This window comes from Streptosporangium sp. NPDC049376, from assembly GCF_044466505.1.
In the GTDB taxonomy this organism is placed as follows: domain Bacteria; phylum Actinomycetota; class Actinomycetes; order Streptosporangiales; family Streptosporangiaceae; genus Streptosporangium.
The window spans coordinates 866,214-920,545 of record NZ_JBITMT010000002.1; the positions used below are offsets into that span (position 1 = coordinate 866,214).

Sequence of the window (54,332 nt, forward strand, 5' to 3'; positions counted from 1 at the left end):
GTCACGATCTCATGTGTGATCGTGCCAAGGGAATCCGCCCACTCCTGCAGGGTCGGCTCGCCCAGCGACCCGTCACCGAAGACGATGACCTCGTCGCCCTCGGTCAGCGGGTCGTCCCCGACGTCGATGACGAACTGGTCCATGCAGACCCGCCCGGCGACCCGGTGCCGCCTGCCGCCCGCGAACACCTCCGCGAGGTTGCCCGCGTGCCGCATGATGCCGTCGGCGTAGCCGAGGGGGACCAGGCCGAGCGTGGTCTCGCGCCCGGTGAGGTAGGTGTGGCCGTAGGAGACCCCGGCGCCCGCGGGCACCCGCTTGGCCATCGCGATCCGCGCGACCAGGGTCATCGCGGGCCGCAGCCCGAAGTCGCCCATCTCGGGGATGGGGCTCAGCCCGAAGACCGCCAGACCGGGGCGGACCATGTCGTAACGCGCCCTGGGCAGCGTCAGCACCGCCGCGGAGTTGGCCAGGTGCCGGATCACGTGCGAGCCGCCGATGCCCGCCCGCTTCGCGACCGCCACGGCGTCGTCGAAGGCGTCAAGCTGGATGTCGATGGACGGATGGCCGGGCATGTCGGCGCAGGCGAGGTGCGACCAGAGTCCGACGACCTCGACGGTGCCCTCGACCTGTCGTTTCATGGCACGCTCCACGAGCGTCGGCCACTCGGCGCCGGACGCGCCGCCCCTGCGGATGCCGGTGTCCACCTTCAGGTGCACCCTGGCCGTCCTGCCCGTACGGCCCGCGGCCTCGGCGATGGCGTCCACCAGCCACACGGCGCCCGCCGACAGGTCGATCCCCTGGACGATCGCCTCCTCAAGGGGCTCGCCCGGCGGGATGATCCACGCCATGACCGGCGCCGTGATCCCCTCGGCCCGCAGTGCCAGCGCCTCACGGATGTAGGCGGTGCCGAGGCGGGTCGCGCCCCCCGCGAGACTGGCCCTGGCGGAGGCGGCGAGGCCGTGGCCGTAACCGTCGGACTTGACCACGGCCATGGTCTCCGCACCCTGAGAGCGCTCCCTCAGCAAGGCCACGTTTTCCCTGATGGCGGAGAGGTTCACCCTCGCCTCGGCAGGGGTCATCGGCATGCTCATTCCCCCAGTCTCCCAGGTCAGCGGTCTAACCTATGCCAAAGGCACCTCTTTTGGGACGTTTCCGGCGACGCATCATCGCCCCGGCAGGGGGCCGGGACGAGGTGTTCACCTGCCCTCCCGACCCTGTCCGAAACCCCCGCCTATCTCGACCGGAAACCGGGTTCGAGGAGAGACCGCAGCACGCCCTGGACGGCCTCAAGAACATCCCAGGCCGACAGGGGGCCGTCCGCGCCCGCCAGGCCGTGCAGATGGGCCGCGCACGAGGCCGCGTCGTAGGGGTCGAGTCCGGCGGCCAGCAGCGTCCCCGCGATCCCGGCGAGCACGTCCCCGGTGCCCGCGGTCGCCAGCCACGGGCTGCCGGTGAGGTTCACCCTGACCGGCAGCCCGCCCCGCGCCACGAGCGTGGTCGAGCCCTTGAGCAGCACGGTCACGCCCAGCTCCGCCACCGCCCGCCGTACGTGGTCCAGCGGGTTGGCCTCGATCCGCTCCCTGGGCACGCCGAGCAGCCGCGACAGCTCCCCCGCGTGCGGGGTGACCAGCACCGGGGCCGTACGGCGCAGCAGCGACCTGTCCTGGGCGACCAGCGTCAGCGCGTCGGCGTCGACGAGCACGGGCACCTCGCTCGCCAGCACGGCGCGGACGACCTCCAGCGACTCCGGTCCCGTCCCGAGGCCGGGACCGAGCACCCACGCCTGCACCCGGCCGACCTCGCCGATCCCCTGCCCCGGCCCCAGCTCCGTGATCACCGCCTCCGGCCAGCGGGCGCGCACCTGCGCCACCGGCTCGGCGACCCCGGCGTAGCGGACCATGCCCGCTCCCGACCTGACGGCCCCGCCGACGGCCAGCACCGCGGCCCCGGTGTAGCCGTGGCTCCCCGCCGCGACGCCGACCACCCCCCTGCGGTACTTGTCGGACGTGGCGTCCGGCCTGGGCAGCAGCGCGGCCACGTCGGCGCCGGTCAGCGCGGTCACCTCGGGCTCCGGTGTGTACGGCCCGAGCCCGATGTCGACGAACTCCACCCGTCCCGCGTGACGCGCCCCCGGGCTGACGAGCAACCCGGGCTTGTAGGTGCCGAAGGTGACCGTGACGTCCGCCTCGACCGCCTCCCCCTCGACCCGCCCCGTGGTGGCGTCGACCCCGCTCGGCACGTCCACGGCGACGACCAGGGGCCCGTCGCCCGCCGCCCGTCCCGAGGCCTCCCGGGTCAGCCCGGCCAGCGTCGAGTACGGCTCACGCGGCGCCCCCGTTCCACCGATGCCGAGCAGGCCGTCCATGACCAGGTCGGCCGCCCCGAGCAGCGCGCGCGCCCGCTCCCGCCACCCGTCCTGGGCCGCCCTGATGTCGAGGACGCGTCCCCCGGCGCGGCGCAGGGCCGCCAGGCCGGCCTCGTGGACCCGGGTCCCGGCCAGGACCGCCTCGACCCTGGCGCCCCTGGCCGCCAGGCGGGCCCCGGCGAACAGGGCGTCGCCCCCGTTGTCCCCCGAGCCGACCAGCAGCACGACCCGCGAGCCGTACACGCCGCCGAGCAGCGCCGCGCAGGTCACGGCGAGGCCGGTCGCGGCCCGGTCCATGAGCGTGCCGTGGGGCAGCTTCGCCATCAGGGCCGCCTCGGCCGTCCTGACCTGATCGGAGGTGTGAGCGCTGAGCATGATCCGACGGTATCCCGTCCGGCCCACGCCACACCGTGAGGCCGTACGGTCAGCCCTCGGCGATCACGTAGGCGACGGCCACACCCCCGTCGTGCGTCAGCGACACGTGCCACCGGACGACGCCCAGGGCCACGGCGACCTCGGCGACCGCGCCGTGGACGCGCAGCTCCGGCCTGCCGTACGCGCCGGAGAGCACCTCGGCGTCGAGGTGGCTCAGCCCCGGAGGGGCGCCGAGGGCCTTGGCGACGGCCTCCTTGGCCGCGAACCGCGCCGCCAGGGACCGTACGGCCAGCCCGCGCTCGGCCTCGGTGAACAATCTGGCCCGCAGGGAGGGCGTCCTTTCGAGCGACGCCGCGAACCGCGCGACGTCCACGACGTCGACCCCGATGCCTACGATCACGGTTCCAGGCTAGGGTCTGTCCCCGGTACCCACTTTCCCGCCCCGGCAATCCATGGATGTTATCCACAGGTTGTGGACACATCCTCCATGGCCAGATATGTCGGTCTCCGCTTCTAGGGTGATCACATGCTCTCGCTGGCCGTCGTGGCCGTCCTGATGGCCTTCGCGGCCCGTTACTGGTCGGGTCCGGTCCATCCGCAGCGGATCACGGCGTTCGCCAGGCGCCACGCGCTGGCGATCACCCCCGGCGCCGAACCGGTCGTCCGGCACTACCTGCGGACCACCCGCGTGTGGCGGGCCCCGGGGCTGGTCGCGGGGCTCTTCCTCACGATGCCCATGATCCCCTTCACCGATTTCGGGCTGCCGTTCGGGATGTCGATCGACCCGTTCAGCGGCTGGTTCCTCGGGGTGCTCGGGGCCGAGCTGGCGATCGGCTCCAGACGGGATCCGGGGCCGGTCGCGGCCGTCACCGCCCCGCCCCGGCTGCTGTCCCCCCAGGCCCGCGCCTTCCTGTACGGCGGCGCCGCACTGAGCGCGGCGAGCCTGCTGATCGGGATCGGCGTCGCCCTCACGGGAACCCCCTCCCCCGCCCTGCCCTGGACGGGGGTCGGCGCCGCCGTCACGGGTGGAACGCTGCTCCTGGTCCGCTCCCTGCGGCTGCGCCCGATCCCGGCGGCCCCGGCCGACGTGGTCGCGGCCGTGCTCGCCACCCGGTCCCGGTCGGCCCACACGCTGGCCACGGGCAACGCGGTCTTCGCCTACGCCTGGGGCCTGGTCGACGTCCCCATGACCGCCTGGGGCGACCTGCCGGTGGGCGTCGTGGGCCTGCCCCTGGTGGTCGGCGCCTTCCTCACGGGCACCCGGCAGTGGGCGATCACCGTGGGGCCCCCGGCTACTCGACCGTGACGGACTTGGCCAGGTTGCGGGGCTGGTCCACGTCATGACCCTTGGCCGTGGCCAGCTCGCAGGCGAAGACCTGCAACGGCACGGTGGCCACCAGCGGCTGCAGCAGGGTCGGCACCGCCGGGACACGGATCAGCGTGTCGGCGTACGGCTCGACCGAGGTGTCGCCCTCCTCGGCGACGACGATGGTCTTGGCCCCCCTGGCCCTGATCTCCTGGATGTTGGAGACGATCTTCTCGTGGGTCACCCGCTGACCGGACGGCGAGGGCACCACGACCACGACGGGCAGCCCCCGCTCGATCAGCGCGATCGGCCCGTGCTTGAGCTCTCCGGCCGCGAAGCCCTCGGCGTGCATGTAGGCGAGTTCCTTGAGCTTCAGCGCCCCCTCAAGGGCGACGGGGAAGCCGACGTGACGGCCCAGGAAGAGCACGCAGCGCTCGTCGGCCAGGGAACGGGCCAGCTCCCTGACCGGCTCCATCGTGGAGAGCACCTCCTCGACCCGCGCGGGCATCTCCCACAGCCTCGCGACGATCTGGGAGATCTCGTCGCCGAACTTGGTCCCCCTGACCTGGGCGAGGTAGAGCGCGACCAGGTAGCAGGCCACGAGCTGGGTGAGAAAGGCCTTGGTCGAGGCGACGGCGATCTCCGGGCCCGCGTGGGTGTAGAGGACGGCGTCCGCCTCACGCGGGATCGTGGACCCGTTCACGTTGCAGATGGCCAGCACCCGGGAGTGCTGTTCGCGGGCGTGCCGTACGGCCATCAGGCTGTCCATCGTCTCCCCGGACTGGCTGATCACGATGATCAGCGTGTCGCGGGTGAGGATCGGGTCGCGGTATCTGAACTCGCTGGCCAGCTCGACCTCGCACGGGATGCCCGCCCAGTGTTCGATGGCATATTTCGCGATAAGTCCGGCGTGGTAGGAGGTGCCGCACGCGATCACGATGATCTTGTTGATCTCCCGCAGTTCCTCGGCGGACAGCCGTACCTCGTCCAGCGTCAGCAGCCCGTCCACATCGATCCTGCCCAGCAGCGTGTTCGCGACCGCCCGGGGCTGCTCGGCGATCTCCTTCAGCATGAAGTGGTCGTAGCCGCCCTTCTCCGCCGCCGAGGCGTCCCAGTTCACGTGGTAGTCCCGCGTCGGGACGGGACGACCCTCGAAGTCGGTGACCGTGATCTCGTTGGCGCGCAGCCGTACCACCTGGTCCTGGCCGAGCTCGATCGCCTCCCGGGTGTGGGCGATGAAGGCCGCCACGTCGGAGCCGATGAAGTTCTCCCCCTCACCGCGCCCGACGACCAGCGGTGAGTTGCGGCGGGCGCCGACCACCGTGTCCGGCTCGTCGACCGAGACGGCCAGCAGCGTGAAGGCCCCCTCAAGACGCCGGCAGGTACGGCGCATCGCCTCGGCCAGCCCCAGGTCGGCGAACTCCTCCAGCATGTGCGCGACCACCTCGGTGTCGGTCTCCGAGTCGATCTTGTGGCCGTTGTCCTCAAGCTCGGCCCGCAGCTCGGCGAAGTTCTCGACGATGCCGTTGTGGATGACCGCGATCCGCTCGTGGCAGTCGGTGTGCGGGTGGGCGTTGCGATCGGTCGGCGCGCCGTGGGTGGCCCACCTGGTGTGCCCGATCCCGGTCGTCACCGGCGGCACCGGGTACCCTGCCAGGCTGGAGCGCAGGTTGGCCAGCTTGCCCGCCCGCTTCTCGACGGTGAGCTCCCCGTCGGTCCCGACGAGGGCGATCCCCGAGGAGTCGTATCCCCGGTACTCCAACCGCCCCAGCCCCTCGACGACCACGTCAACGGCCCGCCGCCCGCCGACGTACCCCACGATTCCGCACATGGGATCCCCCTTTCGTCCGAACGAGATAGGGAGAACGTGCCCGCAGGCTCGGGATTCCCGCCCGGTATCGGGCAAAGCCGTCCCCACCGAAAGGCACTTTTGACCGATCAGTAGGCTTCGGAGCTATGGCCAACGGGTTGGACGGCACGCCGTATGTGGAGCTGAGCCGCAAGCAGTGGGGCGAGCTCCGCAAGAACACGCCGCTGACGCTCACCGAGGAGGAGCTCGCGGAGCTGCGCGGCCTCGACGACCCGATCGACCTGGCCGAGGTCACCGACATCTACCTGCCGCTCACCCGGCTGCTCAACCTCCACTTCACCGGGGCCAGGCAACGCGGCGCGGCGGTCAGCACCTTCCTCGGCGCCGGGCAGCGGCCCTCGCCGTACATCCTGGGCATCGCGGGCAGTGTCGCGGTCGGCAAGTCGACCACCGCCAGGCTGCTGCACACCCTGCTGGCCCGCTGGCCCGAGCACCCCAGGGTCGACCTGGTCACCACCGACAGCTTCCTGTACCCGAACACGGTGCTCACCGAGCGGGACATCATGCACAGGAAGGGCTTCCCCGAGAGCTACGACCGGCGGGCCCTGGTGCGCTTCGTCGCCGACGTCAAGGCCGGTCTGCCCGAGGTCAGCGCCCCGGTCTACAGCCACCTTGAGTACGACATCGTCCCCGGCGCGGTGCAGACCGTGCGCAGGCCGGACATCCTCATCGTCGAGGGTCTCAACGTCCTGCAACCGGCTCCTCCGACGGCGCTGGCCGTCAACGACTACTTCGACTTCTCCATCTACGTGGACGCCAAGGTCGAGCACATCCGTGACTGGTACGTCGACCGCTTCCACAAGCTGCGCCGTACGGCCTTCGAGGACCCCAAGTCCTACTTCAGGCACCTGGCCGAGCTGTCCGAGGAGGAGGCGACCGCCTTCGCCAAGGACATCTGGCGCGACATCAACGAACGCAACCTGGTCGAGAACATCGCCCCCACCAGAGGCCGCGCGGGCCTGGTCCTCTACAAGGGCCCCAACCACTCCGTCCGCCGCGTACGGCTACGCCGCATCTGAGGCTCACTCCTGGCCCGTCAGGTGGTTCTCCCAGGCCCAGGCCAGGATCCCCACCCGGTTGCGTACGCCCAGTTTGGTCTGGACGCCTGACACGTGTCCCTTGACGGTGCTCAGCGCGATGAACAGTTCGTCGGCGATCTCCTGGTTGGTGCGCCCCCTGGCGATCGCCCGCACGACCTCGACCTCCCGCGCGGTCAGGGAGTGCGCCGGGGACGCCCCGGTCGTGATCCGGGCGCCCCGGGTGGCGAGGTGACGCAGCAGCCGCAGTGTGATCGACGGTGAGATGAGCGCGTCCCCGGCGTACGCGGCCCGCACCGCCTCGACCAGCAGGGACGGACCGGCGTCCTTCAGCACGAACCCCGCCGCGCCGCAGCGCAACGCGCCGTGGACGTACTCGTCCAGGTCGAACGTGGTGACCATGACCACCCTGGGCGGGGCCTCGGCCAGGGCGCGGGCCACCTCGATCCCGTCGAGGCGGGGCATCTGGACGTCCACCAGGCACACGTCAGGGCGCGTCCTGCGGGCCCGCTCGATCGCCTCGACGCCGTCGCCCGCCTCGGCGACCACGGTGATGTCGGGCTGGTCCTCAAGGATGATCCGCAGACTGGCCCGGATCATCGGCTGGTCGTCGGCCAGCAGCACCCGGATGGTCATGGACGCCCTTCCAAGAGCGCGGGTGGCTTCGAGGGCGCGGGTGACGTCATCGGCGTCCACCCGTGGGAACGGTGGCACGGACGGACCAGCCCGACCCCGGGCGGGGACCCACGGTCAGGGTGCCGCCGACGGCTTCGAGGCGTTCGCGCATCCCGATGAGGCCGTACCCGGCACGACGGAGGCGGGCGGGCGCCCGTGAGGCGTCGTCCGTGACCTCGACGGTGACGACGGCGTCCGCCTGGGTGATGTCGACGGCGACCGTGCCCGCGTGCCGGGCGTGCCGGGCGACGTTGGTCAGCGACTCCCGTACGACCCGGTACACGGTGCCGCTCACCTCGGGCGGCCAGCCGGACGGCTCGGCCTCCAGCCGCAGACGCACCCGGCCCTTGAGGCCCTCGAAGCCCTCGACCAGTTCGTCGAGCCGTTCGTGGCCGACGGGAGCGCCGTCGCGCAGGAGGCCGACCACGCGGCGGGTCGCCGCCAGGGCCTCGGAACCCGCGGTCTCGATGTCGGCCAGGGAGCCCTCCGTCCTCTCCGGGTGCTTACGGGTGACGAGCCGGGCCGCCTGAGCCTGGAGCACGATGCCGGCGATGTGGTGGGCGGCGACGTCGTGCAGCTCCCTGGCCAGTTCAAGGCGCTCGGCACGCCGTATCCGCTCGACGACGGCACGGCGGCGGACGGCGAGCAGCCGGAAGGTCAGGCCGGTCGCCAGGCCGGTGAGCCAGACCAGGCCGCCCAGCACCGGTACGGCCGAGCCGGGATGAGCCAGGAGACCGCCCGCCACCACGGCCAGGCCCCCGACGGAGACGCCGCAGGCCGTACGGACGGGGAGCGTCCTGACCGCGGAGCCGGCGAGCACCGCCAGACCGAGGGAGGCGGCGGGACCGGGTTCCGCCGGCAGGTGGACGAGCCCGCTGACGAGGACGGCGAGCGCCGCCACGGTCAGGCCCGCGACGGCGGTCCTGAGCGGGTCGCGGCGGCGGGCCAGGGCGAGCGCGCACACCGACGCGCCGGTGACCGCGTCCAACAGCCAGTGCCCCGCGCCCCAGCTGTCGGCGATCCGGTACGCCTGGAAGGCGACGGCCGCCGCGAACACGATGCCGGACACAGTGCCGAGCCCGGCGCCGGCCAACGCCCTGAGCCGATCGGGTGCCTGCACGGTGTCCAAGGCTAGGAGAGGGGGCCACCCGGCCGGTACCGGCCGAAAGTACCGTTCCGGCCCTGCTTTGCGCCGATGTGAGAGGCGGGTCGTGGTCCGCAGGATGAGGCCCCATGTCATATGAACTCCGTCAGCGACGTCCGCGGATCGCGGCGCTGGACGTGATCCGCGGATTCGCGCTGTGCGGGATCCTGCTGGCCAACGTCCAGCCGATCGCCAACGCGGGCAGAACGGTCATCCTGGAGGGACAGGCGAGTCCCACGGACCTCTGGCTGGGTCTGTTCGTCGAGCAGCGCTTCTATCCGATCTTCTCGCTGCTGTTCGGCGTCGGGTTCTCACTGCTGCTGAACTCGGCCGGGGAGCGAACCGCCCGGCCCCGGCTCCTGCTGACGCGCAGGTTGCTGGCCCTGCTCGCCATGGGGGTGGCGCACCATCTGCTCCTCTGGGAGGGCGACATCCTGGCCGTCTACGCCCTCGTCGGACTGGTGGTGCTGCTGCCCTCGACCTGGTTGCCCCGGTGGGCGGTGGCGGGGCTCGCGGCCGTACTCCTCACGGGCGCGCTGGCCCTGGCCGGTGGGCCGTTCTCGCTGGTGCCGGGGCTCTTCCTGCTGGGTTCCGCGCTGACCCGGTACGGGGTGACCGACCGGATCGAGCGCTCGACCCGGGTCCCCGCGGCGCTCGGCCTCCTCCTGGCCGTGCTCGCGGTGCCCGTGGTGTGGCTGCAGGTCAGGGAGGTACGGTTCACCCTCACCCTGGCGCTGGCGGGTCTGCTGATCGCGGGCGTGTACGTCTGCGGGACGCTCGTGCTGCTCAGGACACCGCTGCGGGCCGTACTGGAGAGCCTCTTCGCGCCGCTGGGACGGATGGCGCTGACCAACTACCTGACCGCCACCGTGCTCGTCCTGGCGGCCACCCGGCTGGTTGGCGGGGTTCCGCAGGAGTGGTCGACGGCCACGGTCCTGGCGATCGCGGGCGTCATCATCGCCGTCCAGTGGGTGTGGTCGGCGCTCTGGCTCAGCCACTACCGCCAGGGACCGGTCGAGTGGCTGTGGCGATGGATCACCTGGGCCCGCCGTCCCGCCCTACGCGCCTCGTGACCACGGTGCCGAGAGGGTGCGCGGCGCCCGCACTAGGGTTGCCCCGTGCTGCATTTGCGCGTGATCAGTCCCCCTGGACACACCGAGGACGTGCTCGGGCTGCTCGACGACGCCGTCGGGGTGACCAACCTCGTCGTGCTGCCCGGTGTGGCCCGTTCCCCCAGGGGCGACCTGGTCCAGTTCGACGTCGCCAGGGAGGCCGCCAACGAGGTGATCGAACACCTCCAGCACCTCGGCCTGCGCGCGGAGGGCTCGATCTCCGCCGAGCAGATCGACCTGTCCATCTCCGAGGCGGCCGACCGCGCCGAACAGGAGGCCCCCGGCGAGAGCGACGACGCCGTGATCTGGTCGGAGCTCGCCACCCGGGTCGCCGCCGAGTCCAGGATCACCTGGGCCTTCCTCGCCTTCCTCGCGATCGCCACCCAGCTCGCGGGCATCGGCGTCGTCACCGACTCACCGATCCTCATCGTCGGCGCGATGGTCCTCGGGCCCGAGTTCGGCGCCGTCGCCGCCATCTGCTTCGGCCTGCTGCGCCGTGACGGACGGCTGATCGCCGGAGCCCTGCGCGCGCTGGCCGTCGGCTTCGCCTTCGCCATCGCGGTCACCCTCGCCTGCGCCCTGGTCTCCCGGGGACTCGGCTGGATCGGGCCGTCCAGCCTCAGCCGGCACGACGAGATCGAGTTCATCGTCAAACCCGACCGGTGGTCGTTCATCGTGGCGCTGCTGGCGGGCGCGGCCGGGGTGCTCTCGGTCACCGCGGGCAAGTCGTCCGCCCTGGTCGGCGTCTTCATCTCGGTCACCACCGTCCCGGCCGCCGGATACTTCGCGGTCGCCGCCTCCCTGGCCCGCTGGGACGACATGACCGCCTCCGTCATCCAGCTCACGGTGAACATCGCGGGCATGATCATCGCCGGTACGGCCACGCTCCTCGCCCAGCGGGCCTACTGGGCGAGGTTCGGAGTACGGCTGCCCGCACGGCCCCGCCGGGGGACACCCTGGGAAAAGCCCTGAGAGACAGACGTCCCGACCGAACTTTCGGACGATGCGCCACTCGTCCGTGTGGGTGAGGAATTACCCCCATCCGCTAGGTAGGGTCCGAGCATGACCATCCTCGCCACCGAGGGACTAACCAGACGCTTTCCCCGGGTGACGGCGCTCGACCAGCTCACCGTGAGCGTGGGTCCCGGCGTCACCGGCCTGGTCGGCGCCAACGGCGCGGGCAAGTCCACTCTCATCAAGATCCTGCTGGGCCTGCTCGACCCCTCCGCGGGGAGGGCGCAGGTGCTCGGCATGGACGCCACGACCCAGGGCGCCGAGATCCGCCGGGTCGTCGGATACATGCCGGAGCACGACTGCCTGCCCCCCGACGTGTCCGCCACCGAGTTCACGGTGCACATGGGGCAGATGTCCGGCCTGCCGCGTACGGCCGCCAGAGAGCGCGCCGCCGACGTGCTGCGCCACGTGGGCCTGTACGAGGAGCGCTACCGCGTGATGGGTGGCTACTCGACCGGCATGAAGCAGCGGGTCAAGCTGGCCCAGGCGCTGGTGCACGACCCCCGCCTGGTCTTCCTCGACGAACCGACCAACGGTCTCGACCCCCAGGGCCGCGACGAGATGCTCGCGCTGATCCGCAGGATCGGCACCGAGTTCGGCATCAGCGTGCTGGTGACCTCCCACCTGCTGGGCGAGCTCGAACGCGTCTGCGACCACGTCATCGTGATCGACGGTGGCAGGCTGCTGCGCTCCTCCTCGATCGAGGAGTTCACCCAGACCACCCAGACGGTCACGGTCGAGGTCGAGGAGGGCCGCCAGGCGCTGGCCGCCCGCCTGACCGAGCTGGGCGAGACCGTCGCCGAACACGGCCGGGCCCTCCTGGTCCAGGTCCGCGCGCCGGAGACCTTCGACACGCTCCGCGACGCCGTCTGCGACCTCGACCTGTGCCTGGTCCGCATGGAGCAGGGGCGCCAGCGCATCGAGGACGTCTTCAGAGAGCCGGTCAGCAGGGAGTCCGCCGATGTCTGAACCGACGGGTGTCATCCACGACATCGGATACCGCCACTACGACGGGGTACGGCTCGGCCGCAGGCACGCCACCGTGGCGCTGGCCGTGCACAGCCTGCGCGGGGTGTTCGGCCTCGGCCGTACCGCACGGGCGAAGATCATCCCCTTCCTCATCGTGGGCGCCATGATGCTGCCCGCGGTCGTCTCCATCGCGGTCATGGCACTGCTGCGGCAGAGCGTGATGACCTACACCTCCTACGGCGTCACCATGCAGGCGGTGCTGGCGGTCTTCCTGGCCTCGCAGTCGCCGTACGCCGTGGCGCCCGACCTGCGCTTCCGGGTGCTGCCGCTCTACCTGTCCCGCCCGGTGACGCTGTGGGACTACGTCGGCGCGAAGCTCGCGGCGATGGTCACGGCGATGTTCCTGCTGCTGGCCGTACCGCTGACCGTGCTCTACATCGGTGAGCTGGTCGTCGACATGCCGGGCTCCTCGCCCACCGGCAACTACCTGACGGCCATGGCCGGGGCGTTCGTCTACGCGCTGCTGCTGTCCTGCGTCGGCGTGGCCATCGCCTCCTTCACCCCGCGCCGCGGCCTTGGGGTGGCCTCCGTCATCGCGTTCTACCTGCTCACCTCGGCGGTCTCGACCCTCGTCTCGGCGACCATGGAGTCGGTGAACAACTACACCGCCTCCGGCTGGGCGTTGATGATCAACCCGTTCTTCCTGGTCGACGCGGCGGTGCACGTCGGAATCTTCGGTGCCGCCCCCTCCTCCCCCGTCGTCTACCCGAGCGGTGGCGGCGCCGTCGCGCTGCAGTCGCTGGTGGTGGTCGCGCTGATCGCCCTGTCCGTGATCGCCCTGGTCACCCGCTACCGGAAGGCGGCCGCGCGATGAACATCGAACTGGCCCAGGTCTCCCGCTGGTACGGCAACGTGGTGGCCGTCAACGACGTCACCATGACCGTCGGTCCCGGCGTCACCGGCCTGCTCGGCCCCAACGGGGCGGGCAAGTCCACGCTGCTGCACATGATGGCCGGATTCCTGGCCCCCTCCGGCGGCACCGTGACCCTCGACGGCGTCAAGATCTGGCGTAACCACGAGGTCTACCGCTCCATCGGCCTGGTCCCCGAGCGCGAGGCCGCCTACGGCTTCCTGACCGGCTGGGAGTTCGTGCTGTCCAGCGCCAGGCTCCACCGGCTGTCCGACCCCGAGGGCGCCGCCCGCAAGGCCGTCGCCACGGTCGAGATGGAGACCGCCGCCGAACGCAGGATCGAGACCTACTCCAAGGGCATGCGCCAGCGGATCAAGGTCGCCGCCGCGCTCGTGCACGACCCCCAGGTGCTGCTGCTCGACGAGCCGTTCAACGGCATGGACCCACGCCAGCGCATGCACCTGATGGACCTGGTGCGCGCCATGGGCGCCGCGGGCAAGACCATCCTGTTCAGCTCGCACATCCTGGAGGAGGTCGAGCGGGTCGCCCAGCACATCGAGGTGCTGGTCGCGGGCCGCCACGCGGCCACCGGCGACTTCCGTGAGATCCGCCGCAGGATGACCGACCGGCCCCACGTGTTCCGGGTCCGGTCGAGCGACGACAGGCGGCTGGCCTCGGCCCTCATCGCCGACGGTTCCTCCAGTTCGGTCTCCCTCACCCAGACGGGCCTTGAGGTGCAGGCGGTCGACTTCCGGCGGTTCACCTGGCTGCTGCCCAGGGTCGCCAGGGACGCGGACGTGCGGATCTGGCAGATCTCCCCCGCCGACGAAGACCTGGAGAGCGTCTTCTCCTACCTGATCAACAGGAGCAGCTGACCCATGAACGCTGTCATCGCCGGAATCTCCTACCGCGCGCTGCTCGGCCGCAGAAGGATCTGGCTGCTGGTCCTGCTGCCGGTCCTGCTGATCGCCCTGGCCGTGCTGCTGCGGATGATCAGCGGCGGAAGCGAGCGGATCGCGGTCGAGTTCATGCAGAAGTTCGCCCTCGGCGCCATCCTGCCCCTGCTCGGCCTGATCGCCGGGACCGGTGTGATCGCCCCCGAGATCGACGACGGAACGATCGTCCACCTGCTGTCCAAGCCGATCTCCCGCCCGGCCGTCGCGCGGACCAAGTTCCTCGTCGCCGCCTCCGTCCTGGCGGTGTTCGCCGCCGTGCCGACCCTCGTCGCGGCCTACCTGCTGGTCGGCTTCGAGTCCGGCATCGCGTTCGGCTTCGCGATCGGCGCCCTGGCCGGGGGCTTCGCCTACGCGGCGCTGTTCATGCTGCTCGGCGTCCTGACCAGGCACGCGGTGACGGTCGGCATCGCCTACGCGCTCATCTGGGAGGGCGTGGTCGGCAACTTCGTCCCCGGTGCCAGGAGATACTCCATCCAGCAGTGGGCGCAGACCGTCGCCGACCAGGTCTCGTCCTCGTCGTTCCTGTCCAGCGACCTCACCATCGGCTTCGCCGCGACCGCCCTCCTGCTGATCACCGCCGGAGCCGTCCTCTGGGCGGGCCAACGCCTACGCTCCTTCTCCCTGACCGGCGACGAGTAGGCGTCCCCGCGAGGCCTGCCGGAACCGTCGACGGGTCAGGGTCCCTGACGCACAACCGGGCCCCACCCGTGAGCCGTCCCGGGACGGTCCACGAGTGGGGCCCTTCTCTCCGTGTCATCACGCCGCCGCAGAGGCCGGGCAGGCCCGGATGTTCCGGTTCTCCCAACAATCCATCGGTCGCCCGCATCCAACCAGTGGTGGTAACCCGCAGAATCTGAGATGCGAAGGGGCCTGTTTCGTGTACATCGGTGAAAACGAGGGACCGGTAACACTTCTTTCGGCGGATACGAAACGCCACGCGGAGAACCGGCGATGATCGGGACCGTGCTCCGCACCGAGGAACTCCCTGCCTCCGACCGGTTCGCCCGGTGGCACGAGACGACGTCGCGGGCCCTGGTGCCCGTCCTGGCGCGCAGCGACCAGGAGGCCGACTTCCGCGCCACCACACACGTGCTCGCCCTCGGCCCGGTGCAGGTGCACGTGATGACCTGCCCGCCCCTGCGTCTGTACCGCACCTCCGCGCTGGTCCGCCGGTCCGACCCCGAAACGTACTGCCTTTCGTTCGCCCGGCGTGGCGCGACACAGACGACCCAGTTCGACAGGCAGACGACCGCCGGCCCCTGGGAGATGTCGTTCTGCGACACCTCGCACCCCTATCACGGCCGTATCGTCGCCGACCACACCGGCAGCTTCGAGGGCGTCGTCCTGCAGATCCCCAAGGCCGTGCTCCCGTTACCCGCCGACAGGCTCACCTCTCTCGCCGCCACCCTGCTGCCCGCCCGTGACGGTGTCGGCGCCCTGCTACGCCACCACCTGGAGGCGCTGGTACGGCACACCTCCGGCTACACCGCAGCCGACGCCACCCGCCTTTCTGCCGTCACCGTGGACCTGTTCGCCGCGGTGTGCGCCCACCACCTCGACACCGTCCTGCCGCCGGAGACCGACCGGCAGGTGCTGCAGAAGCGCATCCACGCCTTCATCCAGCGCAACCTCGGTGATCCCGCGCTGGGCGCCGAGGTCATCGCCTCCGCCCACCAGATCTCCGTGCGCCGCCTGTACCAGCTCTTCCAGGAACAGGGTCTGACCGTGGCCGCCTGGATCCGCCAACGCCGCCTGGAGCACTGCCACCGCGACCTGGCCGATCCCGCCCTGCGCTCCCAGCCGATCCACCTCATCGCCGCCCGCTGGGGCTTCGCCAGCAGCGCCCACTTCAGCCGTGCCTTCCGCGCCGCCTACGGCGTCTCCCCGATCGGCCACCGCTCATCGTCCGAACGGGCCGTGGCGCGGCCGTGACCCGAAGGCGCAGAAATCGCCAACGACAATCGCGGAATCCATCGATGACATATCAGCGATGAACCGAAAAGCCAGTCCCATGGCGCGCCACGGAACACCTCAAGTACCGGAACACGGCCCTTGGGAAAGCGAAACAAGAAAGTCCGCGAAAAAGCCCCGGACGGCACGGCGATCCGGCGGCGCACCCCCGTGAACGGCGAAACGCCCGGCGCGCCAGGCGCGCCGGGCGACGATCGCCGCGGCTCCGGCCCTCACGGACCGGCCGTCACATCCCTCAGACGCAGGCCGTACGGACGACGTCGGCCAGGTGGCCCGCCATCCGCTCGGCCTGCTCCGCGGAGGAGGCCTCGACCATGACGCGGATCATGGGTTCCGTGCCGCTCGGACGGATCAGCACCCGTCCGTTCTCCCCCAGCTCCAGTTCGACCGCGGCGACCGCCGCGGACAACTCGGGCGCGGAGGCCTTGGCGCGGTCCACATCCTTGACGTTGACCAGGATCTGCGGGAGCCGGGTCATCACCGAGGCGAGCTCGGCCAACGGCCTGCCCGTACGGGCCACGACCGACAGCAGGTGGAGTGAGGTCAGCAGACCGTCCCCCGTGGTGGCGTGGTCGAGCAGCAGGACGTGTCCCGACTGCTCCCCACCGAGGTTGTAACCACCGGCCCGCATGGCTTCGAGCACGTAACGGTCACCGACGGCCGTCTCGATCACGTCGATGCCCGCGTTCCGCATCGCGATCTTGAAGCCCAGGTTGGACATCACCGTGGCCACCACGGTGTCGCCGACCAGTTTGCCCTCCGCGTGCATGGAGGTGGCGAGGACCGCCATGATCTGGTCGCCGTCGACGACCTCTCCGGTGTGCGAGACCGCCAGGCAGCGGTCGGCGTCCCCGTCGTAGGCGATACCGAGGTCCGCCCCTCTGGAGACCACGACCTGCTGGAGCTTGTCCAGGTGGGTCGAACCGCAGCCCGCGTTGATGTTGAGACCGTCAGGACGGGTCCCGATGGTCTCGACGGTCGCCCCGGCTCTGCGCAGTGCCTCGGGCGCCACCATGTGGGCGGCCCCGTGCGCGCAGTCGAGGACGATGTTCAGGCCGTCCAACCGGCCGGAGACGGTGGACAGCAGGTGGGAGACGTAACGGTCGGCCTCGCCGTACGCCTCGCGGACACGGCCGACGTCCGAGCCGACGGGGCGGTCCCACTTCTCGCCGAGCCGTTCCTCGATCTCGTTCTCCACCGCGTCGGGCAGCTTGTAGCCGCCGCGGGTGAGGAACTTGATCCCGTTGTCCGGAGCGGGATTGTGGGAGGCGGAGATCATCACGCCCATGTCGGCTCCGAGAGCCGTGGTCAGATACGCGACCGCCGGGGTTGGCAGCACGCCGAGCCGGAGAACATCCACGCCAGACGACGCAAGGCCGGCGACCACAGCGGCCTCCAGGAACTCTCCTGAAGCCCGCGGGTCCCGGCCCACGACGGCGACCGGGCGGCCACGCCGCCCGACGCTGGCGTTGAACGCCCCGGCATCGCCGAGGGCATGAGCGGCCGCCACGGACAGGTCCATGGCGAGCTCGGCCGTGAGGTCGCGACCCGCGACCCCACGTACCCCGTCGGTGCCGAAAAGGCGCCCCAACTTAACGCTTGCTGTACTGCGGAGCCTTACGGGCCTTCTTGAGGCCGTACTTCTTGCGCTCGGTGGCGCGGGCGTCACGGGTCAGGAAGCCGGCCTTCTTCAGCGGGGCGCGGTTGACCTCGACGTCCAGGATGGCCAGCGCGCGGGCCAGGCCCATGCGCAGGGCACCGGCCTGGCCGGTGACGCCGCCGCCGTCGATGCGGGCGATGACGTCGAACTGGTCCTCGGCGCCGAGCGTCACGAAGGGCTCGTTGACGATCTGCTGGTGGACCTTGTTCGGGAAGTAGACGTCGAGCGGACGGCCGTTGATCGTCCACTTGCCGGTGCCCGGCACGATGCGGACACGGGCGACGGCCTCCTTGCGGCGGCCGGTGCCGTAGGAGTTGCCCGTGGTGATGGGCTTACGGACGGCGGCCTCGCCGCTGACAGTGGACTCGGAGGTGTACTCGGAGGGGAACTCCTCCGTGGAGTACGTTTCCTGCTCGCCCTCGATGGGCGTCTCGACACCGGTGGGCTCAGCCACGGTTCTCCTCTTACTTTCCTTCTTGGCGCAGGCCGTCCGGCCAACGCTGCTGGCGATAGTCAGCCGGTGGCTACTGGGCGATCTGGGTGAGCTCGAAGGGGGTCGGGCGCTGAGCCTGGTGCGGGTGCTCGGAACCCGAGTAGACCTTGAGCTTCTTGATCATCTTCCGGCCGAGGGCGTTCTTGGGGAGCATGCCCTTGACGGCCTTCTCGATGGCGCGGTCGGGACGCTTCTCCATGAGCTCGCCGTAGGTCATCGAACGCAGGCCACCGGGGTAGCCCGAGTGACGGTACGCCTTCTTCTGCTCAAGCTTGTTGCCGGTCAGCGCGACCTTGTCGGCGTTGATGACGATGACGAAGTCACCGGTGTCGACGTGGTTGGCGAAGATCGGCTTGTGCTTACCGCGGAGCAGGATCGCGACGTGGCTGGCCAGCCGGCCAAGCACGATGTCGGTGGCGTCGATGATGAACCACTGACGCTCGACTTCGGCAGGCTTGGGTGTGTACGTGCGCACGGTCGTATGCCTTCTTTGCTCGCGTCTTCGGCGCTGTCGGAGATGACAGCAACATGGTCGGTAGGTGCGGGCACACGACAGCCCGGACCTTCCGTCTCCCAAGACGCAGGAGATGACGCCGGACGCGCCGCGCATCGGTCCACCGAGGGGACCAATTCGCACACAACGAACTAGCAGGGTACCGGCGCGGACGAGCACGGGTCAAAACCAGGCCGCGTCCCACCGGTGTCCCCGAGCAGTCTACCCGTACGGCGTCACCCCGCCGGACCACCGCCACGATCGGTCTTCTCGTTCTTCATAGAACGGTTCCAACACGTTCTTGACATTCTCTTCTTCCTCAGCACAAACATCTCTATCTTTGGCAGCGGAATGTGGCAGCTCCCTCACCTTCGCGACACCCAGCGGACCGGTCTGCGCCGTATGGGGCTGTTCGCCTGCCTGATGACGGTGCTGCTCCTGGGGTATCTCATCGGGCGGGGAAGCCGTGACGAGGAAACCCCGAAGATCTATCTGAACAACGCGGGACCGGCACAACCGACGCAGACGGTCGCCGCCGAACAGGGATACTCCGCCGGCCGTCCCCTACTCGGGCGGGTCATCCGTCCCACCCCCTCTCCCGCGAGGCCGAACACGTCCCCGAGTCCCCGAGCCACCAACCTGCCCCGGGCCCCCCTCGACGACCTCGGCACCGACAACGGCCCTCGCTACATCATCGGCGGGGACAACCAGAACATCGGCGGCAGGGAGAACACCGTCACCTCCGCCGCCCCGCTGAGCTCCCTGGAGAGGGAGTTCGTCAGGCTCGTCAACGTCCAGCGCAGGCGGGCAGGATGCGCGCCGTTCCGGGTCGACAGGCGGCTCGTCCAGTCGGCCAGGGCCCACTCCGCCGAGATGGCCGCCAGCGACGTCTTCTCCCACGCCTCCCCCGACGGGCGTTCGCCCTGGCAGCGGATGGAGGACGCGGGCTACCGCAACGGAGGCGCGGAGAACATCGGCCGGGGCTTCGCCACGGCCGCCGACGCGGTACGGGGCTGGCTGGCCAGCACCAGCCACCGGGGCAACATCCTCAACTGCTCGCTCAAGGCGACCGGGGTGGGCGTGATGGGCGGTATCAGCGGCCCCTGGTGGACTCAGGACTTCGGCTACTCCTGAGTGAACCGGCCCGGGGAGCGGGCTAGTCTCTGCGGCATGGGTTTTCCCGGGGAACCGCCGCGCCGCCAGCCGTACGTCCAGCCTGATGGCCCTGAGGCTCAGGTCCCGCCCGCACGGGGAGAGCACTGGTTCGACCCCGCTCCGCAGGGCCCCGGCACGGGAGAGCGCCCCGCCGAGACGCCGCCGTACGGCACGGCCCCCGGACGCACCTCCGCCCCCGGCACCACGCCGGGCCCCCTTCCGGGGGCACGGCCTCCCGCACCGGCCCCCGACGCCTCCGGCCCCTCCGCCCCCGAGCCCCCGGCACGGGGCCAGAAGATGTCGCGGGGGCAGAAGATGTGGAGCCCGTACGACGAGGGTCCGCGCTCGCGGCGGCCGCTGTACGTCGTGCTGGGCGCGCTCGCCGTGCTCGTCGCGGGTGGCGTCGGCCTCACCATGCTCGTGAACTCCGACTCCACGCCCTCCCCCGGCACGGCCGCCCCCACGCGGAGCTCAAGCGCCCCGGTCGTCCCCCAGCCTCCCGGCGGCAAGTTCGGCTTCGCGGCCGCCCGCAAGACCGATCCGTACGCGCTCACGCTCAACGAACTGTTCCCTCGCAAGAAGGTCTCCTACGGCGGCCGCAGCTATCTGATGACGGTCCGCAGGGTGGACAAGAAGTGCAAGGACGCCGTGGTCGGCGACAAGCTCCAGAAGGCGCTGGCGGCGGGCAAGTGCACCCAGCTGCTGCGGGCCAGCTTCCGCGACGCCTCCGGGAAGATCATCGGAACCGTGGGCGTCGCCAACCTCAAGACGTCGGCCGCGGCTGCCAAGGTCGTCTCGGCGGGGGCGGGCAAGTCGCGCAAGGAGTACCTCAAGGCGCTGCCCGGTAAGGACAAGGTCACCAAATCTCTCGGCTCCGGCGAGGCGTTCGCCGGAGGGTGGCGGCACGGGCACTACGCCGTGATGGTCTGGTTCCAGTTCAAGGACGGCCACCTGCCCAAGAAGTCCGAGGTCAAGCGGCTCAACCAGGCGGCCTTCGGAACGGTGGACGCCACCGTGACCCCGGCCCTCGAATCCCGTTCGCTGACCGGAAAGCGCCCCTGACCAAAGGTTCATACGGCAACTTCCCCGGATAAAACTGGCGGGCGATCCGGCCAGGAACACCCATACCCACATGATGATCTCTGGCTGTCGCTACTCTTCCACCTATGCGTGGCCAGGAATCCGGGTCCGAGCACAAGCGCGAAGCCGACGGTTCGGCCGCACCGGCGACGCCCCCGCCGAGTTTCGGTCAGCCTTCGCCGCATGTGCCGCGGACAGACCTCACAGGTGACGACCAGCTCCGCGAGTCTCCGGCATGGCCGGAGTCCTCGCCGGGAGCCGCCCAGCCGTGGGTGGTGCCCGGCGACGGCGGCACACCCTACGACTGGTTCTCCGATCCCGAGGACGACCTTCCCACCCCGTGGCCCGGTGCCCGGCAGGAAGGACGGCACCCGGGCGGGACCGCTCAGCTGTACGGCCCCGGCGTCTCCCCTCCCGGGGGGACCGGGGAGCCTCCGGCCCGGCCGTGGCCGGACGGCTCCCCCGCGGTGCCCGCCGTCATCTCCTGGACCGAGAACCCCGGGCAGGGAGACCCGAACGGTGCCTCCGGCCTGCCGCCGCAGCCGTCGGCGGCCCCCGGGGAACCCGCTCCACCGTGGAACGACTCCCCCGAAGAGCCGCCGACCCGGCCATGGAGCGGCCCCGCCGCCTCCCGTGAGCCGTCCGGCCCGGCCGCTCCGCCGTCGTGGGGTGCCCCGCCTTCCTGGACCCCCCCGGCTCCCGGCACGCGTCCAGGACCGCCGCCCTCTCAGGCCGGACCTCAGGAACCATCAGGACCGCAGGACCGGCCTGGCCTCCAGGGGCCGCGTCCCGAACAGATCGGACCCCAAGGGCAGCCTCCCGCCCCGAACGCACCGCAAGGACAGCACTCCGCTCAGATCGCCCCCCAGGGACAGATCCCTGTCCCGAACACACCACAGGGGCCGACCCCCACCCCGTACGTGCCGCAGGGACGAACCGACCTCCAAGGCCCGGCTCCCATCCCGTACGCGTCGCAGGGGCAGCCCCCCGTCCAGGCCGGTCCCGCGCCGTGGTCCCCCGCAGGTCAGCCGGGGCCCGCGCCGGCCCAGCCTCCAGGACCGCCCTGGAACACACCGCCCGCCCAGCAGGGGCCCACGTGGCAGGCACCGCCCGTCCCCGGTGGCCCTCCGGCCCAGCCGTGGGCCCCGCCCGGACCGCTGCCTGAACCACGTCCTGAACCACCGTCTGGGGCCTCTCCCGTCCCCGCCGCGCCACCCGCGCCGCCGGGGCCGCAGCCATGGGGTCCCGTGACCGGAGAACCACAGGGCCAGACACCGTGGGCTCCCCCGGCCGAACCGGCGGGATCACCGCTCTCCTGGGGCACGCCACCGCAGAGCGGCCCCGTCAACGCCCCTTCCCAGCCTTGGCAGGACGCTCCGCGCGACACGCCCCCGCAGTCCTGGCAGAACACCCCGTTCAACATGTCCCCGCAGGGCACCCCGCCCGGCGCGCCTCCGCAGCCCCAGCAGGAGGACCGCCCGCCGACGGCGGCGCCGGTCGAGCCCGACGCGCCGTCCTGGCAGCCTCCTCCGGCCTTCACGGCCGCCGCCGCGGGGATGCAGGTGTGGCCCTCCCCCGGACAGGACCCCAACGACGCCTCGCGGTGGCCCGCGGCCTCCGGAGAGCCTGTCTGGACCGAGGGCGCCGAGAACGAGACGCCACAGGACGCAATCGCCGACGACGAGAGCACCGTCAGGGTCCGCAAGAGCGACCAGGCCCCGCTCCCCGTCCGTCGTGGGCGCGCGCAGGACAACCCCGGCTCCCCGGCGCCCCGGCCGGACGCCGCCCCCCAACCTCCCGTTCAGGGGCGGGAACAGGAGGCCCCCGGCCTCGAAGGCCCGCCCCCGGTGGAGAAGGACCAGACTCCCGTTCCCCTGGGGGCCGACGCGCCCGGTGTGATCGACAGGACGTCGGCCCCGCCTCCCGAGCAGGGCGACCATCCGACCCCGCCCAGGGGCATACCGGTGGTCACGGCGCCGCTCGCCGCCCCGACGGGCAATCCCCCTCCTGGCAGGCCGCCGGCCCCGCGCCCGTCGGCCGAGGTCGAGCGTGGGCCGTTCACCCCACCGTCCGCGGTCGTCCAGGAGATTCCGCCGCTCCCCACCGTTCCGCCGCGCAAGCGCGTCAACACCGTCCTGCTCGCGGCCGTGGTCGCCGTCGTGGTCGGCGGTACCGGCACCGGGGCCTTCTTCGCCTACCAGTCGTTCAACGCCAGGCGGTCGGCCAGCGCGGAGACCCCGGCCCCCACCGCCCCGCCCGTCGAACCCACCGACGACCCGAACGCCCCTCCCGAGCCTGACCCGATCAAGACCGAGATCCTCAACTCCGAGAAGACAGACCCGGGCAAGATGACCGTGGCCGACGCCTTCACCAAGAAGGTGACCCTGGCCGGTGCCACATTCGTCCGGGTCAAGACTGAGGTGACCGACAAGTGTGACGAGGCCGCGGCGGGCAGGTTCGCCAACACGTTGGCCACCCAGGACTGCCGCCAGGTGCTTCGGGCCACGTACGTCGACAGCAAACGCAAGTACGCCGTGACCACGGGAATCGCGGTACTGCCCACCCTGCAGTCGGCCGTCGAGGTCGACCGGACGAAGAACCTGGGCAGCAACCTGTGGTTCCGTGGCCTGCCGGGAGGCTCGGGCAGCGGAGCCGAGCGCATCGGCATCGCGGGCGGCTACGCCGCCGGCTTGGTCTGGGGGCGCTACATCGTCTTCAGCTACGCCACCTTCAGCGACGGCCACACCCCGACGGCCAAGGAGAAGCACCTGGGCAAGGTCAGCGGCGCCTTCCGCGACGAGACCGCCAAGGTCATCGAACGCCGTATAACCAGCTGACCGGCACCGGTCACACGGCAGACCTCCCCTGAAGAGCGGGCCACCCCTGGGGACAGCGCCCGCCGTACGACCAGGCAGCACGCGCGGGACGGTCGCGGGTGGCAGGTGCCGCCCCGCGCCGCGGTCGTCGGTCGTGCTATTCGAGCAGGTGGCGGTTGGCTCGGCTCCATGCCAGCCGTCTGCCCGCCTCGTCGAGGAAGCCGTCGGCGACCCAGTGGGCTTGGGGTTGGTGGCCGGCGTACCTGCTCGATGACGTCTCGTTGAACGTCGATGACCGCATCGATCAGACCCGTGGTCGAGGTCAGGCAGTAGGCCGTGGCGAAAAGCTCCAGGCGGTGACGCCGGTCGGGGGCCGTGGGGTAACGCAGCCAGCGCAGGCATTCGGCGTCGTCGCGGAACGGCGCGACATATTCCAGCGCGTAGGCGATGTCGTGCAGTCGCGGCCTGGGCCGGGCGTAGTCCCAGTCCAGGATTCCCACGGGGTGTTCGCCCCGCCAGACGATGTTCCACGGCCCGAAGTCTCCATGGCAGATCACCTCGTCATCGCGCGGTTCCGCCTCGCCGCCGGACCATCTGAGTCCCTGAGGCGGGCGAAAGCCGACGACCGCGTCGTGATAGTCGCGTAGCAGGCGGGCGAAGGCCGTCAGCCCTGGATCCTCGACCACCTTGGCCCAGCTCCGCGGACCGGATTCGCCGTCCAGGTAGGTGAGGATCTCACGGCCCTCCTGGTCGGTTCCCAGCACCCGCGGTGAGTGGGGGAACCCCACCTCCTCCAGGTACCGGAGCAGCGCGTGGACGGCCGGTGTCCACGGGTGCGTGGGCCTGCGAACCGTGTCGCCGAGGCGTAGATGCACGCAACCCTGCAAGATCTCCTCATCCAGCACGTGTGCAGAGGTTACCCTCGCCGTCCGCTCCCGCCTGGGCCGCTCCCGACCGGTGGGGGCGTGGGGACAGGAATACAGCTGTCGGCCAGATCGCGCCCGCCGTACGGCCGGGCGACCGGATCACGCCTCGGAGGCTCCGAGCGTGCGCACCCGCCGGGTCAGCGCCGCCCGGCGCGCCAGCGCCTCCCCCTCCGGGTAACGCACCTCCTCAAGGCACAGACCGTGCGCGGGCGCGACATGCACCGCCGAGTCCCGTACGGCACGCGTCAGCACCTGCCCCGGCCAGTCGACCGGCAGGCGCCCCTCCCCGACCGGCAGCAGCGACCCGACCAGCGCCCTGACCATCGAGTGGCAGAAGGCGTCCGCGACGACCGTCGCCACCAGCAGGTCCCCCTCCCTGGCCCAGTCGAGCCGCTGGAGCTCGCGGATCGTGGTCGCGCCCTCGCGCTTCTTGCAGAAGGCCGCGAAGTCGTGCTCGCCCAGCAGCGCCGACGCGGCGGCGTTGAGCCGGTCCAGGTCGAGAGGGCGGGGATACCAGACGACCTCGTGACGGCGCAGCGGGTCGCCCCCGCCGGGGGCGTCGCAGACCCGGTAGGCGTAGCGTCGCGACATCGCGGAGAAGCGGGCGTCGAAGCCCTCGGGGGCCACGGTGACCCGGTGGACCCTGACGTCGGCGGGCAGGATCCCGGCCAGCCGCCTGATCAGGGCGGGCAGCCGGTCGGCGACCGGATCCTCAAGGGGAACCGCCTGGTGCCTGCTGTCCAGTGCGCCGAACACCTCGGGCTCCAGATCGACGTGGGCCACCTGTCCTCTGGCGTGCACTCCGGCGTCGGTCCGTCCCGCCACGGTCAGCGACGGGGGCTCCGGCAACCGGAAGACCTTGCCGAGCGCTTCCTCGATCTCCCCCTGGACCGTCCTGCGCCCCGGCTGCCGAGCCCAGCCTGAGAAGCCGGTGCCGTCGTAGGCGAGGTCAAGGCGCAGCCGTACCACGATGTCGTCCCTCCTGAGAGAACCCCGGGAGGACCCGGGAAAAGAAGAACGGGCCCGGCACCTCCGGTGTGGAGGAAGCCGGACCCGTCCGGAGAGCCTGGAAGATCAGGCGTTGTCCTTCTTGCCCTCGGTCTCCTCGGCGGGAGCCTCGGCCGCGGGGGCCTCCTCCGCCTGAGCCTCGGCGGCCTCGACCGCGGGGGTCTCCTCGGCCTTCGGCTCCTCCGTGGCGGCGGGAGCGGCGGCCGGGGCCTGGCGGGTGGTGGTGACCGTGTTCAGCGGCTCGGACACCAGCTCGATGACGGCCATGGGGGCGGCGTCGCCCTTACGGAGGCCGACCTTCGTGATGCGGGTGTAGCCACCGGGACGCTCGGCGAACGTCGGCGCGATCTCGGTGAACAGGTGGTGCACGACGCTCTTGTCACGCACGACCGTCAGCACCTGGCGACGGTTGTGCATGTCGCCCTTCTTGGCCTTGGTGATCAGCTTCTCCGCCAGCGGGCGCAGACGCTTGGCCTTCGCCTCGGTGGTCTTGATCCGGCCGTGCTGGAACAGCTGGGTGGCGAGGTTCGCCAGGATCAGCCGCTCGTGAGCCGGGCTGCCGCCGAGACGGGCACCCTTGGTGGGCCTGGGCATTTCGTTCTCCTTGAGAGTTAACCCGCCGCGGCCGTACGAGGTACCGCGGTCAGGCCGGGGGCCGGTCGGCCGGCCCCCGTCAGATGAAAATCAGTACTGCTCGGTCTCGACGTAGGCGCTGTCGTCATCGTCGTAGCCGCCACCGGCCACCGCGCTCGGGTCGAATCCGGGCGGGGAGTCCTTCAGCGCGAGCGACATCTCGTGCAGCTTCTGCTTGACCTCTTCGATGGACTTGGCACCGAAGTTGCGGATGTCCAGGAGGTCCTGCTCGCTGCGGGCCACGAGCTCACCCACGGTGTGGATGCCCTCGCGCTTGAGGCAGTTGTAGGAGCGGACGGTGAGGTTCAGCTCCTCGATCGGCAGCGCCAGGTCGGCGGCCAGGGCCGCGTCCGTCGGCGACGGGCCGATGTCGATGCCCTCGGCCTCGACGTTGAGCTCCCTGGCCAGGCCGAACAGCTCGACGAGGGTCTTGCCCGCGGAGGCCACCGCGTCGCGGGGCTTCATGCAGGGCTTGGTCTCGACGTCCAGGATCAGCCGGTCGAAGTCCGTGCGCTGCTCGACACGGGTCGCCTCGACCTTGTAGGTGACCTTGAGGACCGGCGAGTAGATGGAGTCGATCGGGATGCGACCGATCTCCTGGCCGGGCTGCTTGTTCTGCGCGGCGGAGACGTAGCCACGGCCACGCTCGACCGTCAGCTCCATCTCCAGCTTCGCCTTGCCGTTCAGCGTGGCGATGCGCAGCTCGGGGTTGTGCACCTCGACACCGGCCGGGGGCGCGATGTCGGCGGCGGTGACGTCACCGGGGCCCTGCTTGCGCAGGTACATGACCACGGGCTCGTCGTGCTCGGAGGAGACGACCAGCTCCTTGAGGTTCAGGATGATGTCGGTGACATCCTCCTTGACCCCGGGAACCGTGGAGAACTCGTGCAGCACGCCCTCGATGCGGATGCTGGTCACGGCCGCGCCCGGGATGGACGACAGCAGCGTGCGCCGCAGCGAGTTGCCGATGGTGTAACCGAAGCCCGGCTCCAGCGGCTCGATGACGAACTTGGAGCGGGTCTCCTCAAGGGATTCCTCGAGGAGAGTGGGACGCTGAGCGATCAGCATGTGGAAACTCCCCCTACATGGCGACGCCCGCTATTTGACGTCGCTCGGATAAACAGCATAGGTGCCGTACGGCGAACCGTACGGCACCCTCGAAGCCACTACTTGGAGTAGAGCTCGACGATCAGCTGCTCCTGGACCTGCGTGTCGATCTGCTGACGGACCGGGAGCTGGTGGACCAGCACGCGCAGAGCCTCGGGAGCGACACCCAGCCAGGCCGGGTAGGTCTTGTCACCGGCGGTGGCGCGGGCCACCTCGTAGGGCAGAAGGTTGCGGGCCTTCTCGCGCACCTCGACGATGTCGTGCTCACGCACGCGGTACGACGGGATGTCGACCTTCTTGCCGTTCACCAGGATGTGGCCGTGGCGCACCTGCTGGCGGGCGGCGTCGCGGGACTCGGCGAAGCCGGCGCGGTAGACCACGTTGTCGAGACGGCTCTCCAGGATCTGGAGGAGGTTCTCGCCGGTCTTGCCGGACTTGCGGTTGGCTTCCTCGTAGTAGTTGTGGAACTGCTTCTCGAGGACGCCGTAGATGCGGCGGGTCTTCTGCTTCTCACGAAGCTGGAGCTGGTACTCAGACTCCTTCGGACGGCCGCGGCCGTGCTCACCCGGCGGGTAAGGACGGATCTCGATGGGGCACTTCGCGGACTCGCACTTCTTGCCCTTGAGGAAGAGCTTGGTCTTCTCCCTGCGGCAGAGCTTGCAGTCCGCACCCGTGTAACGAGCCATTTTCTATCTTCTCCTGGGCGTCAGACGCGACGGCGCTTGGGCGGACGGCAGCCGTTGTGCGGCACCGGGGTGACATCCTGAATGGAGCCAACCTCAAGGCCGGTCGCCTGCAGCGAACGAATCGCGGTCTCACGGCCGGAGCCGGGACCCTTGACGAAGACGTCGACCTTGCGCATGCCGTGCTCCATGGCGCGGCGGGCGGCGTTCTCGGCGGCCATCTGCGCGGCGAACGGGGTGGACTTACGGGAGCCCTTGAACCCGACGTGGCCGGCGCTGGCCCAGGAGATCACGTTCCCGTTCGGGTCGGTGATCGAGACGATCGTGTTGTTGAACGTGCTCTTGATGTGGGCGTGCCCGTGAGCGACGTTCTTCTTTTCCTTGCGGCGCACCTTCTTCGGGGCACCCTGGCGGCTCTTAGGAGGCATTGCTTGCCTTCACTCCTGAGGTGTTCGGTCCTGCGGCTACGCGGACTACTTCTTACCGGGCTTCTTCTTGCCGGCCACGGTCTTCTTCTTGCCCTTACGGGTGCGCGCGTTGGTCTGCGTGCGCTGACCGTGCACCGGGAGGCCACGGCGGTGCCGGATGCCCTGGTAGCACTGAATCTCGATCTTGCGACGGATGTCGGCCTGGACCTCACGGCGGAGGTCACCTTCGATCTTGAAGTTGGCCTCGATGTAGTCGCGCAGCGGCACCAGTTCCTCGTCGGTGAGCTGGTGGACCCGCAGGTCACCGTTGATGCCGGTGGCCTTGAGGGTCTCAAGCGCGCGGGTGCGGCCGATTCCGTAAATGTAGGTGAGAGCGATCTCCAGCCGCTTGTCGCGGGGGAGGTCGACGCCAACCAGGCGAGCCATGGTCGGGCATTCTCCTTCGTTGTGGCGGAGGTCCTACGCCCCGCTTCCCCTCCCCATGCCCGGGGTGAGGGCCCCGGCCTCCGACCGGGGGTCTCCCGCGTGGTACGACCCGAAGGTCGCCTGCGCGAGTGTGGGGCGCGATTACTTTGTGGCCCGACATGGGTCGAGTCCGCCACTGATGAGCGGACTCCGTGTGGGCCTTTTCTGGACTAGCCCTGACGCTGCTTGTGGCGCAGGTTGTCGCAGATCACCATGACGCGACCGTGCCGGCGAATCACCTTGCACTTGTCACAGATCTTCTTGACGCTCGGCTTGACCTTCATAGTCCTTATTCGTCCCTCAGACGCTTACTTGTATCGGTAGACGATCCGCCCACGACTGAGGTCGTAGGGGCTCAGTTCGACGACAACCCTGTCGTCAGGAAGGATTCGGATGTAGTGCATCCGCATCCGCCCGCTGATGTGGGCCAGGACCTTATGGCCGTTGTCGAGCTGCACCCTGAACATCGCGTTCGGGAGCGACTCAACCACAGTGCCCTCGATCTCGATGGCGCCGTCCTTCTTGGCCATGTCCCTCGCGTTTCACTGATCGGTCGTCTGAGGCTCTTGGAACACTACGCAGCCGCGACCCAGCGCTTCGATGAGAGCGACGGTTGCGACACCGTCGATGCGCAATGAGTCATAGTGAACCGAAGAAGGAGTGTACGGCACCGGGCGATGAAATGCGAAACAGACGGCCGGTACCTTGACACAACCGCTACTCAGAATACCGCAGATCCGAAGCGCGGTACCCCGCCCGGTACCGGGCGTGGACGATCACGTTGTCGGCGTAGGAGCGGCTCACCTGGTCAAAGCTGCCCCCGCAGGTGACCAGTCTCAGCCGCCGCCCGTCCGTCGGGCCGTACACCCGCTCGGCCGGGAAGTGGTCCTTCGGAGCCTGTTCGACGCGCTCGACCGCGAAGACCGCGACGGTGCCGTCGGCACGGACCACCCCGACCGCGTCCCCGGGGTCCAGCTCGCCGAGCCTGGCGAAGACCGCCGGTCCCGTCCTGGTGTCGAGGTGGCCGACGATGACCGCGGAGCCGGACTCCCCCGGGGCCGGGCCGCCGCCGTACCAGCCGGCCGCGTCGGCGTGGTCGAGCGGCGGTACGGCGAGCCTGCCGTCCCCTTCCACGCCGAGCACCACGAGCGGGGCGTCCACCCCGATGCGCGGGATCACCACGCGTGTCGGCTCCGCGCGGCCCAGCGGGCGTGTGATCGGCGCGGGCCAGCCCGGCCCGCCCACTGCCCGTTCCCCCGGCGGCGACCCGGCCTGGGCCGCCACAGAGCGCGCGGGACCCCTCACAGCCCCGCCTCCCGGTACGGCGCCGCAGCCCGCCGCGAGAGCCAGCGCCCACAACAGAACGAAACGGTGGATGAATCCGTGCCCGGCCGGGGCGCGGCCCCGCCGATGCCGCGCGCTGACGGTTCCGGACGGGCACGGAGGTCTAGTGGCCGCCCTGTCCACGGTGCCCGCGCGTCAGCGCCAGGGCCGATCCGAGGACCGTGACGACCATGGCCAGGGCTCCGAAGAGCCAGGCGGTGCGGGTGGCGCCGCCGGGGGCGTGCATCGCCAGGCCGCCACCCCCGGTGTCCGGAGCGAGGACCGGGCGAGGCTCGTCGACGACGAAGGTGCCGTCGTAGGGTCCGCCCCTGACGCAGCGGACGGTGACGGCGTAGGTGCCGGGTGCGGCGTGGGGGTTGATACGGGCGGTCCCGCGCATCGTCTCGGCCCTGCCCCTCAGTCGCGCCGAGGTCGAGGCGAAGGCGGCCGAGTAGGCGGTCGCCGGAGCGACGCAGCCCCCCGCGGCGATGGCCACCGACTGTCCGGGCGTGACCGTCGAAGGCGTGACCCGCACATCGGCCGGTACGGCGGCGCCTCCCGCGAACACGATCACCGTTCCGGCGCCCAGGAGGACCTTCACCGCCGCCACAGGGTCTCGTCTGAGGCCCATCATCCACCCCCACCTCACGACGGTGCCCCGGCAACGATCACCTACCCCTTCTCACCAGCCTCAACTGCCTCCGGCGGTAAAGAACTGACACAACGCGAAAAGCCCTCTCATGACCGGATCATGAGAGGGCTTTTCGCGTATGGGACCTCTGGCGTCACCGGTTCGGGTGGCCGCCCCGCCCGCCGAGGACCGTGGCGACCAGCAGCATGACGCCCCACGGACCCATGACCCACAGCGGCCACGGGTAGGGGAAGTCGAGGCCGTTCGTGACACCGATGATGAGCCAGATCACCCAGTTGACACCGCTGGCCACGGCCCAGGAGCCCCACATCGCCGCCATGCCCCTGCGCTGGGCCTCACGCGAGGGGTTCGCCGGGACCGGGGCGGCGGTCATCCGCCTCAGGTCGACGTCGGGAAGATCGGAGGTGAGCCTGGCCAGCTCTCCGTAGGTCCTGCTGGAGTAGAGCCGTTCGAGCCGCTCGTCGAACTCCTCGCCGGTGAGCCTGCCCTGGGCGTAGTGCTCACGCAGCACTCCCGCGACCTTGTCGCGGTCACCGTCAGAGGCTCGCATCTCCGGGCCAGGCATCATGGTCGACCACATCCGCTCATCAGCGGGCGGTACGTGTTATCCCGCATCGCCCAACAGTTCGGCAAGCCGCTCTTTTCCGCCATCAAGAGCGGTCAGTACCCAAGGTCCATTATGTGTCACGGCAACGCTGTGCTCGAAGTGCGCCGAGGCCTTCCCGTCGACGGTGACGACGGTCCAGTCGTCGGCCAGCACCCTGGTCCTGTCGGTGCCGAGATTGACCATCGGTTCGACCGCGAAGCACATGCCCGGCTCGAAACGCAGACCCTTGCCCGGCTTGCCATGGTTGGCCACCCAGGGGTCCATGTGCATCTCGGTGCCGATACCGTGCCCGCCGTACTCCTGGGGGATGCCATAACGACCCTGGGAACGGACGTATTTCTCGACCTGGTGGCCGATGTCGGACAGATGGCGGCCGACGGTGAGCGCGGCGATGCCCCGCCACATGGCCTCCTCCGTGACCCGCATCAACTCGGTCAGTTTGGGGTCGACCTCTCCGACCGGGACGGTGATCGCCGAGTCTCCGTGCCAGCCGTCCAGGATGGCGCCGCAGTCGATGGAGATGACGTCGCCCTCGCGAAGCGGACGCCGGTCGCTCGGGATACCGTGGACCACCTCGTGGTTCACGGAGGCGCAGATCGTCGCGGGAAAACCCTGGTAGCCCTTGAAGGAGGGGATGGCACCCTCGTCCCGGATCGCCTTCTCCGCGATGCCGTCGAGGTCCAGCGGCGTCACGCCCGGCCGGACGTTCTCGCGGAGCAGTTGCAGCGTGCGGCCGACCACGAGGCCCGCTGCCCGCATCTTCTCCAGCTGCTCGGGCGACTTGATCTGAATTCCATGCTTGTTCTTCTTGAACACGTGTGCACCCCCTGGGGTGATTCAACGGGCAGTCGGGGAGCCCAATTCCCCCGATTGTGCCCTAAACGACAGCACGCCACCCATGGGGTTGCCATGGATGGCGTGCCGGGGAGACAAGTGTCCCTAGTCGGTGTACGGGCTCAGCGCCTCCATCGCGCGCTGGGTGACCTCTTCCACCGGACCGGTGGCGTCGACTCCGACCAGGATGCGCTCCTGGGCGTAGAAGGAGACCAGAGGAGCGGTCTGCTCCTGGTAGACCTCCAGGCGGTGCCTGATGGTCTCCTCTTTGTCGTCGTCGCGCTGGTAGAGACGTCCGCCGCAGGCGTCGCAGACGTCGTCCTTCTTGTCGTCGAAGTCGACGTGCCAGATGCGGCCGCACTGGCTGCAGGTCCGGCGGCCCGCGAGCCTGCGCACGACCTCCTCGTCGTCGACCACGAGCTCAAGGACGATGTCCAGTGCGACGCCGAACTCCTCAAGCATCTTCTTCAGGATCTCGGCCTGGGGCACGTTCCTGGGGAAGCCGTCGAGCAGGAAACCGTCCTGCGCGTCGCTCTCCGAGAGGCGGTCGCGGACCATCGCGATGGTGACCTCGTCGGGCACGAGGTCACCACGGTCCATGTACTCCTTGGCAAGCTTGCCGAGTTCCGTGCCGCCCGAGACGTTGGCGCGGAAGATGTCACCTGTCGAGATCTTCGGGATGGACAGGTTCGATGCGATGAACTGGGCCTGTGTCCCCTTACCCGCTCCGGGGGGCCCGACCAGGACGAGACGCACTACTTCAGGAAGCCTTCGTAGTTGCGCTGCTGCAGCTGGCTCTCAATCTGCTTCACGGTGTCCAGGCCGACACCAACCATGATCAGAATGCTCGTCCCTCCGAACGGGAAGTTCTGGGTCGCGCCGACGAGGGCGAGTGCGACGATCGGCACCATGGAGATCAGCCCCAGATAGAGCGAGCCAGGAGCGGTGAGTCGCGTGAGCACATAGTTGAGGTACTCAGCCGTCGGGCGGCCCGGACGGATGCCCGGGATGAACCCACCGTACTTCTTCATGTTGTCGGCGACTTCAACGGGGTTGAAGGTAATGGACACGTAGAAGTAGGTGAAGAAGACGATCAACAGGAAGAACGTGATCATGTAGGCGGGGGTGTCGCCCGTGACCAGGTTCTGCTGGATCCACTGCACGACCGCGTTCGGCTCTTCCTGAGCGTTGCTGAACAGGGTCGTGACCAGCTGCGGAAGGTAGAGCAGAGAGGAGGCGAAGATCACCGGGATGATGCCGGCCTGGTTCACCTTCAGCGGGATGTAGGTGGAGGTGCCGCCGTACATCCTGCGGCCGACCATGCGCTTGGCGTACTGCACCGGGACCCGGCGCTGAGCCTGCTCGACCATGACGACCAGGGCGATCATCGCGATGCCTGTGATGATTACCACACTGAAGACGAACATGCCGCGGGTGCGGGCGATGGTCATCAGCTCGACCGGGAAGACCGCGATCACCTGGGTGAAGATCAGGATGGACATGCCGTTGCCGACGCCGCGGTCGGTGACCAGCTCGCCCAGCCACATGATGACCGCGGTGCCCGCGGTCATGATGATCACCATGGTGACGATCGAGAAGATGTTGTTCTTGTCGAGCAGGATCTCCTCACGGCACTGCGGGAACAGCTGGCCGGTGCGCGCGAGGGCGATGAAGGCGGTCGACTGGAGAATAGCCAGACCGACCGTGAGGTACCGCGTATACTGGGTGATCTTGGTCTGGCCCGCCTGGCCCTCCTTCTTGAGGGCTTCGAGGCGCGGGATCACCACGACCAAGAGCTGCAGAATGATGCTCGCGGTGATGTACGGCATGATGCCGAGCGCGAACACCGACAGCTTCAGCAGGGCGCCACCGCTGAAGAGCTGTACCATTCCGTAGATGTTGCCCGCATCCCCAGCCTGAGCCTGGCTGAGACAGCGGCTGATGTTCTCCGTATTCACACCCGGGGTCGGAAGCACCGAACCCAGCCGGAACAGCGCGATGATGCCCAAGGTGAAGAGCAACTTATTGCGCAGGTCCGGCGTACGGAACGCTCGGGTAAACGCGGTCAGCACGGGCCCTCCTGCGCGCCTGAAAGGCGATGTCGGTCAGCGATGGTGCGGGGGTGGTCCATCTTTGCTATCTCGTGTCAACGAGCTCACGGAAACGAGTTGAGTCTCGCTGTCCAGCGAACTCTAACGCACTACGGGCGCGGGGGCCCATAATGAGCCCCCGCGCCTCGTTTTCATGCGTGAAATTCCATGTCCTACAGCTCGGAGACAGAGCCCCCGGCCGCGGCGATCTTCTCCTTGGCACTGGCGGAGAAGGCGTGCACCTGCACGTTCAGCGCCACGGAGATGTCACCGGTGCCCAGGACCTTCACGAGCTGGTTCTTGCGAACCGCGCCCTTGGCGACCAGGGCCTCGACGGTGACCTCGCCACCTTCGGGGAACAACTCGCCGAGCCTGTCCAGGTTGACGACCTGGTAGGTCGTCTTGAACAGGGCGTTGGAGAAGCCCTTCAGCTTGGGCAGGCGACGCTGCAGCGGAACCTGGCCACCCTCGAAACCGAGGGGAACCCCGGTCCTCGCGTGCGTGCCCTTGGTGCCACGACCGGCGGTCTTGCCCTTGGAGCCCTCACCACGACCCTTGCGGACCTTGGCCTTGTTGGCGCCAGGAGCCGGACGCAGGTGGTGGATACGGAGCGGAGTGTTCTCTGCCATGTCTAGTCGACCTCTTCCACGGTGACCAGGTGCGTCACCACGGAGACCATGCCGCGGATCTCCGGGCGGTCCTCCTTGACGACGACGTCGCCGATTCGCTTGAGACCGAGCGAACGCAGCGAATCACGCTGATTCTGCTTGCCGCCGATCTTCGAGCGGACCTGAGTGATCTTCAGACGTGCCATCGGTTAGCTCACCGCCTTGGCCGCCGCGGCCTCAGCGAGACCCTCGGCGCGAGCCTTGAGCATCGCCTTGGGAGCGACGTCCTCCAGGGGCAGGCCACGGCGGGCCGCGATCTCCTCGGGGCGGCTGAGGCCCTTCAGAGCGGCCACGGTGGCGTGCACGATGTTGATCGGGTTGTCCGAGCCGAGCGACTTGGACAGCACGTCGTGGATGCCCGCGCACTCCAGTACGGCGCGCACCGGACCACCGGCGATGACACCGGTACCGGGCGAGGCCGGGCGCAGGAAGACCACGCCGGCGGCCTCCTCACCCTGCACGATGTGCGGGATGGTGCCCTGGATGCGCGGCACCCGGAAGAAGTGCTTCTTGGCCTCTTCGACGCCCTTGGCGATGGCCGCGGGGACTTCCTTGGCCTTGCCGTAGCCGACGCCGACCATGCCGTTGCCGTCACCGACGATGACGAGGGCGGTGAAGCTGAAGCGACGACCACCCTTCACGACCTTGGCCACTCGGTTGATCTTCACTACGCGCTCGATGTACGAGACGCCCTTGTCAGCGCTGCCACCGCGGCGATCGTCACGACGACCGTCACGCCGCTCGCCACCGGCGGCGCCACCGCGACGCGGAGCTCCAGCCATCAGTGGTTCCTCTTCTCGTTGCTCTTGTCAGTACGGGCCATCAGAACTCCAGCCCGGCTTCGCGGGCGCTGTCCGCGAGAGCCGCCAGGCGGCCCGCGTAACGGTTTCCACCACGGTCGAAGACGACCGCGGTGATCCCGGCAGCCTTGGCCCGCTGAGCGAGAAGCTCGCCGACCTGCTTCGCCTTCTCGGTCTTGTCACCGGTCACCGTGCGCAGGGTGGCGTCCATGGTGGAGGCGCTCACCAGCGTGTGGCCCTGTGAGTCGTCGACGATCTGCACGAACAGGTGCCGCGTCGAGCGGTTGACGACCAGGCGCGGACGCGCGGCCGTACCGACCACCTTCTTGCGGACTCGGCCGTGACGGCGGGCCCGCGAGACGGCGCGGGCGGCCGTGTGCTTGCCGAACGCAGTCTTGCCAGCCATGCCTACTTACCAGCCTTTCCGACCTTGCGGCGGACAACCTCGCCCTGGTAGCGCACACCCTTGCCCTTGTACGGGTCGGGCTTGCGCAGCTTACGGATGTTCGCGGCGACCTCGCCGACCTTCTGCTTGTCGATGCCGTCCACGTGGAACAGGGTCGGCTTCTCGACGCGGAAGGTGACACCCTCGGGGGCGTCCACGATCACCGGGTGGCTGAAGCCGAGGGCGAACTCAAGCTGAGTCGGGCCCTTGGCCTGCACGCGGTAACCGACACCCACGATTTCCAGGGTCTTGGAGTAACCCTGGGTCACACCGGTCACCATGTTGGCGATCAGCGTGCGGGACAGGCCGTGCAGCGCACGGACCTTGTTCTCGTCGTTGGGGCGGCTGACGGTGACAGCACCGTCGTCTCCCTTGGCGACGTCGATCGGCTCAGCGACCTTGTGTGAGAGCGTGCCCTTGGGGCCCTTGACCGTGACTTCCCGGCCGTCGATGGCGACGTCCACGCCGTTCGGTACAGGGATGGGCAGCCGTCCGATTCGCGACATGCTGTGATTTCTCCCTTCTACCAAACGAAGGCGAGGACTTCCCCGCCCACTCCACGCTTGCCGGCCTGCTTGTCGGTCATGAGGCCACCGGACGTCGAGATGATCGCGACGCCCAGTCCTCCCAGGACCCGGGGCAGGTTGTCCTTCTTCGCGTAGACCCGCAGGCCGGGCTTGGAAACCCGGCGCAGGCCCGTCAGCGAACGCTCACGGCTCGGCCCGAACTTGAGCTCCACCACGAGGTTCTTTCCGACCTTGGCGTCCTCGACGCTCCAGGACTGGATGTAACCCTCCTGCTGGAGGATCTCGGCGATGTGCGCCTTGATCTTCGAGTACGGCATGGCCACGGTGTCGTGGTACGCCGAGTTCGCGTTTCGCAGACGCGTGAGCATGTCTGCGATCGGGTCGGTCATCGTCATGGCCGGTGGCCTTCCTCACCGCGGTTTCCCCAGGGGACCTTCGGTGCGGTCATGGGCGCTTGAGACAGCGCCCGGTGAATATCGACTTACTTGTACGGCTGGCACCGCGGGGGCCCGGTGAGAGACCCACCGGGCCGCGCGGAGACTACCAGCTCGACTTGGTGATGCCGGGCAGCTCGCCCCGGTGCGCCATCTCGCGGAAGCAGATGCGGCACAGGCCGAACTTCCTGTAGACGGCGCGGGGACGACCACAGCGCGAGCACCGAGTGTACGCCCGGACCTCGAACTTGGCCTTGCGAGCAGCCTTGACCTTCAGCGACGTCTTCGCCATGATCAGGCCTCCTTGAAGGGGAAACCGAGAAGCTTCAGCAGCGCCCGGCCCTGGTCGTCGGTCTTAGCGGTGGTCACGACCGTGATGTCCATACCACGCTGACGGTCGACCTTGTCCTGGTCGATCTCGTGGAACATGACCTGCTCGGTCAGACCGAAGGTGTAGTTGCCGTTGCCGTCGAACTGCTTCGGCGACAGACCGCGGAAGTCACGGATGCGGGGCAGCGCCAGCGACAGCAGACGGTCGAGGAACTCCCACATGCGGTCGCCGCGCAGCGTCACGTGGGCGCCGATCGGCATGCCCTCGCGCAGCTTGAACTGGGCGATGGACTTGCGGGCCCGCACGACGGCCGGCTTCTGGCCGGTGATGGAGGTCAGGTCACGAACGGCGCCGTCGATGAGCTTCGAGTCACGCGCGGCCTCGCCGACACCCATGTTCACCTTGATCTTGGTGATCGTGGGGATCAGCATGACGTTCTCGTACCCGAACTGCTCCTGCAGCTTCGCGATGATCTCCTCGCGGTAACGCTGCTTGAGGCGCGGGAGGGGCCTCGTCGCGACGGCCTCGGTGGTGTTGGCGGTCATCAGTTGTCCTCACCCGACTCGTCGGAGTCCGCCTTCGCCGACTCCTTCTTGGCGGGCTTCTCGTCACCCTTGAGCTTCTTGACGTTGCTCACGTGGATGGGAGCCTCCATGGTCTGCACGCCGCCGCTCTTGGCGCCACGCGGGCCCTGGTGGGTCTCCTTGGAGTGCTTCTTGATCATGTTGACGCCCTCGACGACCACGCGGTCCTCGCGCGGGTAGGCGGCGATCACACGACCCTTGGCGCCCTTGTCCTTGCCGGCGATGACGAGGACCAGGTCGCCCTTCTTGACATGCAGATTCGGCATTACAACACCTCCGGGGCGAGCGAGATGATGCGCATGAACTTCTTGTCGCGCAGCTCGCGTCCGACGGGGCCGAAGATACGCGTCCCACGAGGGTCGCCGCTGTCCTTGATGATCACGGCGGCGTTCTCGTCGAAGCGGATGTAGGAGCCGTCGGGCCGGCGGCGCTCCTTGACAGTACGGACGATGACCGCCTTGACGACGTCGCCCTTCTTCACGGTGCCGCCAGGAATGGCGTCCTTGACCGTGGCGACGATGATGTCGCCGATTCCCGCGTAGCGCCGACCCGAGCCACCGAGCACACGAATGCAAAGGACTTCCTTCGCACCCGTGTTGTCGGCGACCTTGAGTCGCGACTCCTGCTGAATCACCTATAACTCCTGTTTGTCTCGCCGGTTCTCACCCGTGTGCCGGGCAAGCCTTGCGGAACTGCTGTGGTCTTTTTCCCCCGGCGACAGCCGTACGGCCGGCCACCCGCCGGGCACTTCCCGTGCCCGGATGAGCGTCCGTGTCCGCACCACCGCCGCCGCAGGCGGAACGAGGATCGTCCCCGTTCCCTTGGACACCGTCATGGGGGGTGATCAGGTCACCCCCCACGAGGCGCGTCTTGTTACTTGGCGCGTTCGAGGATCTCGACGACCCGCCAGCGCTTGCTGGCGGACAGCGGCCGGGTCTCCATCAGGAGAACGCGGTCGCCGACGCCGCACGAGTTGGCCTCGTCGTGCGCCTTGTACTTGGTCGTCCTACGGATGACCTTGCCGTACAGGGGGTGCTTGACGCGGTCCTCGACAGCGACGACGACAGTCTTGTCCATCTTGTCACTGACCACCAGACCCTCGCGGGTCTTGCGGTAGTTACGCGCCTCGTTCGTGTTCTCAGTTGTCTCAGCCATCGACCGACTCCTTCTCGACCGTCACGATGCCAAGCTCCCGCTCGCGCATCACGGTGTAGATACGGGCGATCTCGCGGCGGACGGCGCGCAGCCGCCCGTGGCTCTCCAACTGGCCGGTCGCGGCCTGGAAGCGGAGGTTGAACAGCTCCTCCTTGGCTTCCTTCAGCTTCTGAACCAGGGTGTCCTGGTCCTCCGCTCGCAGCTCACCGGCGGTCAGGCCCTTAGCCATCACGCCTCACCCACTTCACGCTTGACGAACCGGCACTTCATCGGGAGCTTGTGCATCGCGCGACGCATGGCCTCGCGGGCCACGGGCTCGGCGACACCCGACAGCTCGAACATGACGCGACCGGGCTTGACGTTGGCGATCCACCACTCCGGCGAACCCTTACCGGAACCCATGCGGGTCTCAGCGGGCTTCTTGGTGAGGGGACGGTCCGGGAAGATGTTGATCCAGACCTTTCCGCCACGCTTGATGTGACGGGTCATGGCGATACGAGCCGACTCGATCTGGCGGTTGGTCACGTAGGAGTGCTCAATCGCCTGGATGCCGTACTCGCCGAACACGACCCTGGTGCCACCCTTGGCGGCGCCGTGACGGTCGGGCCGGTGCTGCTTGCGGTGCTTGACCCTGCGCGGGATCAGCATGGTCAGCTCCCTTCAGCACCCGGCTGCGCAGCCGGGCCGGTCTCGGGGGTGGCCTGGGAGGCCGCCTCGTTCCTGGGGCCACGGTCACCGCGGCCGGCGCCACCACGACGCGGACGGTCGCCACCGGCGCCGCCACGACGCGGACGGTCCCCACCGGGACCACCACGACGGTCGTCACGGTCGCGACGCTGCCCCGCACGGGCACCGGCGGCGGCCGCCTCGCGCTCGGCGCGGCTGGTCGGAGCCTCACCCTTGTAGATCCACACCTTCACGCCGATGCGGCCGAAGGTGGTGCGGGCCTCGTAGAGGCCGTAGTCGATGTCGGCGCGGAGCGTGTGCAGGGGCACGCGGCCCTCACGGTAGAACTCCGAACGCGACATCTCAGCGCCGCCGAGACGACCGGAGCACTGCACCCGGATGCCCTTGGCGCCGCTCTTCATGGCCGACTGCATCGCCTTGCGCATGGCGCGGCGGAAGGAGACACGGCTGGACAGCTGCTCGGCGACGCCCTGGGCGACGAGCTGAGCGTCGATCTCGGGGTTCTTGACCTCAAGGATGTTCAGCTGGACCTGCTTCTTGGTCAGCTTCTCAAGGTCACCGCGAATCCGGTCCGCCTCGGCGCCGCGGCGGCCGATGACGATGCCCGGACGGGCGGTGTGAATGTCGACCTGAACCCGGTCGGTGGTCCGCTCGATCTCCACCTTGGAGATGCCGGCCCGCTCCATGCCCTTCTTGAGCATGCGGCGGATCGCCACGTCCTCGGCGACGTACGACTTGTAGAGCTTGTCGGCATACCACCGGCTCTTGAAGTCGGTCGTGATGCCGAGGCGGAACCCGTGCGGGTTGACCTTCTGACCCACTAGCGGGTCCTCCCCTTCGGCTCGCGGGACTCCACGATCACGGTGATGTGGCTCGTCCGCTTGTTGATCCGATAGGCACGACCCTGAGCGCGGGGACGGAACCGCTTCAGCGTCGGGCCCTCGTCGACCCACGCACGGCTCACGAAGAGCGTGTCGCGGTCGAGCTTGAAGTTGTGCTCCGCGTTCGCAATGGCGCTGGACAGCACCTTGTACACGGTCTCGCTCGCCGCCTGGGGAGCGAACTGCAGCACGGCCTGCGCCTCCGAAGCGGGCAGCCCGCGAATGAGGTCCACCACACGGCGGGCCTTCATGGGCGTGTGGCGCGCGAACCGCACCTGAGCCCTGGCTTCCATCGCTTACTCCTCTTAACCTTCTGCTTCGTGTGGGACGGCCGGCATGACCTGCCGTCCTGTGAGGCGCTTACCGCCGGCTGCGGCGGTCTTCCTTGACGTGGCTGCGGAAGGTCCGCGTGGGCGCGAACTCACCGAGCTTGTGGCCGATCATCGCCTCGGTCACGAAGACCGGGACGTGCTTGCGGCCGTCGTGAACGGCGATCGTGTGCCCGATCATGTCGGGAACGATCATGGAGCGCCGCGACCACGTCTTGATGACGTTCTTGGTGCCCTTCTCGTTCTGGGCATCCACCTTCTTCTGAAGGTGGTCGTCCACGAAGGGACCCTTCTTAAGGCTACGTGGCATTTTGGCTGCTCCTACCGCTTCTTCCGCTTGGTCCGACGACGGATGATCAGCCGGTCGCTGGCCTTGTTCGCCGCACGGGTACGACCCTCGGGCTTGCCCTTCGGGTTCACGGGGTGACGACCACCAGAGGTCTTACCCTCACCACCACCGTGCGGGTGGTCGACCGGGTTCATCGCGACACCGCGGACGGTGGGGCGCTTGCCCTTCCACCGCATGCGGCCGGCCTTACCCCAGTTGATGTTCGCCTGCTCGGCGTTGCCGACCTGGCCGATGGAGGCCCGGCAGCGGACGTCGACCTGGCGCATTTCGCCGGAGGGCATACGCAGCGTGGCGTACTGCCCCTCCTTGGCGAGGAGCTGGATCTGCGCGCCGGCGGACCGGCCCAGCTTGGCGCCGCCGCCCGGACGGAGCTCCACCGCGTGGATGAAGGTACCGGTCGGGATGTTGCGCAGCGGCAGGCAGTTGCCGGGCTTGATGTCGGCCGTGGGGCCGTTCTCGATCTTGTCGCCCTGCTTCAGACCGGTCGGGCAGAGGATGTAGCGCTTCTCCCCGTCGGCGTAGTGCAGCAGCGCGATCCGGGAGGTGCGGTTGGGGTCGTACTCGATGTGAGCGACCTTGGCCGGGATCCCGTCCTTGTCATGGCGCCGGAAGTCGATGATCCGGTAGGCGCGCTTGTGGCCACCACCCTGGTGACGAGCGGTCACCCGGCCGTGGACGTTGCGCCCTCCCTTGCTGTGCAAGGGGGCAAGCAGCGACTTCTCGGGCGTGCTGCGCGTGATCTCGGCGAAGTCCGAGACACTGGCGCCGCGGCGACCCGGGGTCGTCGGCTTGAGTTTACGGATGCCCATCTTTTTCGTTCATCCTTCGTCGGTTAATCCGGTCGAATGCCCCCCGCTGTAGACGGGGGGCATTCTCCCTGTTCCTTACTTCAGCGAGCGGGTCAGCCGACCTGGCCGAAGATGTCGATACGGTCACCCTCGACCAGGCTCACGATCGCGCGCTTGGTGCTGGGGCGCTGGCCGTAACCGAACTTGGTCCGCTTGCGCTTGCCCTGGCGGTTGATGGTGTTCACACTGACCACCTTGACGCCGAAGATCTGCTCAATGGCGATCTTCACCTGCGTCTTGTTGGCGGTCTTCCGCACCAGGAACGTGTACTTGTTGTTCTCGTCGATCAGGCCGTAGCTCTTCTCGGAGACGATCGGCTTGATGATGATGTCACGCGGGTCGGCGATCTTCTCCATCAGGCGTCTTCCTTCCCGCTCTGGCTCAGGCGCGCGACGACCTGGTCGTACGCCTCCTGAGTGAAGACGACGTCGTCGTAGCAGAGCACGTCGTAGGTGTTCAGCTGCCCGGCGTCCAGCAGGTGGACCTCCGGAGCGTTGCGCAGGCTCAGCCAGGTGAGCTCGTCGCCCTCGTCGACGACGACCAGGACGCTGCGGGCCTGCGTGACCTTGCGCAGCGCCTCAAGCGCCACCTTGGTCTTGGGGGTCTCCCCGGTGACCAGCGAGCTGACCACGTGGACACGACCGCCGGTGGCCCGGTCGGACAGGGCGCCACGCAGGGCGGCGGCCTTCATCTTCTTGGGCGTCCGCTGGCTGTAGTCCCTCGGGACCGGACCGTGGACGGTGCCACCGCCGGTGAACTGCGGAGCGCGGGTCGAACCCTGACGGGCGCGGCCGGTGCCCTTCTGACGGTACGGCTTCTTGCCGCCACCGCTGACCTCACCACGGGTCTTGGCCTTGTGCGTGCCCTGCCGGCGAGCGGCGAGCTGGGCCACGACGACCTGGTGGATCAGCGGAACGTTGACCTTGGCGCCGAAGACGTCGCCGGGGAGGTCGACCGTACCGGACTTCGCGCCGCTCGCGTCGAGGACGTCAATGGTGCTCACTTGGCAGCCCCCTTCTTGGCAGCGGTGCGGAGGAGAACCAGGCTGCCGTTGGCGCCGGGGATCGCACCCTTGATCAGGATGAGGCCCTTCTCGGCGTCCACGGCGTGAACCTTGAGGCTCTGGATGGTGGTGCGGACGTTACCCATCCGACCGGCCATGCGCAGGCCCTTGAAAACGCGGCCCGGGGTGGCGCAGCCGCCGATGGAACCCGGCGAACGGTGCTTGCGCTGGGTACCGTGCGAGGCGCCCAGACCCTTGAAGCCGTGACGCTTCATGACACCGGCGTAGCCCTTACCCTTGCTCTTGCCCGTCACATCGACGAACTGGCCCGCCTCGAAGGTGTCGGCCAGAACCTCCTGGCCCAGGGTGTAGTCACTCGCGTCGTCGGTACGGATCTCCGTGAAGTAACGACGCGGGGTGATGTCGTGCTTGCGCAGGTAGTCGCCGAGCGGCTTGTTGACCTTCCGCGGGTCGACCTGCCCGAAACCGAGCTGTACGGCGGAGTAGCCGTCCTTCTCGGGCGTGCGGACACGGGTCACGACGCACGGACCGGCCTCAACGACGGTCACCGGGACCATCCGGTTGTCCGCGTCGAAGACCTGGGTCATGCCGAGCTTCTTGCCCAGGACGCCCTTGATCTGCTTAGCCATGTCAGTGCGTTCCCTCAGAGCTTGATCGAGATGTCAACGCCGGCGGGGAGGTCGAGTCGCATGAGCGAGTCGACCGTCTTCGGCGTCGGGTCGATGATGTCAATCAGCCGCTTGTGCGTACGCATCTCAAAGTGCTCGCGGCTGTCCTTGTACTTGTGCGGCGAGCGGATGACGCAGTACACGTTCTTCTCGGTCGGCAGCGGCACCGGGCCCGCGACCTTAGCGCCAGTCCGCGTGACCGTCTCGACGATCTTCTTGGCCGAGCTGTCGATGACCTCGTGGTCATAGGCCTTGAGCCGAATGCGGATCTTCTGTCCCGCCATAATGGCCTCGGTGTCCTTCGCTGTCGTCTGAAAAAGTTGCGTGCGGCCTGTTGCCGCTAAATGTGTCCCACGGAGCAGACGCAGATGATCTGCGCTTTCTTCCGTGATCTGGCGGTTAGTTCGGTCACGGTGCGGCCGAACCAACTGCGAGATCACGGTTCTCGTGGGGCGTGAGACGCGGGCCGTACGGCACGAGCCTCCTCGTGGCGCGGCGGCCGACCCTGGGATGAGGGCCGACCGCCACTCCGCGATCGAACTACTTGATGATCTTGGTAACGCGACCCGCACCGACGGTGCGGCCACCCTCGCGGATGGCGAACTTGAGACCGTCCTCCATGGCGATGGGCTGGATGAGCTGGACGCTCATCTCAGTGTTGTCGCCAGGCATGACCATCTCGGTGCCCTCGGGCAGGTTGACAACACCGGTCACGTCAGTCGTACGGAAGTAGAACTGCGGACGGTAGTTGTTGAAGAACGGCGTGTGGCGGCCGCCCTCGTCCTTGCTCAGGATGTAGACCTGGGCCTCGAACTCGGTGTGCGGGGTCGTGGTGCCCGGCTTGATGATGCACTGGCCGCGCTCAACGTCCTCGCGCTTGATGCCACGCAGGAGCAGACCGACGTTGTCACCGGCCTGGCCCTCGTCGAGGAGCTTGCGGAACATCTCGACACCGGTGACCGTGGTGGTGGTCTTGGTGTCCTTGATGCCGATGATGTCAACGGTCTCGTTGACCTTGATGATGCCGCGCTCGATACGGCCGGTGACGACGGTGCCGCGACCGGTGATCGAGAAGACGTCCTCGATCGGCATGAGGAACGGCTTGTCGGTCTCACGCTGCGGCTGCGGGACGTTCTCGTCCACCGCGGTCATGAGCTCGATGATGCTGTCGCCCCACTTCTCGTCGCCCTCCAGCGCCTTGAGCGCGGAGACGCGAACGACCGGCAGGTCGTCGCCGGGGAACTCCTGGGCCGAGAGAAGCTCACGGACCTCAAGCTCGACGAGCTCCAGGATCTCCTCGTCGTCCACCATGTCGGCCTTGTTCAGGGCGACAACGATGTAGGGAACGCCGACCTGGCGGGCCAGGAGGACGTGCTCCTTCGTCTGCGGCATCGGACCGTCGGTGGCGGCGACCACGAGGATCGCGCCGTCCATCTGAGCCGCACCGGTGATCATGTTCTTCACGTAGTCGGCGTGACCGGGGCAGTCCACGTGGGCGTAGTGACGCTGCTCGGTCTGGTACTCGACGTGCGCGATGGAGATCGTGATACCACGAGCCTTCTCCTCCGGCGCCTTGTCGATCTTGTCGAACGGGGTCGCCTCGTTGAGGTTCGGGTAACGCTCGTGGAGCACCTTGGTGATCGCCGCGGTCAGAGTGGTCTTGCCGTGGTCGATGTGCCCAATGGTGCCGATGTTTACGTGCGGCTTGGTCCGCTCGAACTTGGCCTTGGCCACTGCTCTGTCTCCTTAGAGATTCTGACTTGACTTGCGTCTTTTCACTCGGGTTCGGGTGGCGCGTCCCCGAGGGGACCCGCCGATGAGAACCTCGCCCGCACGCCCCGGTGGCGGTTGGCGATCCTCTCGCCCTCCGTCACCGACGGCGGATACCGGGCTTACTCGCCCCGTACCTTCGCGACGATCTCCTTGGCGATGTGCGCAGGCACTTCCGCATAGGAGTCGAACTGCATGCTGTAGCTCGCGCGTCCCTGCGTCTTGCTACGGAGGTCACCCACGTAGCCGAACATCTCAGAGAGCGGCACGAGCGCGCTGACGACACGGTTGCCACCGCGCTCGTCCATCGCCTGGATCTGCCCGCGGCGACCGTTGAGGTCACCGATGACGTCACCCATGTAGTCCTCGGGCGTGGTGACCTCAACGGCCATCATCGGCTCCAGGATTACGGCGTCCGCCTTGCGCGCGGCCTCCTTGAAGGCCATCGAGCCGGCGATCTTGAAGGCCATTTCGGACGAGTCAACCTCGTGGTAGGCACCGTCCTGCAGGGTGACCTTGACCCCGACCATGGGGTAGCCGGCGAGAACACCGAACTCGGCGGCCTCCTGGGCGCCCGCGTCGACCGAGGGGATGTACTCCCTCGGGATACGGCCACCGGAGACCTTGTTCTCGAACTCGTAGCCGTCGTTGCCCTCGCCCAGCGGCTCGATGTCGATGATGACCTTCGCGAACTGACCCGATCCACCGGTCTGCTTCTTGTGGACGTAGTCGACCTTCTCCACCTTGCGGCGGATGGTCTCGCGGTAGGCCACCTGCGGGCGACCGACGTTGGCCTCGACCTTGAACTCACGGCGCATCCGGTCGACGAGGATCTCCAGGTGGAGCTCGCCCATACCCCAGATGACCGTCTGGCCGGTCTCCTCGTCACGACGGACCTGGAAGGACGGGTCCTCCTCGGCCAGACGCTGGATCGCGGTGCCCAGCTTCTCCTGGTCGCCCTTGGTCTTGGGCTCGATCGCGACGTTGATGACCGGAGCCGGGAAGTTCATCGACTCCAGGACGACCGGCTTGGCCGGGTCGGCCAGGGTGTCACCGGTGGTGGTGTCCTTCAGACCCATGACGGCGACGATCTGACCGGCGTGCGCCGACGAGCGCTCCTCGCGCTTGTTGGCGTGCATCTGGTAGATCTTGCCGATCCGCTCCTTGCGGCCCTTCACCGAGTTGACCACCGCGGTGCCGGTCTCGAGCGTGCCCGAGTAGATGCGGATGTAGGTGAGACGGCCCAGGTGCTGGTCGCTCATGATCTTGAAGGCCAGCGCGGCGAACGGCTCGTTCACATCCGCGTGGCGCTCGACGACCTCTTCCTCGTTGCCGACCGCGTGGCCCTTGAAGGCCGGGATGTCGGTCGGGGCGGGGAGGTAGGCGACGATCGCGTCGAGGAGGGGCTGAACGCCCTTGTTCTTGAACGCGGTGCCGGTCAGAACCGGGTTGATGGCGCTGGCCAGCGTCGCGCGGCGGATGGCCGCGACCAGCTGCTCCTCGGTGGGCTCGACGCCCTCAAGGAAGAGCTCCATCAGCTCGTCGTCGTTCTCGGCGACGGTCTCGACGAGCTTGTCACGCCACTCGCGGGCCGCCTCGGCGTGCTCGGCCGGGATGTCCACGATCTCGTACATCTCGCCCTTGGCCGCCTCGGCGCTCCAGAGCAGGCCCTTCATCTTCACCAGGTCGATGACGCCCTTGAAGTCGGCCTCGACGCCCCAGGGAAGCTGGACGACCGCGGGGGTCGCGTGCAGACGGCTGACCATCATGTCGACGCAGCGGTGGAACTCCGCGCCGACACGGTCCATCTTGTTGACGAAGCAGATGCGGGGCACGCCGTAACGGTCGGCCTGACGCCAGACCGTCTCGGACTGGGGCTCCACACCGGCGACGCCGTCGAACACGGCGACGGCACCGTCGAGGACGCGGAGCGAGCGCTCCACCTCGATCGTGAAGTCCACGTGACCCGGGGTGTCGATGATGTTGATCGTGTGGCCGAGCCACTCGCAGGTCGTAGCAGCGGAGGTGATGGTGATACCACGCTCCTGCTCCTGCTCCATCCAGTCCATCGTGGCTGCGCCCTCGTGGACCTCACCGAGCTTGTAGTTGATGCCGGTGTAGAACAGGATGCGCTCGGTCGTCGTGGTCTTGCCCGCGTCGATGTGGGCCATGATGCCGATGTTTCGGACCTTGGCCAGGTCAAGAGCGGTCGTGGTGGCCACTTCTCTCGCGTCCTCGTCGTCTCGTCGAACCCGCTGTTACCAGCGGTAGTGGGCGAAGGCCTTGTTGGACTCGGCCATCTTGTGGGTGTCCTCGCGCTTCTTGACGCTGGCGCCGAGGCCGTTGCTGGCGTCGAGCAGCTCGTTCATGAGGCGCTCGGTCATGGTCTTCTCGCGGCGGGCGCGGGAGTACTGCACCAGCCAGCGCAGGGCCAGGGTGGTGCTGCGCGCGGCGCGCACCTCGACCGGAACCTGGTAGGTCGCGCCACCGACACGGCGGCTGCGGACCTCAAGGGTCGGCTTGACGTTGTCCAGAGCCCGCTTCAGGGTGACGACCGGGTCGTTGCCCGTCTTCTCCCTGGCACCCTCAAGGGCGCCGTACACGATGGACTGAGCGATGGAGCGCTTGCCGTCCAGGAGCACCTTGTTGATGAGGGCGGTGACCAGGGGCGAGTTGTGGACCGGGTCAGCCATGAGCTGACGACGGCCAGGAGAACCCTTGCGAGGCATTCTTACTTCTCCTTCTTCGCGCCGTAACGGCTACGGGCCTGCTTACGGTTACGAACACCCTGGGTGTCCAGCGAACCACGGATGATCTTGTAGCGAACACCCGGCAGGTCCTTCACACGACCGCCACGCACGAGCACGATGGAGTGCTCCTGAAGGTTGTGTCCCACACCGGGGATGTAGGCCGTGACCTCGATGCCGTTGGTGAGCCGGACACGCGCGACCTTACGGAGCGCCGAGTTCGGCTTCTTGGGGGTCGTGGTGTAAACGCGCATGCAGGTGCCGCGTCGCTGAGGGCTGGCCTTGAGCGCCGGGGTCTTGGTCTTGGTGACCTTGTCCTGGCGGCCCTTGCGGACCAGCTGCTGAATCGTAGGCACCGCGTCTCCGTTCGTGCTTGCCGGTGATTCGAATGTCGTTGCTTTTGCAGGCACTGCCGGTGTCATGACCTGCGGTTTTTCCATCCACTCCGACCCACGCGCTCGGGCGTGTCGCGCACTTGTCGCGCCACTTCCCGAGGAGGGCCGCTCCGGTGGAGGAAGCCATACGGCGCCTCTGTCAACTCCCAGACGGGAGACCTATCGACGCGCACGCATGAGAGCCCATGAAGCCACGGGCACGAACGGAAAGACTACCTAGTCCAACGCAACACGTCAAAACGGTTGCGCCCTCCGGTCGCCGTTGCGAGCGCCCGTGTTCGTGTCGCGACTCCGCAGCCGATTTCCAGCCGGCCGCTGTCGGGTCCAGGCCACAGTTTACCCACCTTCAAGGACTCCTCCGGCCGTTCCGGTTACGAGCTCGTGGCTTTCCGGGCAACGTTCCGGTCAAAAAGCATCCGGACGCGACGGCGCCCGGTCCCCCTTTCGGAGAACCGGGCGCCGTCGTCGATCCGTTGCCTACCGGCTAGCGGTTGTACTGACCGAAGTCGTACTCCTCCAGCGGTACGGCCTCACCCGAGCCGGAGCCGAAGGTGTAGTCGGCCGCGGAGCCGTCGTAACCGCCGACGGTGTACATCGCGGCCTTGGCCTCCTCGGTCGGCTCGACCCGGATGTTGCGGTACTGCGGCATGCCGGTACCGGCCGGGATGAGCTTTCCGATGATGACGTTCTCCTTGAGGCCGAGCAGCGAGTCCGACTTGGCGTGGATCGCCGCGTCGGTGAGCACTCGCGTCGTCTCCTGGAAGGACGCCGCCGACAGCCAGGACTCGGTGGCCAGCGACGCCTTGGTGATACCCATCAGCACCGGACGACCGGAGGCCGGGGTACCGCCCTCGGCGACGCACTCGCGGTTGACCCGCTCGAAGCGCGGCCGCTCGACGAGCTCGCCGGGCAGCATGTCGGAGTCACCCGACTCAAGCACGTTCACGCGCTTGAGCATCTGCCTGACGATGATCTCGATGTGCTTGTCGTGGATCGACACACCCTGCGAGCGGTACACCTGCTGGACCTCGGCCACCAGGTGCAGCTGCACGGCCCGGGGGCCGAGGATGCGCAGCACCTCGTTGGGGTTGACGGCACCGGCGATCAGCTGCTGGCCGACCTTGACGTGCTGTCCCTCGGAGACCAGCATGCGCGAGCGCATCGACACCGGGTAGGCGATCTCGTCCGAACCGTCGTCCGGGACGATCACGATCTTCCGGGTCTTGTCGGTCTCGTCGATGCGGACCCGACCCTCGGCCTCGCTGATCGGGGCGACGCCCTTGGGGACGCGCGCCTCGAAGAGCTCCTGGACACGGGGCAGACCGTGGGTGATGTCCGCACCGGCCACACCACCGGTGTGGAAGGTACGCATCGTCAGCTGGGTGCCGGGCTCACCGATCGACTGGGCGGCGATGATGCCGACCGCCTCGCCGACGTCCACGAGCTTGCCGGTGGCCAGCGAACGGCCGTAGCAGGTGGCGCAGACACCGATCTTGGCCTCGCAGACGAGAGCGCTGCGGGTCCTGACGGTCTCGATACCGGCCTCGACCAGCGCGCTGACCTGGGCGTCGCCGATGTCGACGCCCGCGTTCGCGATGATCTTGCCGTCCACCTCGACGTCCTCGGCCAGGATGCGGCCGTGCACGTTGCTCTCGGCGTTCTCAGCCTTGACCAGGTTGCCCTGGGCGTCGCGCTCGCCGACGTTCAGCGGGACCGCGCGGTCGGTGCCGCAGTCGATCTCGCGAACGATGACGTCCTGCGCGACGTCCACCAGACGACGGGTCAGGTAACCCGAGTCGGCGGTCCGCAGCGCGGTGTCGGCCAGACCCTTTCGCTGTCCGTGGGTGGAGATGAAGTACTCCAGCACCGACAGGCCCTCACGGAAGGAGGCCTTGATCGGACGCGGGATCGTCTCACCCTTGGTGTTGGACACCAGACCACGGATGCCGGAGATCTGACGGACCTGCATCAGGTTTCCTCGGGCGCCCGACTGGACCATCATCCAGACCGGGTTGGTCTTCGGGAACGCCTTCTGCATGTCGTCGGTCACGTCACTGGTCGCGTGCGTCCAGATCTCGATGAGCTCCTGACGGCGCTCCTCGTCGGTGATGAGACCGCGCTCGTACTCACGCTGGACCTTGTCGGCCCTGCGCTCGTACGTCTCCATGATCGTGGACTTGTTCGGCGGCGCGATGACGTCCTCGATGGAGATCGTCACACCGGCCCTGGTCGCCCAGTAGAAGCCCGCGTCCTTGAGCGCGTCGAGCGCCGCGGCGACCTCGACCTTCGGGTACTTCTCCGCCAGCTCGTTGACGATCGCGGACAGCTGCTTCTTGCCGACCTGCGAGTTGACGTAAGGGTAGTTCGCGGGCAGCGTCTGGTTGAACAGGCAGCGGCCCAGCGTGGTCTCCAGCCGGTACGGCTCGTTCGGCTCCCAGCCCTCGGGGGCGGCCCAACCGCGAGGCGGCGGGACGTCACCCTTCATCCGGATCTGGATCTTGGCCTGGATGTCCAGCTCGCGCCGGTCGAAGGCCATGAGCGCCTCGGAGACCGAGCCGAAGACCCGGCCGTGTCCCGGAGCGTCCTCGTCGTCGTCCTTGATGGTGGTCAGGGAGTACAGACCGATGATCATGTCCTGGGTGGGCATGGTCACCGGCTTGCCGTCGGCCGGCTTCAGGATGTTGTTGGTGGACAGCATCAGGATGCGGGCCTCTGCCTGCGCCTCCGCGGACAGCGGCAGGTGCACGGCCATCTGGTCACCGTCGAAGTCCGCGTTGAACGCGGTGCAGACGAGCGGGTGGATCTGGATGGCCTTGCCCTCGACCAGCTGCGGCTCGAAGGCCTGGATGCCCAGGCGGTGCAGCGTCGGCGCGCGGTTGAGCAGCACGGGGTGCTCGGTGATGACCTCTTCGAGGACGTCCCACACGACCGGGCGCGCACGCTCGACCATCCGCTTGGCTGACTTGATGTTCTGCGCGTGGTTCAGGTCGACCAGACGCTTCATCACGAACGGCTTGAACAGCTCCAGCGCCATCTGCTTGGGCAGACCGCACTGGTGCAGCTTCAGCTGCGGACCGACGACGATGACCGAACGGCCGGAGTAGTCGACACGCTTGCCCAGCAGGTTCTGACGGAAACGACCCTGCTTGCCCTTCAGCATGTCACTGAGGGACTTCAGCGGGCGGTTGCCGGGACCGGTGACCGGACGGCCGCGACGGCCGTTGTCGAACAGCGCGTCGACGGCCTCCTGGAGCATCCGCTTCTCGTTGTTCACGATGATCTCGGGGGCGCCGAGGTCAAGAAGACGCTTGAGGCGGTTGTTCCGGTTGATCACACGGCGGTACAGGTCGTTCAGGTCCGAGGTCGCGAACCGGCCACCGTCGAGCTGCACCATGGGGCGCAGGTCCGGCGGGATGACCGGGATGCAGTCCAGCACCATGCCGTTGGGCGAGTTGCGGGTGTTCAGGAACGCGGAGACGACCTTGAGGCGCTTGAGCGCGCGGGCCTTCTTCTGGCCCTTGCCGCTGCGGATCGTCTCGCGGAGGTTCTCGGCCTCAAGTTCGAGGTCGAAGTTGGTCAGGCGCTCCTGGATGGCCTGGGCGCCCATGCCACCGCGGAAGTAGCGGCCGAAACGGTCGCGCATCTCGCGGTAGAGCAGCTCGTCGCCCTCAAGGTCCTGGACCTTGAGGTTCTTGAAGCGGCTCCAGACCTCGTCGAGACGGTCCAGCTCACGCTGGGCCCGGTCGCGAAGCTGGCGCATCTCGCGCTCGGCGCCCTCACGGACCTTGCGGCGCTGGTCGCCCTTGGCGCCCGCGGCCTCAAGCTCGGTCAGGTCGCCTTCGAGCTTCTTCTGCCTGGCCTCGACGTCGGCGTCACGACGCTGCTCGACGTGCTGGCGCTCGACCGAGATCTTCGCCTCCAGCGACGGCAGGTCGCGGTCGCGCATCTCCTTGTCGACATGCGTGATCATGTAGGCCGCGAAGTAGATGACCTTCTCCAGGTCCTTCGGGGCCAGGTCGAGCAGGTATCCCAGACGGGACGGGACGCCCTTGAAGTACCAGATGTGCGTGACGGGCGCGGCCAGCTCGATGTGGCCCATCCGCTCACGACGCACCTTGGCACGGGTGACCTCGACGCCACACCGCTCACAGATGATGCCCTTGAAGCGCACGCGCTTGTACTTGCCGCAGTAGCACTCCCAGTCCCGGGTCGGACCGAAGATCTTCTCGCAGAAGAGTCCGTCCTTCTCGGGCTTGAGGGTCCGGTAGTTGATGGTCTCGGGCTTCTTGACCTCACCGTGCGACCACTGGCGGATGTCGTCAGCCGTCGCGAGGCCGATCCGAAGCTCGTCGAAGAAGTTGACGTCCAGCATGTGTTGTTCCCCTCCTCAGCTTCTAGATCAGACCTCTTCGACGCTGCTCGGCTCGCGCCGGGACAGGTCGATGCCGAGCTCTTCGGCGGCGCGGAAGACGTCCTCGTCGGTGTCGCGCATCTCGATGGACATGCCGTCGCTGGAGAGCACCTCGACGTTCAGGCACAGCGACTGCATTTCCTTGATGAGGACCTTGAAGGACTCCGGGATGCCCGGCTCGGGGATGTTCTCGCCCTTGACGATCGCCTCGTAGACCTTCACCCGGCCCAGCACGTCGTCCGACTTGATCGTCAGCAGCTCCTGGAGGGCGTAGGCGGCGCCGTAGGCCTCCAGCGCCCACACCTCCATCTCACCGAACCGCTGACCGCCGAACTGCGCCTTACCACCCAGCGGCTGCTGCGTGATCATCGAGTACGGGCCCGTCGACCGAGCGTGGATCTTGTCGTCGACCAGGTGCAGCAGCTTCAGGATGTAGATGTAACCCACCGAGATCGGGTGCGGGAACGGCTCCCCCGAACGCCCGTCGAACAGGCGGGCCTTGCCGTTCGGGCCGACCATACGGCCGCCGTCCCTGTTGACCAGGGTGTTGTCGAGCAGGCCGACGATCTCTTCCTCGTGGGCGCCGTCGAAGACCGGGGTGGCCATGTTGGTGCGGGGCTCGACCTCGGCGAAGCCCTTGTCACGCAGCCGCTCGGCCCAGGCCTCCTGCACGCCGGAGATGTCCCAGCCGCGGGCGGCGATCCACCCCAGATGGGTCTCCAGCACCTGGCCGACGTTCATCCGGCCCGGCACGCCGAGCGGGTTGAGGATGATGTCGACCGGGGTGCCGTCCTCCAGGAACGGCATGTCCTCCACCGGCAGGATCTTGGAGATGACGCCCTTGTTGCCGTGACGGCCGGCGAGCTTGTCACCGTCGGTGATCTTGCGCTTCTGCGCCACGTACACGCGCACCAGCTCGTTGACGCCCGGCGGCAGCTCGTCGCCCTCCTCACGGGAGAAGACACGCACGCCGATGACCTTGCCCTGCTCGCCGTGCGGGACCTTCAGCGAGGTGTCACGCACCTCACGGGCCTTCTCCCCGAAGATCGCCCGCAGCAGCCGCTCCTCCGGCGTCAGCTCGGTCTCCCCCTTCGGGGTGACCTTGCCGACCAGGATGTCGCC

Annotated in this window: 63 protein-coding genes and 1 pseudogene (1 of these 64 only partly in view); 12 read left to right on the plus strand and 52 right to left on the minus strand. The window is 68.5% G+C overall.

The features are described 5' to 3' along the window. From alr to ACIBVQ_RS09345, 3 genes are all read right to left on the minus strand, one after another. A protein-coding gene (gene alr / locus ACIBVQ_RS09335; RefSeq protein ID WP_352015568.1) for an alanine racemase crosses the window boundary here: on the minus strand, positions 1 to 1,085 show its 5' portion. 37 nt of this gene lie to the left of the window's left edge; the window shows 1,085 of its 1,122 coding nt (coding positions 1-1,085); the start codon lies at positions 1,083 to 1,085; its stop codon lies off the left edge, out of view. 146 nt (positions 1,086 to 1,231) lie between these two features. Further along, the gene (locus tag ACIBVQ_RS09340; RefSeq protein WP_399176628.1) at positions 1,232 to 2,740 is read right to left on the minus strand and encodes an NAD(P)H-hydrate dehydratase; all 1,509 of its coding nucleotides are present in this window, start codon (positions 2,738 to 2,740) and stop codon (positions 1,232 to 1,234) included. 49 nt (positions 2,741 to 2,789) lie between these two features. Beyond that, a complete protein-coding gene (locus ACIBVQ_RS09345) occupies positions 2,790 to 3,140 on the minus strand; it encodes a holo-ACP synthase (RefSeq protein ID WP_352015570.1) in 351 nt (116 codons plus the stop codon). Between the two features lie 126 nt (positions 3,141 to 3,266). Between ACIBVQ_RS09345 and ACIBVQ_RS09350 the strand changes: the two genes are divergently transcribed. Further along, positions 3,267 to 4,046: a hypothetical protein gene (locus ACIBVQ_RS09350; RefSeq protein ID WP_399176630.1), complete on the plus strand. Its 780-nt coding sequence runs from the start codon at positions 3,267 to 3,269 to the stop codon at positions 4,044 to 4,046. On the opposite strand, the gene glmS is transcribed toward ACIBVQ_RS09350, so the two are convergent. Next, positions 4,033 to 5,877 carry a glutamine--fructose-6-phosphate transaminase (isomerizing) gene (glmS, locus tag ACIBVQ_RS09355; RefSeq protein WP_386193987.1) on the minus strand — a complete coding sequence of 615 codons (1,845 nt, stop codon included), beginning with the start codon at positions 5,875 to 5,877 and terminating at the stop codon, positions 4,033 to 4,035. The two genes, ACIBVQ_RS09350 and glmS, sit on opposite strands and share 14 nt — an antisense overlap. A 155-nt stretch (positions 5,878 to 6,032) precedes the next feature. Between glmS and coaA the strand changes: the two genes are divergently transcribed. Then, positions 6,033 to 6,935 carry a type I pantothenate kinase gene (gene coaA / locus ACIBVQ_RS09360; RefSeq protein WP_386194092.1) on the plus strand — a complete coding sequence of 301 codons (903 nt, stop codon included), beginning with the start codon at positions 6,033 to 6,035 and terminating at the stop codon, positions 6,933 to 6,935. 3 nt (positions 6,936 to 6,938) lie between these two features. On the opposite strand, the gene ACIBVQ_RS09365 is transcribed toward coaA, so the two are convergent. Next, positions 6,939 to 7,589, minus strand: a complete 651-nt coding sequence (locus ACIBVQ_RS09365) for a response regulator transcription factor (RefSeq protein ID WP_352015617.1) — start codon at positions 7,587 to 7,589, stop codon at positions 6,939 to 6,941. 46 nt (positions 7,590 to 7,635) lie between these two features. Continuing rightward, positions 7,636 to 8,748 (minus strand): sensor histidine kinase, encoded by a 1,113-nt coding sequence (locus tag ACIBVQ_RS09370; protein ID WP_399176632.1) that lies wholly within the window; start codon positions 8,746 to 8,748, stop codon positions 7,636 to 7,638. A 113-nt stretch (positions 8,749 to 8,861) separates the two neighbouring features. On the opposite strand from ACIBVQ_RS09370, the gene ACIBVQ_RS09375 reads away from it, so the two are divergent. The 7 genes from ACIBVQ_RS09375 to ACIBVQ_RS09405 all read left to right on the plus strand — a co-directional run bounded on the left by ACIBVQ_RS09375 (position 8,862) and on the right by ACIBVQ_RS09405 (position 15,665). Then, positions 8,862 to 9,845 (plus strand): DUF418 domain-containing protein, encoded by a 984-nt coding sequence (locus ACIBVQ_RS09375; RefSeq protein ID WP_399176634.1) that lies wholly within the window; start codon positions 8,862 to 8,864, stop codon positions 9,843 to 9,845. Between the two features lie 45 nt (positions 9,846 to 9,890). Next, a complete protein-coding gene (locus tag ACIBVQ_RS09380) occupies positions 9,891 to 10,856 on the plus strand; it encodes a DUF389 domain-containing protein (protein WP_399176636.1) in 966 nt (321 codons plus the stop codon). A gap of 90 nt (positions 10,857 to 10,946) precedes the next feature. After that, entirely contained in the window at positions 10,947 to 11,867 is a 921-nt protein-coding gene (locus tag ACIBVQ_RS09385; RefSeq protein ID WP_352015576.1) for an ABC transporter ATP-binding protein, read from the plus strand. Beyond that, positions 11,860 to 12,741 carry an ABC transporter permease gene (locus tag ACIBVQ_RS09390; RefSeq protein ID WP_386193998.1) on the plus strand — a complete coding sequence of 294 codons (882 nt, stop codon included), beginning with the start codon at positions 11,860 to 11,862 and terminating at the stop codon, positions 12,739 to 12,741. The genes ACIBVQ_RS09385 and ACIBVQ_RS09390 overlap by 8 nt, the downstream gene beginning before the upstream one ends. Beyond that, positions 12,738 to 13,652, plus strand: a complete 915-nt coding sequence (locus tag ACIBVQ_RS09395; RefSeq protein WP_352015578.1) for an ABC transporter ATP-binding protein — start codon at positions 12,738 to 12,740, stop codon at positions 13,650 to 13,652. The genes ACIBVQ_RS09390 and ACIBVQ_RS09395 overlap by 4 nt, the downstream gene beginning before the upstream one ends. A 3-nt stretch (positions 13,653 to 13,655) precedes the next feature. Further along, positions 13,656 to 14,372 carry an ABC transporter permease subunit gene (locus ACIBVQ_RS09400; protein WP_352015579.1) on the plus strand — a complete coding sequence of 239 codons (717 nt, stop codon included), beginning with the start codon at positions 13,656 to 13,658 and terminating at the stop codon, positions 14,370 to 14,372. A gap of 312 nt (positions 14,373 to 14,684) precedes the next feature. Beyond that, a complete protein-coding gene (locus ACIBVQ_RS09405; protein ID WP_399176639.1) occupies positions 14,685 to 15,665 on the plus strand; it encodes a helix-turn-helix domain-containing protein in 981 nt (326 codons plus the stop codon). Between the two features lie 274 nt (positions 15,666 to 15,939). On the opposite strand, the gene glmM is transcribed toward ACIBVQ_RS09405, so the two are convergent. From glmM to rplM, 3 genes are all read right to left on the minus strand, one after another. Next, entirely contained in the window at positions 15,940 to 17,295 is a 1,356-nt protein-coding gene (gene glmM, locus ACIBVQ_RS09410; RefSeq protein WP_362773207.1) for a phosphoglucosamine mutase, read from the minus strand. Between the two features lies 1 nt (position 17,296). Next, complete coding sequence (gene rpsI / locus ACIBVQ_RS09415) at positions 17,297 to 17,818, minus strand: 30S ribosomal protein S9 (RefSeq protein WP_352015582.1); 522 nt, start codon at positions 17,816 to 17,818, stop codon at positions 17,297 to 17,299. Positions 17,819 to 17,888: 70 nt separating this feature from the next. Then, positions 17,889 to 18,332 (minus strand): 50S ribosomal protein L13, encoded by a 444-nt coding sequence (gene rplM / locus ACIBVQ_RS09420; RefSeq protein ID WP_352015583.1) that lies wholly within the window; start codon positions 18,330 to 18,332, stop codon positions 17,889 to 17,891. A gap of 369 nt (positions 18,333 to 18,701) precedes the next feature. Between rplM and ACIBVQ_RS09425 the strand changes: the two genes are divergently transcribed. Then, positions 18,702 to 19,484: a CAP domain-containing protein gene (locus ACIBVQ_RS09425; protein ID WP_399176642.1), complete on the plus strand. Its 783-nt coding sequence runs from the start codon at positions 18,702 to 18,704 to the stop codon at positions 19,482 to 19,484. 36 nt (positions 19,485 to 19,520) lie between these two features. Further along, the gene (locus ACIBVQ_RS09430; protein ID WP_399176644.1) at positions 19,521 to 20,567 is read left to right on the plus strand and encodes a hypothetical protein; all 1,047 of its coding nucleotides are present in this window, start codon (positions 19,521 to 19,523) and stop codon (positions 20,565 to 20,567) included. 403 nt (positions 20,568 to 20,970) lie between these two features. On the opposite strand, the gene ACIBVQ_RS09435 is transcribed toward ACIBVQ_RS09430, so the two are convergent. Then, a complete protein-coding gene (locus ACIBVQ_RS09435; protein WP_399176646.1) occupies positions 20,971 to 21,291 on the minus strand; it encodes a hypothetical protein in 321 nt (106 codons plus the stop codon). A 541-nt stretch (positions 21,292 to 21,832) separates the two neighbouring features. Between ACIBVQ_RS09435 and ACIBVQ_RS09440 the strand changes: the two genes are divergently transcribed. Next, positions 21,833 to 23,422 carry a hypothetical protein gene (locus tag ACIBVQ_RS09440; RefSeq protein WP_399176647.1) on the plus strand — a complete coding sequence of 530 codons (1,590 nt, stop codon included), beginning with the start codon at positions 21,833 to 21,835 and terminating at the stop codon, positions 23,420 to 23,422. On the opposite strand, the gene ACIBVQ_RS09445 is transcribed toward ACIBVQ_RS09440, so the two are convergent. The 42 genes and pseudogenes from ACIBVQ_RS09445 to ACIBVQ_RS09650 all read right to left on the minus strand — a co-directional run. After that, positions 23,305 to 24,306 carry an aminoglycoside phosphotransferase family protein gene (locus tag ACIBVQ_RS09445; RefSeq protein WP_399176649.1) on the minus strand — a complete coding sequence of 334 codons (1,002 nt, stop codon included), beginning with the start codon at positions 24,304 to 24,306 and terminating at the stop codon, positions 23,305 to 23,307. The two genes, ACIBVQ_RS09440 and ACIBVQ_RS09445, sit on opposite strands and share 118 nt — an antisense overlap. Before the next feature lie 120 nt (positions 24,307 to 24,426). Further along, positions 24,427 to 25,296: a tRNA pseudouridine(38-40) synthase TruA gene (truA, locus tag ACIBVQ_RS09450; protein WP_399176651.1), complete on the minus strand. Its 870-nt coding sequence runs from the start codon at positions 25,294 to 25,296 to the stop codon at positions 24,427 to 24,429. A 105-nt stretch (positions 25,297 to 25,401) separates the two neighbouring features. Then, entirely contained in the window at positions 25,402 to 25,929 is a 528-nt protein-coding gene (gene rplQ, locus ACIBVQ_RS09455; RefSeq protein ID WP_362916338.1) for a 50S ribosomal protein L17, read from the minus strand. A 90-nt stretch (positions 25,930 to 26,019) separates the two neighbouring features. Further along, positions 26,020 to 27,036, minus strand: a complete 1,017-nt coding sequence (locus ACIBVQ_RS09460) for a DNA-directed RNA polymerase subunit alpha (protein ID WP_189246821.1) — start codon at positions 27,034 to 27,036, stop codon at positions 26,020 to 26,022. 98 nt (positions 27,037 to 27,134) lie between these two features. After that, the gene (gene rpsD / locus ACIBVQ_RS09465; RefSeq protein WP_352015591.1) at positions 27,135 to 27,761 is read right to left on the minus strand and encodes a 30S ribosomal protein S4; all 627 of its coding nucleotides are present in this window, start codon (positions 27,759 to 27,761) and stop codon (positions 27,135 to 27,137) included. 20 nt (positions 27,762 to 27,781) lie between these two features. Then, complete coding sequence (rpsK, locus tag ACIBVQ_RS09470) at positions 27,782 to 28,186, minus strand: 30S ribosomal protein S11 (protein WP_020542285.1); 405 nt, start codon at positions 28,184 to 28,186, stop codon at positions 27,782 to 27,784. A 45-nt stretch (positions 28,187 to 28,231) separates the two neighbouring features. Then, positions 28,232 to 28,612 (minus strand): 30S ribosomal protein S13, encoded by a 381-nt coding sequence (gene rpsM / locus ACIBVQ_RS09475; RefSeq protein ID WP_184712621.1) that lies wholly within the window; start codon positions 28,610 to 28,612, stop codon positions 28,232 to 28,234. Positions 28,613 to 28,821: 209 nt separating this feature from the next. After that, positions 28,822 to 28,935 (minus strand): 50S ribosomal protein L36, encoded by a 114-nt coding sequence (rpmJ, locus tag ACIBVQ_RS09480; protein ID WP_003956441.1) that lies wholly within the window; start codon positions 28,933 to 28,935, stop codon positions 28,822 to 28,824. Positions 28,936 to 28,959: 24 nt separating this feature from the next. Beyond that, positions 28,960 to 29,181 carry a translation initiation factor IF-1 gene (infA, locus tag ACIBVQ_RS09485; RefSeq protein WP_012887858.1) on the minus strand — a complete coding sequence of 74 codons (222 nt, stop codon included), beginning with the start codon at positions 29,179 to 29,181 and terminating at the stop codon, positions 28,960 to 28,962. A 187-nt stretch (positions 29,182 to 29,368) separates the two neighbouring features. Then, positions 29,369 to 29,956, minus strand: a complete 588-nt coding sequence (locus ACIBVQ_RS09490) for a class F sortase (protein WP_399176653.1) — start codon at positions 29,954 to 29,956, stop codon at positions 29,369 to 29,371. A gap of 142 nt (positions 29,957 to 30,098) precedes the next feature. Continuing rightward, positions 30,099 to 30,584 (minus strand): hypothetical protein, encoded by a 486-nt coding sequence (locus ACIBVQ_RS09495; RefSeq protein ID WP_399176654.1) that lies wholly within the window; start codon positions 30,582 to 30,584, stop codon positions 30,099 to 30,101. A 175-nt stretch (positions 30,585 to 30,759) separates the two neighbouring features. Beyond that, positions 30,760 to 31,176 carry a DUF1707 domain-containing protein gene (locus ACIBVQ_RS09500; protein ID WP_399176655.1) on the minus strand — a complete coding sequence of 139 codons (417 nt, stop codon included), beginning with the start codon at positions 31,174 to 31,176 and terminating at the stop codon, positions 30,760 to 30,762. Positions 31,177 to 31,230: 54 nt separating this feature from the next. After that, entirely contained in the window at positions 31,231 to 32,049 is an 819-nt protein-coding gene (map, locus tag ACIBVQ_RS09505) for a type I methionyl aminopeptidase (protein ID WP_352015595.1), read from the minus strand. A 123-nt stretch (positions 32,050 to 32,172) separates the two neighbouring features. Beyond that, positions 32,173 to 32,823 carry an adenylate kinase gene (locus ACIBVQ_RS09510; RefSeq protein WP_352015596.1) on the minus strand — a complete coding sequence of 217 codons (651 nt, stop codon included), beginning with the start codon at positions 32,821 to 32,823 and terminating at the stop codon, positions 32,173 to 32,175. Next, complete coding sequence (gene secY, locus ACIBVQ_RS09515) at positions 32,823 to 34,139, minus strand: preprotein translocase subunit SecY (protein WP_352015597.1); 1,317 nt, start codon at positions 34,137 to 34,139, stop codon at positions 32,823 to 32,825. Before secY ends, ACIBVQ_RS09510 begins: the two co-directional genes overlap by 1 nt. A gap of 191 nt (positions 34,140 to 34,330) precedes the next feature. Further along, complete coding sequence (gene rplO, locus ACIBVQ_RS09520) at positions 34,331 to 34,786, minus strand: 50S ribosomal protein L15 (protein WP_352015598.1); 456 nt, start codon at positions 34,784 to 34,786, stop codon at positions 34,331 to 34,333. 2 nt (positions 34,787 to 34,788) lie between these two features. Then, positions 34,789 to 34,971, minus strand: a complete 183-nt coding sequence (gene rpmD, locus ACIBVQ_RS09525; protein WP_068896549.1) for a 50S ribosomal protein L30 — start codon at positions 34,969 to 34,971, stop codon at positions 34,789 to 34,791. 3 nt (positions 34,972 to 34,974) lie between these two features. Next, a complete protein-coding gene (gene rpsE / locus ACIBVQ_RS09530; RefSeq protein WP_352015599.1) occupies positions 34,975 to 35,607 on the minus strand; it encodes a 30S ribosomal protein S5 in 633 nt (210 codons plus the stop codon). A 40-nt stretch (positions 35,608 to 35,647) separates the two neighbouring features. Further along, positions 35,648 to 36,031, minus strand: a complete 384-nt coding sequence (rplR, locus tag ACIBVQ_RS09535) for a 50S ribosomal protein L18 (RefSeq protein WP_352015600.1) — start codon at positions 36,029 to 36,031, stop codon at positions 35,648 to 35,650. Positions 36,032 to 36,033: 2 nt separating this feature from the next. Beyond that, positions 36,034 to 36,576 carry a 50S ribosomal protein L6 gene (gene rplF, locus ACIBVQ_RS09540; RefSeq protein WP_352015601.1) on the minus strand — a complete coding sequence of 181 codons (543 nt, stop codon included), beginning with the start codon at positions 36,574 to 36,576 and terminating at the stop codon, positions 36,034 to 36,036. 17 nt (positions 36,577 to 36,593) lie between these two features. Further along, a complete protein-coding gene (gene rpsH, locus ACIBVQ_RS09545; RefSeq protein WP_352015602.1) occupies positions 36,594 to 36,992 on the minus strand; it encodes a 30S ribosomal protein S8 in 399 nt (132 codons plus the stop codon). 145 nt (positions 36,993 to 37,137) lie between these two features. Continuing rightward, the gene (locus tag ACIBVQ_RS09550) at positions 37,138 to 37,323 is read right to left on the minus strand and encodes a type Z 30S ribosomal protein S14 (protein ID WP_012887844.1); all 186 of its coding nucleotides are present in this window, start codon (positions 37,321 to 37,323) and stop codon (positions 37,138 to 37,140) included. A 2-nt stretch (positions 37,324 to 37,325) separates the two neighbouring features. After that, positions 37,326 to 37,907: a 50S ribosomal protein L5 gene (gene rplE / locus ACIBVQ_RS09555; protein ID WP_352015603.1), complete on the minus strand. Its 582-nt coding sequence runs from the start codon at positions 37,905 to 37,907 to the stop codon at positions 37,326 to 37,328. Further along, positions 37,907 to 38,203 carry a 50S ribosomal protein L24 gene (rplX, locus tag ACIBVQ_RS09560; protein WP_352015618.1) on the minus strand — a complete coding sequence of 99 codons (297 nt, stop codon included), beginning with the start codon at positions 38,201 to 38,203 and terminating at the stop codon, positions 37,907 to 37,909. Before rplX ends, rplE begins: the two co-directional genes overlap by 1 nt. Positions 38,204 to 38,211: 8 nt before the next feature. Further along, positions 38,212 to 38,580 (minus strand): 50S ribosomal protein L14, encoded by a 369-nt coding sequence (gene rplN, locus ACIBVQ_RS09565; RefSeq protein WP_012887841.1) that lies wholly within the window; start codon positions 38,578 to 38,580, stop codon positions 38,212 to 38,214. Positions 38,581 to 38,819: 239 nt separating this feature from the next. Then, positions 38,820 to 39,101 carry a 30S ribosomal protein S17 gene (gene rpsQ, locus ACIBVQ_RS09570; protein ID WP_352015604.1) on the minus strand — a complete coding sequence of 94 codons (282 nt, stop codon included), beginning with the start codon at positions 39,099 to 39,101 and terminating at the stop codon, positions 38,820 to 38,822. Further along, the gene (rpmC, locus tag ACIBVQ_RS09575) at positions 39,094 to 39,330 is read right to left on the minus strand and encodes a 50S ribosomal protein L29 (RefSeq protein ID WP_352015605.1); all 237 of its coding nucleotides are present in this window, start codon (positions 39,328 to 39,330) and stop codon (positions 39,094 to 39,096) included. The genes rpsQ and rpmC overlap by 8 nt, the downstream gene beginning before the upstream one ends. Further along, positions 39,330 to 39,749, minus strand: coding sequence for a 50S ribosomal protein L16 (gene rplP / locus ACIBVQ_RS09580; RefSeq protein ID WP_184712606.1), 420 nt, complete (start codon positions 39,747 to 39,749; stop codon positions 39,330 to 39,332). Before rplP ends, rpmC begins: the two co-directional genes overlap by 1 nt. 2 nt (positions 39,750 to 39,751) lie before the next feature. Continuing rightward, positions 39,752 to 40,609 carry a 30S ribosomal protein S3 gene (gene rpsC, locus ACIBVQ_RS09585; RefSeq protein WP_352015606.1) on the minus strand — a complete coding sequence of 286 codons (858 nt, stop codon included), beginning with the start codon at positions 40,607 to 40,609 and terminating at the stop codon, positions 39,752 to 39,754. Then, positions 40,609 to 40,962: a 50S ribosomal protein L22 gene (rplV, locus tag ACIBVQ_RS09590; RefSeq protein WP_179819691.1), complete on the minus strand. Its 354-nt coding sequence runs from the start codon at positions 40,960 to 40,962 to the stop codon at positions 40,609 to 40,611. The genes rpsC and rplV overlap by 1 nt, the downstream gene beginning before the upstream one ends. A 67-nt stretch (positions 40,963 to 41,029) precedes the next feature. Then, positions 41,030 to 41,308, minus strand: coding sequence for a 30S ribosomal protein S19 (gene rpsS / locus ACIBVQ_RS09595; RefSeq protein WP_068896536.1), 279 nt, complete (start codon positions 41,306 to 41,308; stop codon positions 41,030 to 41,032). Between the two features lie 11 nt (positions 41,309 to 41,319). Next, positions 41,320 to 42,156 carry a 50S ribosomal protein L2 gene (gene rplB, locus ACIBVQ_RS09600; protein WP_352015607.1) on the minus strand — a complete coding sequence of 279 codons (837 nt, stop codon included), beginning with the start codon at positions 42,154 to 42,156 and terminating at the stop codon, positions 41,320 to 41,322. 92 nt (positions 42,157 to 42,248) lie between these two features. Next, positions 42,249 to 42,551, minus strand: a complete 303-nt coding sequence (gene rplW, locus ACIBVQ_RS09605) for a 50S ribosomal protein L23 (RefSeq protein WP_352015608.1) — start codon at positions 42,549 to 42,551, stop codon at positions 42,249 to 42,251. Continuing rightward, on the minus strand, positions 42,551 to 43,198 hold the full coding sequence (gene rplD, locus ACIBVQ_RS09610) for a 50S ribosomal protein L4 (protein WP_352015609.1): 648 nt from the start codon (positions 43,196 to 43,198) through the stop codon (positions 42,551 to 42,553). The genes rplW and rplD overlap by 1 nt, the downstream gene beginning before the upstream one ends. Then, on the minus strand, positions 43,195 to 43,848 hold the full coding sequence (gene rplC / locus ACIBVQ_RS09615; protein WP_352015610.1) for a 50S ribosomal protein L3: 654 nt from the start codon (positions 43,846 to 43,848) through the stop codon (positions 43,195 to 43,197). The genes rplD and rplC overlap by 4 nt, the downstream gene beginning before the upstream one ends. Positions 43,849 to 43,862: 14 nt before the next feature. Continuing rightward, on the minus strand, positions 43,863 to 44,171 hold the full coding sequence (gene rpsJ, locus ACIBVQ_RS09620; RefSeq protein WP_012887830.1) for a 30S ribosomal protein S10: 309 nt from the start codon (positions 44,169 to 44,171) through the stop codon (positions 43,863 to 43,865). 256 nt (positions 44,172 to 44,427) lie between these two features. Next, complete coding sequence (gene tuf, locus ACIBVQ_RS09625) at positions 44,428 to 45,621, minus strand: elongation factor Tu (protein WP_352015611.1); 1,194 nt, start codon at positions 45,619 to 45,621, stop codon at positions 44,428 to 44,430. A 158-nt stretch (positions 45,622 to 45,779) separates the two neighbouring features. Next, positions 45,780 to 47,828: an elongation factor G gene (gene fusA, locus ACIBVQ_RS09630; RefSeq protein WP_386194097.1), complete on the minus strand. Its 2,049-nt coding sequence runs from the start codon at positions 47,826 to 47,828 to the stop codon at positions 45,780 to 45,782. An 87-nt stretch (positions 47,829 to 47,915) separates the two neighbouring features. After that, positions 47,916 to 48,386, minus strand: a complete 471-nt coding sequence (gene rpsG, locus ACIBVQ_RS09635; RefSeq protein ID WP_179819699.1) for a 30S ribosomal protein S7 — start codon at positions 48,384 to 48,386, stop codon at positions 47,916 to 47,918. 2 nt (positions 48,387 to 48,388) lie between these two features. Beyond that, positions 48,389 to 48,760 carry a 30S ribosomal protein S12 gene (rpsL, locus tag ACIBVQ_RS09640; protein WP_012887826.1) on the minus strand — a complete coding sequence of 124 codons (372 nt, stop codon included), beginning with the start codon at positions 48,758 to 48,760 and terminating at the stop codon, positions 48,389 to 48,391. Positions 48,761 to 49,283: 523 nt separating this feature from the next. Further along, entirely contained in the window at positions 49,284 to 53,171 is a 3,888-nt protein-coding gene (locus ACIBVQ_RS09645; RefSeq protein ID WP_352015613.1) for a DNA-directed RNA polymerase subunit beta', read from the minus strand. A gap of 27 nt (positions 53,172 to 53,198) precedes the next feature. Continuing rightward, positions 53,199 to 54,332: pseudogene (locus tag ACIBVQ_RS09650) on the minus strand (DNA-directed RNA polymerase subunit beta); the annotation flags it as partial.

Coding starts and splice junctions, on each gene's coding strand:
- ACIBVQ_RS09340 (WP_399176628.1), bottom strand. CDS start 2,740: ATGCTCAGCGCTCACACCTCCGATCAGGTCAGGACGGCCGAGGCGGCC.
- ACIBVQ_RS09350 (WP_399176630.1), top strand. CDS start 3,267: ATGCTCTCGCTGGCCGTCGTGGCCGTCCTGATGGCCTTCGCGGCCCGT.
- glmS (WP_386193987.1), bottom strand. CDS start 5,877: ATGTGCGGAATCGTGGGGTACGTCGGCGGGCGGCGGGCCGTTGACGTG.
- ACIBVQ_RS09365 (WP_352015617.1), bottom strand. CDS start 7,589: ATGACCATCCGGGTGCTGCTGGCCGACGACCAGCCGATGATCCGGGCC.
- ACIBVQ_RS09375 (WP_399176634.1), top strand. CDS start 8,862: ATGTCATATGAACTCCGTCAGCGACGTCCGCGGATCGCGGCGCTGGAC.
- ACIBVQ_RS09385 (WP_352015576.1), top strand. CDS start 10,947: ATGACCATCCTCGCCACCGAGGGACTAACCAGACGCTTTCCCCGGGTG.
- ACIBVQ_RS09390 (WP_386193998.1), top strand. CDS start 11,860: ATGTCTGAACCGACGGGTGTCATCCACGACATCGGATACCGCCACTAC.
- ACIBVQ_RS09395 (WP_352015578.1), top strand. CDS start 12,738: ATGAACATCGAACTGGCCCAGGTCTCCCGCTGGTACGGCAACGTGGTG.
- ACIBVQ_RS09400 (WP_352015579.1), top strand. CDS start 13,656: ATGAACGCTGTCATCGCCGGAATCTCCTACCGCGCGCTGCTCGGCCGC.
- ACIBVQ_RS09405 (WP_399176639.1), top strand. CDS start 14,685: ATGATCGGGACCGTGCTCCGCACCGAGGAACTCCCTGCCTCCGACCGG.
- ACIBVQ_RS09425 (WP_399176642.1), top strand. CDS start 18,702: ATGTGGCAGCTCCCTCACCTTCGCGACACCCAGCGGACCGGTCTGCGC.
- ACIBVQ_RS09430 (WP_399176644.1), top strand. CDS start 19,521: ATGGGTTTTCCCGGGGAACCGCCGCGCCGCCAGCCGTACGTCCAGCCT.
- rplQ (WP_362916338.1), bottom strand. CDS start 25,929: ATGCCCAGGCCCACCAAGGGTGCCCGTCTCGGCGGCAGCCCGGCTCAC.
- ACIBVQ_RS09460 (WP_189246821.1), bottom strand. CDS start 27,036: ATGCTGATCGCTCAGCGTCCCACTCTCCTCGAGGAATCCCTTGAGGAG.
- rpsD (WP_352015591.1), bottom strand. CDS start 27,761: ATGGCTCGTTACACGGGTGCGGACTGCAAGCTCTGCCGCAGGGAGAAG.
- rpsK (WP_020542285.1), bottom strand. CDS start 28,186: ATGCCTCCTAAGAGCCGCCAGGGTGCCCCGAAGAAGGTGCGCCGCAAG.
- rpsM (WP_184712621.1), bottom strand. CDS start 28,612: ATGGCTCGCCTGGTTGGCGTCGACCTCCCCCGCGACAAGCGGCTGGAG.
- rpmJ (WP_003956441.1), bottom strand. CDS start 28,935: ATGAAGGTCAAGCCGAGCGTCAAGAAGATCTGTGACAAGTGCAAGGTG.
- infA (WP_012887858.1), bottom strand. CDS start 29,181: ATGGCCAAGAAGGACGGCGCCATCGAGATCGAGGGCACTGTGGTTGAG.
- ACIBVQ_RS09500 (WP_399176655.1), bottom strand. CDS start 31,176: ATGCGAGCCTCTGACGGTGACCGCGACAAGGTCGCGGGAGTGCTGCGT.
- rplO (WP_352015598.1), bottom strand. CDS start 34,786: ATGGCAGAGAACACTCCGCTCCGTATCCACCACCTGCGTCCGGCTCCT.
- rpmD (WP_068896549.1), bottom strand. CDS start 34,971: ATGGCACGTCTGAAGATCACTCAGGTCCGCTCGAAGATCGGCGGCAAG.
- rpsE (WP_352015599.1), bottom strand. CDS start 35,607: ATGGCTGGAGCTCCGCGTCGCGGTGGCGCCGCCGGTGGCGAGCGGCGT.
- rplR (WP_352015600.1), bottom strand. CDS start 36,031: ATGGCTGGCAAGACTGCGTTCGGCAAGCACACGGCCGCCCGCGCCGTC.
- rplF (WP_352015601.1), bottom strand. CDS start 36,576: ATGTCGCGAATCGGACGGCTGCCCATCCCTGTACCGAACGGCGTGGAC.
- rpsH (WP_352015602.1), bottom strand. CDS start 36,992: ATGACGATGACCGACCCGATCGCAGACATGCTCACGCGTCTGCGAAAC.
- ACIBVQ_RS09550 (WP_012887844.1), bottom strand. CDS start 37,323: ATGGCGAAGACGTCGCTGAAGGTCAAGGCTGCTCGCAAGGCCAAGTTC.
- rplE (WP_352015603.1), bottom strand. CDS start 37,907: ATGACCGCCAACACCACCGAGGCCGTCGCGACGAGGCCCCTCCCGCGC.
- rpsQ (WP_352015604.1), bottom strand. CDS start 39,101: ATGGCTGAGACAACTGAGAACACGAACGAGGCGCGTAACTACCGCAAG.
- rpmC (WP_352015605.1), bottom strand. CDS start 39,330: ATGGCTAAGGGCCTGACCGCCGGTGAGCTGCGAGCGGAGGACCAGGAC.
- rplP (WP_184712606.1), bottom strand. CDS start 39,749: ATGCTGATCCCGCGCAGGGTCAAGCACCGCAAGCAGCACCGGCCCGAC.
- rplV (WP_179819691.1), bottom strand. CDS start 40,962: ATGGAAGCCAGGGCTCAGGTGCGGTTCGCGCGCCACACGCCCATGAAG.
- rpsS (WP_068896536.1), bottom strand. CDS start 41,308: ATGCCACGTAGCCTTAAGAAGGGTCCCTTCGTGGACGACCACCTTCAG.
- rplB (WP_352015607.1), bottom strand. CDS start 42,156: ATGGGCATCCGTAAACTCAAGCCGACGACCCCGGGTCGCCGCGGCGCC.
- rplW (WP_352015608.1), bottom strand. CDS start 42,551: ATGGAGAAGATCGCCGACCCGCGTGACATCATCATCAAGCCGATCGTC.
- rplC (WP_352015610.1), bottom strand. CDS start 43,848: ATGGCTAAGCAGATCAAGGGCGTCCTGGGCAAGAAGCTCGGCATGACC.
- rpsJ (WP_012887830.1), bottom strand. CDS start 44,171: ATGGCGGGACAGAAGATCCGCATTCGGCTCAAGGCCTATGACCACGAG.
- fusA (WP_386194097.1), bottom strand. CDS start 47,828: ATGGCCCACATCGACGCGGGCAAGACCACGACGACCGAGCGCATCCTG.
- rpsG (WP_179819699.1), bottom strand. CDS start 48,386: ATGCCTCGCAAGGGTTCTCCTGGCCGTCGTCAGCTCATGGCTGACCCG.
- ACIBVQ_RS09645 (WP_352015613.1), bottom strand. CDS start 53,171: ATGCTGGACGTCAACTTCTTCGACGAGCTTCGGATCGGCCTCGCGACG.